The sequence below is a fragment of the Micromonospora sp. NPDC049645 genome (assembly GCF_040675155.1).
Taxonomy (GTDB): Bacteria; Actinomycetota; Actinomycetes; order Mycobacteriales; family Micromonosporaceae; genus Micromonospora.
The window spans coordinates 1-57,671 of record NZ_JBFAOI010000006.1; the positions used below are offsets into that span (position 1 = coordinate 1).

The following is a 57,671-nucleotide window of genomic DNA, read 5'->3' on the forward strand; positions in this document are numbered from 1 at the left end:
TCGCGACGAGTCTGCAGGAGTCGAAGCTGGAGAACCTGGGCCACCTCGGCGACATGAACGACCACGACTCGCTGGGCCTGTTCCAGCAGCGCCCGTCCAGCGGTTGGGGTACGCCGGAGCAGATCACCGACCCGGCCTACTCGACGACCGCGTTCCTCAAGGGCCTGCGCCAGGTCGACGGCTGGCAGGACATGCCGCTGACCCAGGCCGCCCAGACCGTGCAGGTCTCGGCCTACCCGGACGCCTACGCTCAGTGGGAGCAGCAGGCCGCCGACCTCGTCGGCCACTACTGGAACAGCTGACCCACACGAGAACAGCAGGACACCGACCGCTGGCCGGCACCCACCACCGGGTGCCGGCCAGCGGCCTTTCCACGCGGCCGACTCAGTGGTCAGAAGAGGACGGTGGCCAGGGTGCCGATCGGCTGGAAGCCGCAGCGCTCATAGACGCGGCGGGCCGGGAGGTTGAAGTCGTTGACGTACAGGCTGACGGTGGGGGCGACCCGCAGCAGGGCGTCGCGGACCACGGCTGCCATGGCGGCGGTGGCGATGCCCCGGCCTCGCCACTCCGGGGCCACCCAGACGCCCTGGATCTGCGCCGTCCGCTTGGTCACCACGGCCAGCTCGGCCTTGAACACGACCTTGCCGTCGATGACGCGGGCGTACGCGCGACCGGTCCGAACCAGGTCGTTGACCCGCCGGCGGTAGCTGCGGCCACCGTCCTCGGCCAACGGGGAGACACCGACCTCCTCGGTGTACATGGCCACCGCCGCTGGGAAGAGCCGGTCGACCTCGCCGGAGCGGACCTGGCGTACCTCCGGGTCGGCCGGTACGGGTGGCAGGGTGTCGGTGACCAGCAGCGGCTGGTTGGGGCGGACGTCTCGCGCCGGCCCCCAGGTGTCGGAGAGGCGGTCCCACAGCCCGAGGACGGCGTCGGCCCGGCCGACGATGGAGGAGCAGAGCCGTTCCTCCCCCGCGAGCAGGTCGGCGAAGGCGGCCACTGCCGCGTCGCTGGCCAGCACCGGCGTCAGGTTGCCGCCGAGCCAGCAGAGTGATTCGAGGTTGCGGCGGGCGCCGTACCCCAGGACTCTGCCCTCGGCCCGCCACCAGGAAAGCCCGCGCGCGGCAATCCGCTCGGCGACCTGCGCGCCCGCGAACGGGTCATGGTCGAGCAGTCGCTCGACCGCGCGGCGCTCCGATTCCCCCAGTTGGCGTACCGGCACCGTCAGCACGACTATCAGCCTGCCAGATCGACCCCCCGCTCCGCCGGTCGAGTGCCGAGGCCGGCACCGTTCCGCGGCTCCGGTGATCGGCCGATTCCGCCCGGCCCAGCGGACAACCGGGGGCACCAGGGCACCGAACAGGAGAAACAGGGCCGCGCGCACGAGCCGGCCGGTACGTCCGTGCCCCGAGGCCGAGCAGGCCCACCGCGCCGGACGGGCCACTTGTCGACGATGCATTGCCGATATATCGTTGATGCATCAGCGACAGTACGAGGAAGGGGAGAGCCCGATGAGGTTCCACCGACAGCACCACCCGATGCACGAGGCGCGGATGCGCGGATTCGGCTTCCCGCCGGTCCCGCCCGGTCCGCCCGGTCCCGACCACGAGCACGGACACGGCGGCCCCTGGGGCGGCCGGGGCCGTGGACGGGGTCGGGGCCGCCGCCCCAACGTCCGAGCCTCCGTGCTGGCCCTGCTCACCGAGCGGCCGATGCACGGCTACGAGATGATCCAGGAAATCGACTCCCGCACCGGCGGTGCGTGGCGGCCGAGTCCGGGGTCGATCTACCCCACCCTGCAACTACTGGAGGACGAGGGCGTGATCGTCGCCAGCACCGAGGAGTCCGGTGGCGGGCGGAAGCGGTTCACGGTCACCGAGGCCGGTCAGGCGGAGGCCACCGAGGCCGCGCAGACCCCGCCGTGGGCGGATGTCGCGCAGGGCACGGTGAGCAGCTGGCACGACATTCGCGACTCCGGCGCGCAGGCGATGAACGCCCTGCGCCAGGTGATGATGCACGGCACCGACGACCAGCGTGAGCGGGCGGCCCAGGTGCTCGACGAAACCCGACGCAAGCTGTACGCGATCCTCGCCGAAACCGAGTGACGCCCGCCCGGACCGCATCACCGCAACGGGCCGCACCACAGCAGGCCACAGCACCGGACCCACCACAGCACCACAGCACCAGCGCGAAGACGGCACAACCGACAGCGGCCGTTCCCCTGCCCGGGGAACGGCCGCTGTCGCGTACGAAACGGGATCAGTGCACGGTGACGGTGGGGCCGGTGATCAGCCCGCGCAGCTCCTCCGGAAGCTCGGCGCCCATCTCGTCGGCGATCCGCAGGGCCTCCTCGATCAGCGTCTCCACGATCTGCGCCTCGGGCACCGTCTTGACGACCTGCCCCTTGACGAAGATCTGGCCCTTGCCGTTGCCGGAGGCGACGCCGAGGTCGGCTTCCCGGGCCTCACCGGGACCGTTGACCACGCAGCCCATGACGGCGACCCGCAGCGGGACCGGCAGCCCTTCCAGGCCGGCGGTGACCTCCTCGGCGAGCTTGTAGACGTCGACCTGGGCCCGGCCGCAGGACGGGCACGAGACGATCTCCAGCCCGCGCTCGCGCAGACCGAGGGACTCCAGGATCTGGTTGCCGACCTTGATCTCCTCGACCGGCGGCGCGGACAGCGACACCCGGATCGTGTCGCCGATCCCCTCGGCCAGCAGCGCACCGAACGCCACCGCCGACTTGATGGTGCCCTGGAACGCCGGCCCGGCCTCGGTGACGCCGAGGTGCAGCGGGTAGTCGCACTGCTCGGCGAGCTGCCGGTACGCCCGGATCATCACGACCGGGTCGTTGTGCTTGACCGAGATCTTGATGTCGCGGAAGCCGTGCTCCTCGAACAGCGAGCACTCCCACAGCGCCGACTCGACCAGCGCCTCGGCGGTGGCCTTGCCGTACTTGCTCAGCAGCCGCTTGTCCAGCGAGCCCGCGTTGACGCCGATCCGGATCGGCACCCCCGCGTCCCCGGCGGCACGAGCGATCTCCTTGACCTTGTCGTCGAACTGGCGGATGTTGCCCGGGTTGACCCGGACCGCCGCGCAGCCGGCGTCGATCGCGGCGAAGACGTACTTGGGCTGGAAGTGGATGTCGGCGATCACCGGGATCTGCGACTTCTTGGCGATCGCGGGCAGCGCCTCGACGTCGTCCTGGGACGGCACCGCCACCCGGACGATCTGACAGCCGGACGCGGTCAGCTCGGCGATCTGCTGGAGCGTCGCGTTGACGTCGGAGGTGAGGGTCGTGGTCATCGACTGCACGGACACCGGCGCACCACCACCGACCGGAACCGAGCCGACCATGATCTGGCGGCTGGCCCGGCGGGGGGCGAGCGGCGGCGGCGGCACGGCGGGCATACCGAGACTGATAGCGGTCACTTCAGGCACTCACCTTGAGAAGAGCGTGATCGGGTTGACAACGTCTGCGGCGATGGTCAGCAGCGTGAACGCGCCACCGATCAGGATCGCCGCGTACGTGAAGGGCATCAGCTTGAGGTAGTCCACCCGGCCGGGGTCGGCCCGGCCGATCCGCGCGTAGAGCCAGGATCGGGCCCGCTCGAACCAGGCGATGGCGATGTGGCCGCCGTCCACCGGGAGCAGCGGCAGCAGGTTGAACACCCCGATGAAGAAGTTCAGCGACACGAAGAGCATGAAGAAGACCAGCCAGGCGTTGTTCTCCACCGCCTCGCCGCCGAGTCGGCTTGCGCCGACGACGCTGATCGGAGTGTCGACGTCCCGCTCGCCGCCGGTGAGGGCGGTCCACAGGGCGGGGACCTTCTGCGGGAGACGCTGGAGCGCCTGGGCGGTGCCGACGGCCAGCTGACCGGTGAAGTCGGCGGTGGCGCCGAAGGCGCCGACCGGCCCGTACGTCACGCGGGTCGGGGTGGTGGGCACGAGCCCGACGCCGAGCGCGGCGACCGGCGCGGGGGCTCCCTTCGGGTCGTCCAGCGGCGGACGCTGGGTCTGCGCGAGCACGGTGCTGGTGGTGCCCGGCTGCCCGTCGCGGACGTAGGCGATCTGCGCGGTGTCGCCCGGCTTGAGCCCGCGCAGCGTGCTGAGCAGGTCGCCGTAGGAGTTGATCGGGGTGCCGTTGACCGAGGTGATCCGGTCGCCGTTCTTCAACTGCGCCTGGGCGGCCGGGCTGGCCGCGTCGGCGGGGGTGCACGCCCGCACCGCGTTCTCCGGGACCACGCACTGGCTGAGCTGGATGACCGCAGGCTCCTGGCGGGCCTGCGCGTCGGTGGTCGGGAAGTCGGGGTTGGGCAGGCCGGCGGAGACGGCGAGGATCCAGATCGTGATCAGCGCGAGCGCGAAGTGCGTGATCGACCCGGCGGCCATCACGATGGTCCGCTTCCAGACCGGGTAGCGCCACATCACCCGCGACTCGTCGCCCGGCTCGACGTCGTCGTCCTGCGGTGTCATCCCCACGATCTTGCAGAAGCCGCCGAGGGGGATGCCCTTGAGTCCGTACTCGGTCTCACCCCGGCGGAACGACCAGATGGTGGGGCCGAAGCCGACGAAGAACTTCGTTACCTTCATCCCGAACGCCTTGGCGGTCAGCAGGTGACCCGCCTCGTGCAGGCTCACCGAGATGAGGATGGCCAGGGCGAAGAGGACCACCCCGAGCAGGTACGACATCAAGCTCCTTCCACCGAACCCGCGATGATCTCCTGTGCGTGCGCGCGCGCCCACGACTCCGCCGCGAGCACGTCCTCGACGGTACCTGGTTCGTCGAAGTCCGGAGCCTCCTCCAACACACGCTCCAGGGTGTCCACGATGCCGAGGAACGGCAGCCGTCCGGCCACGAACGCCGCCACGCACTCCTCGTTCGCCGCGTTGTAGATCGCCGGGCGGCAGCGCCCGGTCTCCCCGGCGGCCTTGGCCAGCGCGACGGCCGGGAACGCCTCGTCGTCGAGCGGCGCGAACTCCCAGGTGTGCGCGGTCGTCCAGTCGACGGCGGAGGCGGCCTGCGGCACCCGGTCCGGCCAGCCGATGCCGAGCGCGATCGGCAGCCGCATGTCCGGTGGGCTGGCCTGGGCGATCGTCGACCCGTCGACGAACTCGACCATCGAGTGGATCACCGATTGCGGGTGCACCATCACGGTGATGTCGGCGTAGGGCACGTCGAACAGCTCGTGCGCCTCGATCACCTCCAGCGCCTTGTTGACCATGGTGGCCGAGTTGATCGTGACGACCGGCCCCATGTTCCAGGTCGGGTGTGCGAGCGCCTGTTCGGGTGTGACCTGCGTCAACTCGTCGCGCCGCCGGCCCCGGAACGGGCCGCCGCTGGCCGTGACGATCAGCCGCCGCACCTCACCGCCCGTGCCGGCGCGCAGACACTGGGCCAGCGCCGAGTGCTCCGAGTCGACCGGAACGATCTGCCCCGGCCGCGTCACCGCGGCCTTGACCAGCGGGCCGCCGGCGACGAGCGACTCCTTGTTGGCCAACGCGAGGGTACGACCACCGCGCAGCGCGGCCAGCGTAGGAGCGAGGCCCAGCGAGCCGACCACCCCGTTGAGCACGATGTCGCACGGCCACTGGGCCAGCTCGGTCATCGCGTCCGGACCAGCCACGATCTTGGGAAGTTTGAAGTCGCCGGTGGCCCAGCCGCGCCGGCTCGCCTCGGCGTAGAACGCGAGTTGCAGGTCCTGCGCGGCGGACGCCTTGGCCACCCCGACCGCCTCGACGCCCAGTTCGAGGGCCTGCGCGGCGAGCAGCTCGACGTTGCCGCCGCCGGCACCCACGGCGACCACCCGGAACCGGTCCGGGTTGCGCCGGACGATGTCGATGGCCTGGGTGCCGATCGAGCCGGTCGACCCGAGCAGGACAAGATCGCGGGGGGAAGTCACTCCGCCATTCTTCCCCACCTCCGCTGCACGTCCGCTGGGAGCCTCAGGAGTCCCCGTCCGGCGCGGCCGCTGCCGGGCCATGATCGACTCGGGTTCAAGGAAGTCGCGGCATCCCCAGCACCCGGACGGCCCGATTTCCAGAAAACCGTGTCGATCAAGCCTCGTCGTCGGCGGACTCGGGCCCCGGCCCGGTCGGTGCGGCCTCCTCGCCCAGCAGGTCGCCCGGATCGATGGAGAACTCGAACGGCTCTTAACAGCTCGGGGCGGTCACCGTCATGAGCGGTATACCTCAGTGTCATATTTATGCCTGTGAGGTATACCGCTTGTCGGGAGGTGGCCGCCCGGACGGGAGGACCATGGGCTCTGTCGACGATCTACCGCTGCCGCAGTACGTCAGCACTGAGGACGTCGTGCTGGCGCTGACCCCTGCCGGATGCACCGCTGGGGCCGTCGCGTCCTGGAAGAGCGCGGCCTGACCGATGAGCAGGTGCAGACGTTGATGGCTGGAGGAACGGTGGCACTGCGATGACCGCGCCACGGTAGATCATTCGATTTGTGACGCCAAGCTCGACGGCGTCGGACGCTGCCGGCGGCCCGACGCCCACGACGGACCCTGCGCTCAGGCGATCGACTCGGCTTCACGGAAATCGGGGTGTCCGCAGCGCGCGGACACCCCGACTTCACCTAACCGTGTCGATCAAGCGGGCGGCTAGCCGCCGTTGATGACGAACTGCGAGCCCGGCTGGATGACGATGTTGCCGTCGGCCGAGTTGGTGATGGTCACGTTGGTCAGGTTGGCGTTGCCGCGCGCGCCGCTCATCGCGAGGATGCCGGCACCGTTGTTGGATTTGTCGATCCGCACGTTGGTGATGGCGACGTTCGGCATGTTGCCGCCGCCGTTCTTGAACTGGATGCCGTCGTAGGTGGAGTCGATGATGTCGGTGTCCCGGATGGTGACGCCGACGATGTCCCTGGTGGCCGGGAAGAGGGTGATGGCCCCGAACTCCTGGTCCTCGTTCCAGAAGGCACCGCCGGTGCGGTAGAGCCCGTTGTTGGCGATCAGCGTCGTGCCGGAGAACGGCAACGGGTCGTGGTCCGTCGCCAGCATGATGCCCGGGTAGTTGGCGGTGTCGTAGATCAGGTTGTTCTCGATCGAGTTGTCGTAGCCGCCGTAGATGGCGATGCCGTTCGCCCGCCAGGGCAGCTGGATGGTGTTGTTGACGAAGTGGTTGTCGTGGGCGATGTCGACGCTGCGGTCCTTGACGTACGGGTTGGCCCAGACGGCGAGGGCGTCGTCGCCGGTGGTGCGGAACGACGAGTTGAACACCCGCGAGTTGCGCGTGCCGTTGCTGAAGTTGATGCCGTCTGCGTACGTGTTGCGGATCCGCATGCCGCTGAACTCCAGCCCGTCGGCCGGCCCCCACAGGTCGGGGATGTTGTCGTAGTCGCGGCCCACCCAGACACCCACGTTGGCGTGCTCGATCCAGACATTGCTGATCTTCGTGCCGGTGCCGAAGCGACCGTTCAGGCCGACGCCGCCCTCGGCGTTGCCGTCGCCGCCCCGGATCCGGCCCGAGCCGAAGATGGCGATGTCGGAGATCTGGGTGTTCTTGTCGATGTCGAAGCCGAAGTTGCCCTCGTGCGGGTGGTTGATGCCGCCCACCACGTTCTGCGGCTCGGTCAGCGTGTACAGCTGCGAGTGCCACATGCCGGCGCCCCGGATGGTGACGTTGCTGATGCCGACCTGGTTGTGCGTACCCCGGTTCAGCGGGTCGTCGGTCAGGATCTTCTGCTCCTGCCGCCACTGCCCGGCGGGAATCCAGACGCAGCTGATGACGCCGTTCTGGTCGTCGGTCACCGCGCGCTGGATGGCGGCGGTGTCGTCCAGCCCGTCGTTCGGAACCGCACCGTACGACGTGATCGAGGTGCAGCCGGCCGGCTGGCTCGCCGCCGGTGCCACCTGCTCCAGGTCGATCATGTCGATGACGTAGAACGAGGCGGTGTCACCGGAGTCGCGCTGCAACTTGAACCGGGTGCCGGCCGGGTACGACTGCGCCAGCAGCGCGTTCGACTCGTCGAAGAGCCGTCGGGCGTCGGCCTGCGGGGTGTTGGTCAACGCCTCCGGCCCGTCGGTGTTGCCGTAGAGCCAGCTGTGCTTCGACGACAGGGTCAGCTTCCGGGAGAAGACGTCGTTGACGTAGAGGCTGATGGTCGCCTCGATGCCGCCACCACCGGGCGCGTCCGGAATGGAGTTCCGCACGACGATGGCGTTGGCCTGGTTGGCCGAGGTGAACTCGACGAACTGGCCGGTGCTGGTGAGCCGTACCGACTTGCGGCCGGAGGACTCGCTGGCGAAGTTGGTGTGCCCGAACGTGCGCAGCGGGTCGGCCTCCAGCAGCGTGCCCTGGTAACGGCCGGCCTCGGCCTCGTAGGAGACGTACGGAACGGCGGCCCCACGGCCGACCACGATCGACTGGCTGAACGCGTTGTTGGTCTCGTTGGTCTCGGTGACCACGTTTGTGGCGTCGGCGGTGGCGGTGATGGTGGCGCCGCCGCTGGTGGCGGTCCAGCTACCGCTGACGGCCACGGTGACCGTCGCGCCGGCGGCGATCGAGGCGGTGTTGGTGTTGAGCGTGGTGCTGCCCGCCACCAGCCGGGTGACAGTGGTCGCGCCGGTCGCGGTGGTGCCCCGGTTGCGCACCGTCACGGTGAAGGTGACGGATGCCCCGACGGCCGGGTTCGGCGGGTTCGAGGCGATGCTGAGCACCTGGAGGTCGGGGCCCGGCGCCTGTGCCACCACCAGCGGCGACGCCGCGGTGAGGCTGTTGTTGCCGTTGTTCTGCTCGACGATCGTGTTGGTCGGGTCGACCACCGCCGAGACGGCGTAGCTGCCCATCGGGCGGGTGCCGGCGTTGAACGAGACGGTGGTCGACGCGCCCGCGCTGAGCGCGCCCACCGAGGCGCTGCCGACGAGGGCGCCGGCCAGGCTGAAGTTCACCGTGGTCGCACCGGCCGCGGCGGACCCGATGTTCTGCACCACGGCCGAGAGGGTGACCGGGCTGACCTCGCTGGGCGACGTCGGCGACCAGGTCACCGAGCTGACGACCAGGTCCGGGTTGGGCGCCGGGGTGCCGCACACCTCCAGCTCGGCCACCTGGCCGGACGGGGCGCCGGTGTTGCCGGTGAACCGCAACTGCACGTCCGCGGTGGTCGCGGTGACCGGGATGGTCACCACGTTGGTGCCCTGGACGAACTGGTAGGCAGCCGCCGACACCAGACTGGTGTACGTGGACGACGCCTGGTCGCGGCCGAGCACCTGGATGGTCTGGGTACGGGTGCCCCAGGCCGGGTCCGGGTTGAGCTTCACGGTGACGCCGGAGATGGAGTGGTTCGCGCCCAACGCCACGGTCAGGTTCTGCGGGTAGCTCGCCGCACCCTCCCAGTAGGTGGTGAGCTGACCGTCGTTCGCCTTGTCCGGGGTGAAGCTGAAGGTGGAGCCGCTCGCCGTCATGCTCTTGCCCTGGGCCACGTTGGTGCAGGCGGGCGGGTTGCTGCCGGTCCGGGTGACGGTGTTGCTGTTGCCCGACAGGTTGCCGGCGCCGTCACGGGCGCGGACGTAGTACGACACGGTCGCCGTCGCCGCCTGGGTGTCCTGGTAGCTGAGGACGGTGCCCAGTGTCGCGATCAGGTTGCCGCCCCGGTAGACGTTGTAGCCGGCGAGCCCGCTGCCACCGGAGTCGGTGGAGGCCCCCCAGGTGAGGGTGATCGTGCTACCCGACGTGCTGTACGACAGCGTCCCCGGCACGCTCGGCGCGGTGGTGTCGCCGCTGCCGGTGCGGGTCACCGTGTTGCTGTTGCCGGAGACGTTGCCGGCGACGTCACGGGCCCGCACGTGGTAGGAGACGGTGGCCGTGCTCGGCTGCGTGTCGTTGAAGCTGGTCACGTTGCCGATGGACTGGAGGAACGCGCCGTTGCGGTAGATGTCGTAGCCGGCGACGCCGCTGCCGCCCGCGTTGTCCGTGGACGCGACCCAGTTGAGGCTGATGGTGGTGCCCGACTGGGTGTACGACAGGTTGCTCGGGGCGCTCGGCGCGGTGGTGTCGGGGGTGGTGCCGCCGCTGCCGTACACCTCCAGCTCGGAGAGCTGCCCGGCCGGCCAGCCGCTGTTGGCGGTGATGGTGATCCGGACGTAGCGGGTGGAGGTCGAGCTGAAGTTGATCGTGACGGTGTTGCCGCTCGCCGGGTTGAAGGTGTACGTCTGCGATCCGACCAGGTCGGTGAACGACGTCCCGTTGGCGCTGCCCCGCACGCTCAACGCCTGCGTCCGGGTGCCCCAGCCGGAGGTCGGCAGCTTCAGCACCACCTGGTTGACGCTCTGCGACGAGCCGAGGTCGACCTGCACCCACTGGGGGAAGGCGTTGTTGACGCTCTCCCAGTAGCTGCCCGCGTTGCCGTCGACGACCTTCGACGAGTCGTAGACGTCGGCGTGGCCGCTCTCCTGGGTGGGGCGGCCCTGGGCGAGGTTGGTGGCCGCCGCGGCGAAGCCGGTGCTCGGTGCGGCGGCGGCCGGATCGGCGGGCCGGGCGGCGGCCGGGTTCGCGACGGCTGTCGCTCCGGCCGTGGCGATCAGCGCGGCGGCGGCTGTGGCCGCCACCATCCTGAACAGATTCGTTCGTCTCATCACTGTCCTTGTCGTCGGGGGACGGTTGCCGCGGCGGCGTGACCACGGGGGTGGGGGATGCGGCGGTGCAGCGCCGGCCGACGCGAGTGGGCCGGGGTCGAGGGAGACGGGTGGTGCGGGCGGCGCGGGGGCGCCGCTCGCCCTGGAAACACCAGATGGGTACGACCATCAACGGGCCTCACCTGGAGGCCCGTTGAATCTTCCGAGAGCATGCACAGAACCGTGCACGCCTTTGTCGAAATCTTGCGTTACTTTGACCAAAGGTTACTGACGTGCTACGGGAGGGTCAATACTTCGACCGCCGTGACTATTGACGGACATGTCTGCCCTGGCGTCCGTCGACGGACGGTACGGCCACCAAGATTTCGGGGAAGGTGCCACCTCCCGACGACTGGAGGTCACACCTTCCCCGAAGTTGCGCGCATCTTGCGTCAGGTCGTCCCGGAACGATCAGGCATCTGGTGCCGCCAGGACGAAGGTCTCCAACAGCTCTCCGCCGTACCAGTCGGTGCGCTGACCCACGTGCGCCATGCCCAGTCGCCGGCAGACCGCCATCGACGGCTCGTTGCCCGGCGACACGACCGCGTAGACCTGCCGGGTACCGGCGGCGAACTCCCGCGCCACGAGCGCCCGAGCCGCCTCGGTGGCGTAGCCGTGACCCCACGAATCCGGGTGCAGGTGCCAGCCCACCTCGATGTCCCGCGTGCGCATCGCCTCATCCCGCCCCGGCAGCGGCTTGAGCAGCGCCGTGCCGGCCACCTGACCCGGTCTCGCGCACCTCCATCGCCCAGGTGCCGTACCGGCCGCCGTCGGCGGCGTGCCGCTCCTGCCAGATCCGCAGCCGCTCGGCGGCCTGCGCCGGGTCCGTCATCGGTAGGCCGGGTGCGCCCAGGAACCGGGTGACATCGGCCCGGGAGTAGATCGCGAAGATCCGGGCCAGATCGGCCGGATCGTCGGTCCAATCACGCAGGATCAGGCGTTCGGTGGTGAGAACAGTCATGACCGGCGATCTTAAGGAGTGACCACCCCGGCGACCGGGAAGGAGGACCCGATGGGCAACGGATGGCAGCGCGCGAAACGGATCACCAGTGCCGCGTTCCGTCCGGTGCGTGGGCGGGACCTGTCGCTGCACGCCGCCGCGATCACCTTCTACGGGGCGATCGCCGTGGTGCCGGTCGCCCTGTTGGCGATCTGGCTCACCGCACTGCTCGCCGGGGCCGACCGGGTCCGCCGACTCACCTCGTACGCCGTGGAGGCCCTGCCCACCGCGATCGGCGCGCCCCGGGCGGTGGAGGCGCTGGTCGAAGCCGGGGTGGGGTTGACCCCGCTGCTGGCGCTGGCGTCCCTGCTGCCCGCCTCGCTGTACGGCGAGGGTCTGCGCCGGGCGTTCGTCTCGGTGGCCGCCCCCCACACCGACGAGCACCTGGTCGGCTGGCGGGGCCGGCTCCTGCTGCTGCCACTGCTCGCGCCGGCGCCCGCGCTGCTGCTGTCCATCCTGCTGGCGCTTCCACTCACCACCCGCCTGGTCCGCCAGGGTGGTTGGCTCGGTGCGCTCGGCGTGGTGCTGTCGTTCCTGGCGGTCTGGCTGGTGCTCACGCCGGTGCTGATGTGGGTGTTCCGGGTCGTCGGGCCGGCCTCACCGGACTGGCTCTCCACCCTCGGGATGGGGTCCTTCACGGCGGCGAACCTCTCCGGTTTCCTGCACGGCTTCGTGCTCTTCGCCTCGCTCCCGCTGGACCTGGGCGCCCCGTTCGGCGGCTTTGACGACATCGGGGCGGGCGTGGCCGTACTCCTCTGGCTCTACCTGTTCCACGTGATCGTCCTGGCCGGCTACTCCGCCACCCTGGCCCTCTCCCACTGGCGCACCCGCCGCTCCTCGGGCTGATCATGAAGTTGTCGCCCACTCGCCGCAAGGGGCTGCCCCGGCCCGGCGGCGCGGACTAGGCTGCCGCGGCATGAGCAGTGAGATTCCGGCCCGCGCCGACGTCGTGATCGTCGGTGCCGGGCACAACGGTCTGGTCTCCGCAGTCCTGCTGGCCCGCGCCGGCCTGGACGTCCTGGTGTTGGAGGCCGCCGACGTGATCGGCGGCGCGACCCGCACCGAGACCCCGTTCGCGAAGGTGCCGGGGCTGCGCCACTCCACCGGCTCGTACCTGCTCGGGCTGATGCCCCCGGAGCTGCTCGCCACGCTCGACGTACGGATCCCGGTGTTGCGCCGCGACCCGCACTACTTCCTGCCCACGCCGGGCGGTCTCGGCTCGCCGTATCTGCTGTTCGGCAGCGACACCGCCGCCACCCGGGCGCAGCTGGCCGAGTTCTTCTCCCCCGCCGACGTGGCCGCCGACGACGCCATGCAGGCCGAGCTGGCCGCGCTGCGCGAAGACCTCGCACCGGCCTGGCTGGCCGAGCCACTCGACGTCCGGGAGACCGCCGAGCGGCACGTCCGCCCGGCCCTGCGCCAGGTCTTCGTCGACCTCGTCCAGGGCTCGGTCGCCGACTACCTGGCCCGGTTCGAGTTCCGCTCCGAGCTGCTGGTCAGCATGTACGCGGTGACCGACGGCCTGTCCGGGCTCAACGCCGGCCCCGACGACCCCGGCACCGGCCACAACTTCCTCGTGCACAACATGTGCAGACTGCCCGGCTCCGGCGGCACCTGGATGATCGCCGAGGGTGGGATGGGCACGGTCTCCCGGACGTTCGCCGAGGCCGCACGCGCCGCCGGCGCGACGATCCGGACCGGCACGCCGGTACGCGCGGTGACCCTGGACGGCGGCGCGGCGAGCGGAGTAGTGCTGGCCGACGGTCGGGAGGTCGCCGCCCGGGTGGTGCTCGGCGCGTGCGACCCGTACCGCTTGATGGACCTGTTGCCCGACGGCGCGCTCCCGGCGCGGCTCGGCGAACGGATGGCGGCGGTCCGCCGGCCCGGCACCACCCTCAAGCTCAACCTGGCGCTCCGCGGGCTGCCGCGCTTCTCCTGCCTGCCGGACGGCACGCCGAGCCCGTTCGGCTCGACCATCCACCTGCTGCCCGGGTCCGCGTCGCTGGTCGGCGGGGAGGCGACCTCGCCGATGACCGCGCTGCGTGCGATGTGGGCCGACGTGCAGGCCGGGCTCCTGCCCGCGGAGCCGACGATCGAGTGGTACCTGCACACCACCGTCGACCCGTCACTGTCCGACGCCGCCGGGCACCACTCGTCGGCGCTGTTCGTCCAGTCGGTCCCCTACGAGCTGGCCGGCACCAGCTGGGACGCGGAGCTGCCGGGCTACGTCGACCGGCTGATCGGGATCGTCGAGCGGTACGCCCCCGGCACCGCCGACCTGATCGCCGACGCGGTGCCGCTGCCGCCGCCCGGCATCGAGGCGCACTTCGGCATCACCGGAGGGCACATCCACCACGTCGACAACACCGTCTCGTTCACCGACCGGATGCCCTACGCCACCGGCGTCGACGGTGTGTACGCGGGCAGCGCCGGCTGCCACCCGGCCGGCAGCGTCATCGGTGCGGCCGGCCACAACGCGGCCCGTCGCATCCTGGCCGACCTAGGCCGCTGACCCGCCCTCGGCAGGGCTGGCCGACGGTCGGAGGTCGCCCGCGCCCCCGATCAGGTAGTAGCCGACCAGCAGGAGGTACGCGCAGAGGCTGAGGATGGGGTCGACGAAGACGACGGCGAAGGCCACCAGGTAGAGCAGGGGCTTGAGGAGTATCCGACGTGCGATCGCCCGAGCCAGCCGGGGATCCAGGTCGGCGAGGAGCAGCCCACGCCGACGAGCCCACCACCAGGTCAGATTGACGAAGATCGCCTCGCCGAGCACGGTGCCGACGTAGAGCCCGGCGGTCAGCCGCTGCTCGGTCACCCCGCCGCGCAGGTTGTCCGACAGCAGGTCGGCGGTGAACGGGATGGTGGCGATGAAGAGCAACACGAACAGGTTGAGGACCAGCAGCATCTGATCGACCCGGGCCACGTACCGCCACAGGTTGTGGTGGGCGAGCCAGACCTGGCCGGCGATCGCGAAGGTGATGACGTACGCCAGGTAGGACGGCCAGGCGTGGGCCAGGGCATCCGGAAGTTCCCGCCCGCTCTCCCGCGCCGGGCCGCTCTGCAGCAGCTCGACGGCCATCACCGTCAACACGACCGCGAAGACGCCGTCGCTGAACGTCTCCACCCGGGCAGCGTCCCGGGTCTTCTCCCGGCCACGCCCGTACCGAAACTCGTCCTCCTGCGCGCCCGCCGCCACTGCCGCCCCGCTCTCGGTGTGTCCGGTTGCTACCGGACTGCGGCTTTCACCGCACCACTGCATCGTGGCGTACGGGGCGACGGCGCGGACGCGGAACGGCACGCGCCCGGGGCGCGACGTCGCGCCCCGGCTGGCTCGTCAGATCGCGGCCTCACCGGCGGGGGCCGGGGTCTCCGCGTCCACCCGGTGCGCTCGCACCTTGTGGCCGACACTGGTGAGGCAGCGGCCGCTGGGCAGGTCGAAGCGCCAACCGTGCAGCTGGCAGGTGAGCTGGTCACCCTCGACGATGCCGAAGCGGGTCAGGTCCGCCTTCAGGTGCGGGCAGCGCCGCTGCACCACCCAGTCGCCCAACGTGATGTCCTCGGCGTCCGTGCTGCGCTCGTGCTCGTCGTACCAGCCCTCGGCGTACTGGAGCCGCTCCTCGGAGAGGCACTTGAAGAACGCGTAGACGAACTCGTTGTACTGGCCGATCCGGGCCGCCGAGAACCGGCAGGACAGGAAGAGCGAGTTGACCCAGTCCACCTCGTCGACGAAGAGCAGGTGCTCGATCAGCGACCGCTCGGTCCGGAACCGGTAGCGCACCTTCTCGTCCGCGTACGGCCGGACCTCCTTGCCGGGGAAGTCCACGACGATGGATTCAATCGTCTCGCCGTCGTACCCCACCAGGTCGAAACGGACCGGGCCGCCGACCCCCTTGGCCAGGTAGATCGACTCGTCGAGCAACGGCTCGATCCGGCGCTTCATCTCGCCGAGCACGTCCACCTCGGGATGCCGCCAGGACGCCTTCTCCGCCTCGATGATCGGGCGCTTACGCTCCCGCATCTCCTCCAGATGGGCGACCTTGTCCGCGAAGAACTCCTGCACCGGCACCGGGTGGGTGGTGCTCGCACCCTCGGTGGTGACCTCGGCGACGCTGCCCGGCAGCAGCACGATGCCGTTGCTGCCACCGACCTTGGCGTACTCCGACAGGAAGACGGACTGGTCGGGGAAGATGTTGCCCTCGTCGCCGTGGATGTCGTTGAACTGCCAGAGGGCGTCGTCGAGGAAGCACGGCGGACCGGCGATCGGGAAGACGTGCGACGCCTTCAGGTCGTCGATGTACCGCCAGGTCCGGTCGAACTGCCGGTCCCGCTTCTGCTTGCCGAACGCCGTCTTCGCCGCCTGCGGCAGCTCGTAGACCATCGGGTACCAGATCGCGCCGGAGAACTGGAGCAGGTGCGCGTGCACGTGCCCCAGCTCGGCGAAGACGCTCAGGTCAGTCGGCCGGGCGTCGTTCTGGTTGAGCAGCCGCACACCCTCGTACTCGACCCAGAGCGACGAGTCGCCGATCGGCCCGTCGGTCGGGCTGGTCAACGCCTGAATCATGATCTTCAGGCCGCCGGGCAGCTCCACCACCTGCTCGTTGGGCGCCTTCAGGAACTTGGTGAAGCCCAGCGCCCGGAACTCGTCCTCCATCTCCGAGGTGGGGAACTCGGGCAGCAGGACGGTGGCGTCCTTGGAGATGAAGTCGCGCAGGTGCTTCGCGTCGAAGTGGTCCCGGTGCAGGTGGGAGACGTACAGGTAGTCGACCTGGCCCAGGCTCTCCCAGTCCAGCAGCGAATTGTCCGGGAACGGGAACCACGACGCGAAGTAGGCCGGATTGACCCATGGGTCGCACAGGATGCTGCCCGCGGCCGTGTCGATCCGCATGCTGGCGTGCCCGGTTCCGGTCACTCGCACCGCACAGTCCCCCTCAAACAGACAATCAGGTGTACGCCAAACGCTACCGGAGCGAGTCTGACCGCCGCCCCGCGACGCCGGTAGTGCCGTCCAGCCCAGCTGGGCAGGGGCCGATGGCCAGGAAACCCCCACCCCACCGCACCGCGTACGAGGCGTGCCAGACTAACCAAAGATCCGATCGCGAGGGAAGGACCGACAGTGGCAGGAAGCGAGCCGGTAACGTCGCCAGACCAGCACAAGCCCGGGCACCGCAAGGCCGGGCAGATCGGCGCCGTGCTGTCCGCACTGGTGCTGCTGGCGATGATCTGCGGCAACCACGAGGGCAGGGTCGAGGACATCTGGCTGATCGGCCTGGCCGCGCTGCTGCTGATCATCGTGATCGGCGACGTCGTGCTGCGGCGCAGCGGTCTGCGCTCCTGACCCGACCCCATCGCCGGACGGCCGGCCAACGCGCGCCGAGGGCCCGCCCCCACCCGGGGGACGGGCCCTCGTCCGTTTCGCGTCGGGGTCAGCGCCCGAAGAGAATGTCCTGCACGTCCTTGAGCGCGGCGTCGACCTCAGCCTCGAAGTAGCCGCCGGGCACCAGGCCGAACCGGAGGGTGTCCAGGTCCTTCGGGTCGACCGGCATCGGATTGCGGCGCTGCATGCCACCGAGCAGGGTCTCGAAGAACCGGTCGACCTGGTCGGGGTCGTACCCGCTGCCGAACCGGCGCACCTGGAAGCTGCGGCGAATCTGGTCGACCCGGTACAGGTCACTGCCGGGCGGACCGGCCATCGGCGGGCCGGCCACAGCGGGCGGACCAGCCATCGGCGGACCGGCCATCGGCGGACCGGCCATCGGCGGACCACCGAGGCCCTGCTGCGGCAGCGGAGGCGGACCGGCCGGGCCCCGGCGCATGTCGCGCAGATCCCGCTCCGGCATCCGGATCTCAGCCGTCATGTCGGCACGACCGTGCCGCCCGGCCTCGAAGCCGTCGAAGCGCGGCTCCTCCGGGGGCGGCGGGTAACCGCCGGGCGAGCGCTGGTCGTCGGGGCCGTACCCGCCACGCTGGTCATCCGGGCCGTACCCACCGGGTGCGCGCTGGTCGTCCGGGCCGTACCCGCCGGGGCCGGCGGGCAGGCCGCGCGGCGGCCCACCGTGGCCACCCATCGGGCCGGGGCCCATCGGCCCACCGGGACCCATCGGGCCGGGGCCGGCCGGGCCACGCGGCGCGTCGTAACCACCGCGGGGGGCGTCGTACCCACCGGCGAAGGCGCCGGTCGGCTCGTCATAGCGGCCGTAGGGCGGGCCGGCCTGCGCGGGCATCGGACGGGGCGGCATCGGCTGCGGAACCATGCCCCGGTCATCGCGCATCGGCGGACCCATCCGGTCCGGTGGGCCCATCCGGTCGCCCATCCGGGGGTCGCCACCACGCCCGGCGCCGTTGCGCTCCTCCAGCTCGGCCAGCTGCCGCTCGACCCGGTCCAGGTGCAGGTCGACCTGCCACTCGTCGTAGCCGTTGAAGCGGACCCGGAAGACGACGTCATGGACCTCCTGGGAGGCCACCGGGGCGCCGACCTGGCGGCCGTCGAGCGTCGCCTCGACCCGGTCGAGGAAGGCATCCACCTCGTCGACCTTGTATCCCCGGCGGAGCGCCTTGCGCCGGAAACGCTGACCCTGACTCGCCACTATGTCTCCTGGTCTCGTTCGCCACGCCCGGTCACGCCGGTGCCTCTCCGGCGCGGTCGGTGTTGGTGTCGTTGTCCTCGGCGGCGGCGAGCTGGCCACACGCGCCGTCGATCTCGCGACCTCGGGTGTCCCGAACTGTGGTGGACACCCCGGCGTCGCGCAACCGCCGGACGAACTCCCGCTCGACCGGCTTCGGGCTCGCGTCCCAGCGGCTACCCGGCGTCGGATTGAGCGGAATGAGGTTCACGTGGGCCAATTTGCCGGCCAGCAGCCGTCCGAGCAGGTCGGCTCGCCACGGCTGGTCGTTCACGTCCTTGATCATTGCGTACTCGATGGACACGCGACGGCCCGTCCGGGCGGCGTAGTCCCACGCTGCGTCCAGCACCTCGGCTACCTTCCAGCGCTGGTTTACCGGCACGAGTTCGTCGCGCAGATCATCATCGGGCGCGTGCAACGACAGCGCAAGGGTCACTGAGAGGTCTTCGCTGGCCAGTCGGTGGATGGCCGGAACCAGGCCGACCGTGGAAACGGTGATGTGCCGCTGCGACAGGCCGAGCCCCTCCGGCGCCGGGCTGACCAGCCGACGGATCGCCGCGATCACCCGGTTGTAGTTGGCCAGCGGCTCGCCCATGCCCATGAAGACGACGCGCGACAGCCTCGGCGGGGAGCCCGCGACCACGCCCGACGCCGCCACCCCGGCCATGTACACCGCCTGGTCGACGATCTCCGCCGTCGACAGGTTACGGGTCAGACCGGCCTGGCCGGTCGCGCAGAACGGACAGGCCATGCCGCAGCCCGCCTGGCTGGAGATGCAGACGGTCACCCGGTCCGGGTAGCCCATCAGCACGCTCTCCACCAGCGCGCCGTCGTGCAACCGCCAGAGGGCCTTGCGGGTCGCGCCGTCGTCGCAGGCCAACTCGCGCACCGGCTTGAGCAGCGTGGGCAGCAACTTCTCGGCCAGCCGCTCCCGCGTCGCCGCAGGCAGGTCGGTCATCTCCTGCGGGTCGCGGACCAACCGCCCGAAGTAGTGGTTGGAGACCTGCTTGGCGCGGAAGGCCGGCTCACCCAGCCCGGTCACCAGCGCCTGGCGGCCGGCCAGGTCCAGGTCAGCGAGGTGCTGAGGGGGCATGGTCGCCCGGCGCGCGGCGGGGGCGACCGAGATGGCGGGGATCAGGGGCAGGCTCGTCATGGCTGGTCCAGTGTGTCACGCCGTCGACGGCAGGTGCCGGTCCGGAGGGGCCGAACCGGCCGCGACCGCCGCAGGCGGATGACCGGGACGCCGTGATTCATACCTCAGTTCACCACCGGCACGAAGACCGCCAACAGCAGGTACGCCGTCGGCACCGCGAACAGGATCGAGTCCAGTCGGTCCATCAGACCGCCGTGGCCGGGCAGCAGGTTACTCATGTCCTTCACGCCGAGATCCCGCTTGATCATCGACTCGGCCAGGTCGCCGAGGACCGCCGCGCAGGAGACGGCCACCCCGAACACCGCACCCCACCAGGGAGCCACCTCGAACATCAGCCACAGCAGCAACGCGCCACCCAGGGCCGCCGCGGTGACCGAACCGGCAAAGCCCTCCCAGGACTTCTTCGGGCTGATCGACGGGGCCATCGGGTGACGGCCGAAGGAGACGCCGGCCGCGTACCCGCCGGTGTCGGAGAGGACCACCCCGATCAGCGTGGCCAGGATGCGCAGGTGGCCATCGTCCGGGGCCGCCGCCAGCAGCGCCGCGAACCCGGCGAGGAACGGCACGTAGACGGCGATCAGGGTGGCCGCGGTGAGATCCCGTTGGAAACCGGCCGGACCGTCGCCCAGTCGCCAGACCATGGTGCCCAGCACCGTGACCAGCAACCCCAGGCTGAGCGCGTCCGGGCCGGCGAACCAGGCCAACCCCACGGTCAGTACGCCACCGGCGATGAGCGGCACCAGCGGCGGGTGGGCGCCGCTGCGCCGCACCGCCCGAGCCATCTCCCAGCTGCCGATCGCCACGGCGGCGGCGATCACCGGCAGGAACGCCAACGGATAGACGACCAGCGGCACCACGATCAGCGCGCCGAGGCCGAGCCCGACCCCGATCGCCGCGGGGAGGTTGCGGCCGGCCCGCCCGGTGCCCAGCTGCTGGGTGGCCGGGCGGTCGAGGCTGGCCCGCCGTCGCCCCTTCGTCCGTCGACCGGTCGCCGGCGGCTCGTCCGACGCCACCTCGGCCCGCACGGGCGCGAGCTGCTCGGTCGGATACCCCGGGTCGTCGAAGCGCCCGGGAGCGCCCTCGTCCGGGTCGTCGAAACGGGTCGGCTCGTCGAAACGCCCACGGCCCGGCTCGTCGAAGCGCCCGCGGTCCGGGTCGTCGAAACGGGTCGGACCGTCGAAACGCCCACGGTCCGGGTCGTCGAAACGGGTCGGACCGTCGAAACGCCCACGGTCCGGGTCGTCGAAACGGGTCGGACCGTCGCCAGTGGCCGGGGGACGGTCGAAGTACCGGTCGCCGCGACCCCGGTCGTCGTACCGGTCGGGCTGATTGCGGTCGTCGAAACGATCGTGCCGGTCGCGGTCGTCGAAGCGGTCGTCCGGACGGACCGGGCGACCCCGCTCGTCGTACGGGTCCGCCGGGCGCGGGTCGGCGTACGGCCGGGCGTGCGGGTCGGTGTACAGCTCAGGGCCGGCGGCCGGACGGCGGCTCCACTGGCCGGCGTCCAGGTCCTGGTCCGGCCAGGGCAGGGCCGCCGGGCGCTCTGGCCGGTCCCAGCCGCGAGGCTCGCTGCCGTAGGGGTCGGGGTGGGACATCACGCACCGCGACGCGGCACGAGAACCACCACATGACGCAAGACCACAAGCATCCCCTACACGTGCGATGTTCCTCCGATTGACCGCCCCGACGGTCGGTCGATCCCCGGTGTTCACCGCCCGGTGGCCGGGAATCCTGCCGAGCCTACTGCACACACCGGACCGGCACGGCGGACGAGGCACGCCGACGCACGTCACCCGCGCCGCCGGCCCGCCGACCAGCGCGGCAGACCCATCCGGTACGGCACGCCGCGGCAGATCCGCAGTCGTCGATCCGACTCGCGATCAGGTACCGATCCCGCAACCGCCCGCCGTGATCCGCTGGTGGCGTGCCGGCCCGAACCCGCGTCGCGGACAGACGGGACGAGGCCCGTTCCCGATGTCGGGAACGGGCCTCGGAGGGCGGTTCTCACACCTCGAGCAGTTCGGTTTCCTTGTGCTTGACCAGGTCGTCGATGCTGGCCACGTAGCGCTGGGTGAGGTCGTCGAGTTCCTTCTCGGCGCGGCGACCGTCGTCCTCGCCAGCCTCGCCGTCCTTGACGATCCGGTCCAACTCCTCCTTGCCACGGCGGCGGACGTTACGGATCGCCACCTTGGCCTCCTCGCCCTTGTGCCGGGCCACCTTGATCATGTCGCGGCGGCGCTCCTCGGTCATCTGCGGGAGCAGGATGCGCAGCTGGTTGCCCTCGTTGTTCGGGTTCACCCCGAGGTCCGAGTCACGGATCGCCTTCTCCATCGCGTTGATCTGCGAGTTGTCGTACGGCTTGATGATGGCCATCCGCGGCTCGGGAACCGCGATGGACGCCATCTGCGTCAGCGGCGTGGGCGTGCCGTAGTAGTCGATGATGACCTTGGAGAACATGGCGGCGTTGGCGCGACCGGTACGGATGGCGCCGAACTCCTCCTTGGCGTGCTCAACCGCACGCTCCATCTTTTCCTCGGCCTCGAGGAGGGTGTCGTCGATCACCGGTCTCCTCGCCTCCTTCTGTGCTCGTCGTGGGCCTTGCTGAAAGTCGTCAGACCGCTGCTGCCGTCGCCACCGGCGGGGCTCAGGCGGTGATCAGGGTGCCGATCTTGTCGCCACCCACCGCGCGGATGATGGTGTCGTCACCCTGCGCGCCGAAGACCAGCATCGGCAGGCCGTTCTCCATGCAGAGGCTGAACGCCGCCGCGTCGGCCACCCGCAGGTTGCGGCGCAGCACCTCGGAGAAGGTGATCGAGTCGAGCTTGCTGGCGGTGGGGTCGATCCGGGGGTCGGCGGTGTAGACGCCGTCCACGCCGTTCTTGCTCATCAGCACCACGTCGGCCCGGATCTCCAGCGCCCGCTGGGCGGCCACCGTGTCAGTGGAGAAGTACGGCATCCCGGCGCCGGCGCCGAAGATGACCACGCGGCCCTTCTCCAGGTGCCGGATAGCCCGCAGCGGGATGTACGGCTCGGCGACCTGGGCCATGGTGATCGCGCTCTGCACCCGGGTCTCGATGCCCTCCTTCTCCAGGAAGTCCTGGAGGGCGAGGCAGTTCATCACGGTGCCGAGCATGCCCATGTAGTCGGCGCGGGCCCGGTCCATGCCGCGTTTCTGCAGCTCCGCGCCGCGGAAGAAGTTGCCGCCGCCAACCACGACGGAGACCTGTACGCCGCGGCGGACCACGGTGGCGATCTGCCGGGCGATGGCCTGGACGACGTCCGGGTCGACGCCGATCGCGCCGCCACCGAACACCTCACCGGAGAGCTTCAGCACCACCCGACGGGCGCGCCCCGGCGGTGGTGCCGTCGGGTCGTCCAGCTCCAGCGTCCGGTCACTCACAACCTGCGTCATCCGCCCCGCCCTTCCCCACGCGCACGCCCCGTGCGGCGCGTACCGCGAACCTGCCGCTGCTGACCCTATGTGACGAGGAGGCCGCGGTGCCTGTCACGTACACCGGCGGCCTCCTCGTTGACGTCTTCTGCCCACGGACGCCCGCGGCGCCCGGTGGCGGCTCAGGCCTGGCCGACCTCGAACCGCACGAAGCGGGTGACCTCGATGCCGGCCTCGGCCAGCAGCTGCTTCACCGACTTCTTGTTGTCGGCCACGGACGCCTGCTCGATCAGGACGTAGTCCTTGAAGAAGGAGTTCACCCGACCCTCGATGATCTTCGGGAGGGCAGCCTCGGGCTTGTTCTCCTCGCGGGCGGTCTGCTCGGCGATGCGCCGCTCGGACTCGACGACCTCAGCCGGAACCTCGTCCCGGGTGAGGTACTTCGGCCGCATGGCGGCGATCTGCATGGCCACACCACGGGCGTCGGCGTCGCCGGCCTCGTCGGCCTTGCCGGTGTACGACACCAGCACGCCGACGGCGGGCGGCAGGTCCTGGGCCTTGCGGTGCAGGTAGACGGCGGTGGTGCCCTCGACCCGGGCGAACCGGTTGAGCACCAGCTTCTCGCCGATCTTCGCGGACTGCTCCTGGATCAGGTCCGCGACGACCTTGCCGTCGAGCTCGGTGGCGAGCAGCTCCTCGGCGGAGTTCACGTTGGAGCGGTCACCGTGCTCGACCAGCTGCTGGGCCAGCGCGATGAACGAGTCGGTCTTGGCGACGAAGTCGGTCTCGCAGTTCAGCTCGAGCAGCGACTTGCCGGCGTGGGCGACCAGGCCGTTCGCGGCCGTACGGCCAGCCCGCTTGCCGACGTCCTTGGCGCCCTTGACGCGCAGGATCTCGACGGCCTTGTCGAAGTCGCCCTCGGCCTCGGTCAGCGCCTTCTTGCTGTCCATCATGCCGGCGCCGGTGAGGTCGCGGAGCTTCTTGACGTCCGCGGCGGTGATTTGGGACATGGCTCTCTCTTCGATGTTGAGACGGCGTGTGGATGGTCAGAGGTGCCGGTTACCCGGATCCGGGCGGATCGTGCCCGGCGTACCGTCGCTGCCCGCCGTCCGGGAAAACGGACAGCGGGACAGCGACGGTGCGATCACTCCGCGGTGGCGGCCGCCGGCTGCTCGGCGGCGGCCTGCGCCGGCTGCTGCTCCGGGGTGGCGGGCTGCTCGGCGGCGGCAGCGGCGGGCTGCTCGGCGGCGGGCTGCTCGGGCGACTCGTCGGCCTTCTTCGGCTCGAGCAGCTCGCGCTCCCACTCGGTCAGCGGCTCGTCGCTCGCGACGCCCTCGGGCTTCTCGTCGTTGCCCCGGCGACGGCCGGAACGCGCGATCAGGCCATCGGCGACGGCGGCGGCGACGACCTTGGTCAGCAGCTCGGCCGAGCGGATCGCGTCGTCGTTACCCGGGATCGGAAAGTCGACCTCGTCCGGGTCGCAGTTGGTGTCCAGTACCGCGATCACCGGGATGCCCAGCTTGCGGGCCTCGTCGACGGCGATGTGCTCCTTCTTGGTGTCGACGATCCAGACCGCGGCGGGGAGCTTCTGCATGTCCCGCAGACCACCGAGGGTGCGGGTCAGCTTGATCTTCTCGCGGGAGAGCTGAAGGGTCTCCTTCTTGGTGTAACCGGCGGCGGTGCCGCTGAGGTCACCCAGGGCCTCCAGCTCCTTCATCCGCTGAAGGCGCTTGTACACGGTCTGGAAGTTGGTCAGCATGCCACCGAGCCAGCGGTGGTTCACGTACGGCTGGCCGACGCGGGTCGCCTGCTCGGCGATCGCCTCCTGGGCCTGCTTCTTCGTGCCGACGAACAGGATGCTGCCACCCTCGGCGACGGTCCCACGCACGAACTCGTACGCCTTCTCGATGTACTCGAGGGTCTGGCGCAGGTCGATGATGTAGATGCCGTTGCGCTCGGTCATGATGAAGCGCTTCATCTTCGGGTTCCAGCGCCGGGTCTGGTGCCCGAAGTGGACACCGCTCTCCAGCAGCTGACGCATGGTCACGACGGCCATGGTTGGGGTACTCCTCAAGGTCCCTGGTTTGTCACGCCCGGCCGGTGGCCGGGCGTCCTGGCGCCTGGTCGCCGGCCCATGGTGGGCCCGATCAAGATCGGGACCAGGGAGGCCGTCGCTTCACGACGATTCGTGAAGAGGGCACGCGAGGTCGACCGCACGAGGCGGTCGCCAGTTGGCCAGTGTACGCCCCTCACCCGTTCAGCCGCCCCGGGGTGCGTGTCGGGTGCCCGCCGCTCCGCCGTTCCGCGTTCTCCGTTCGATCGGGCGAGTTGCCCGGACCAGGGCGGGCGTCGGACCAGGGCGGGTCAGCCGGCGGCGAGCGCGGCGGCCACGAAGAGCACCAGACCGACGGTCAGGTAGGCCGTTGGCGGGCGCAACCAGCCCCGGCCGTTGTCGGCGAGTGCCAGGCCACCGGTTCGCAGCCCGTACAGCCCGGTCGCGAAGATCGGCAGTCCGGCCACCAGGGCGATACCGACCACCACGTTTCCGGCGTCCAACGGGTCGCCGGTCACGCCCGCCAGCAGTACCCGCAGTGCGGGGACCTCAAAGATCAACACCAGCAGGGCGAAGAGTACGGCCAGCACCGGACGACGGGTCCGATAGACACCGTCGGGGGCCGGCGAATACGCCGGCGGCTCGCCTGCGGGCAGGTCGGGGCGAGGGCCGATCCCCGGCATCGGGCCGGTCGGCATCTCCAGCGGGTGCGGTGTGTCGCCGCCGCCCCGGGCCGGCTCGATGATCGGGTACCCGCCGAGCGGCGCGGGACGTGCCTGGTCCGCGAGCACGCTGGCCGGCGCGACGGCCGGCGACGTGGTGTCGCGGGCGGCCTCCGGAGCGACGCTGGTCGGCTCCCGGGCGGCCCGGCGTCCGGGTAGCTCACCGGAGGTCTCCGAGGGGTCCCGGTCCGCCCGCCGCGACCGGGTGGCCCGGTAACCGTCGACCTCCGGCCGCGCGGCACCCAGCGGGTCGACCGCGCCGAACCGTCCCGAATCGGCCTCGCTCGCCCCGAACCGACCGGTCTCGACGTCGAGGGCGATGAAGCGACCGGAGTCCGACTCGGGCGTACCGAGGCGGCTCGCGTCGACGGCGCTCAACCGACCCGAATCCGACTCCGGCGTACCGCCGAAACGGTCCGCGTCCACCGCGCCCAGACGACCCGAATCCGGCTCGGGGGTACCGAAGCGACCCGCGTCGACGGCGCCGAAGCGTCCCGAGTCCGGCTCGCGGCGGCGGCCGACGCCGGTGTCCTCGACGGATCGGCCGTTCTCCGTGCCACGCTGCTCGGGGATTTCACCGTCCCGGTATCGCGACTCGCCCGCCCCGCGCCACTCCGACTCGCCGTAACCGCGTCCCCGCTCGTCGGGGTACCAGCGCGACTCCTGATCTTCCGGGAAACTCCGTCGTCCGTCCACGTCAGGCACCGTATGCGACCGGCCGCGCCCGCGCCATTTCAGCCCAGCCGGCCATAGGTCCGATGGCGCTAGCACACCGTGGGCATGATCGTCCGACTGTCCACAGCGACCCCGTTGTCCACAGCTGGGGCCCTGTCGGGTCGCGACGACCGCCCTCCGGCGGGCAGCGTGCCGGCCATGACGAAGCGGAACCAGGCGGTCGGCGCGTACGGCGAGCGATGCGCTGCCCGGCACCTGACCGAGGCGGGGCTGCGCCCGATCGCCCGAAACTGGCGCTGCCCGGCCGGGGAGATCGACATCATCGCGTGGGACGGGCCGGTGCTCGCCTTCTGCGAGGTGAAGACCCGCCGGGGTGATGACTTCGGCACCCCGGCCGAGGCAGTCGTGCCGGCCAAGGCCCGCCGGCTGCGAGGGCTCGCCGCGCGCTGGCTGACCGAGACCGGTACGACGGCGGACGAGGTGCGTTTCGACGTGCTGTCGGTACGCCTGCCCGACACGGGCCCGGCGCAGGTCGACCACCTCAAGGGCGCCTTCTGACATGGGCACCCGAAGGATCGGTGACGCCCCGTGAGCTACGCGAAGGTGCTCTGCGTGGGGTTGGTCGGGGTGACCGGCCACCTGGTCGAGGTGGAGGCGGACCTGGCCGCCGGCCTACCGGCGGTGGTGATCTCCGGCCTGCCGGACACCGCCCTGCACGAGGCCCGCGACCGGGTCCGCGCCGCCGTGGTCAACTCCGGTCAGCGCTGGCCCAACCGGCGGATCACCCTCAACCTGCTGCCCGCCACACTGCCGAAATTCGGCTCGGCCTTCGATCTGGCCATCGCCGCGGCGCTGCTCGGCGGCTCAGGTGAGCTGCCGCTGCTTCCGTTGGAGGGGGTGGTGATCCTCGGCGAGCTGGGGCTGGACGGCACGGTACGTCCGGTGCGCGGGGTGCTCCCGATGGTCGCCGCCGCGGCCCAGGCCGGCGTCGCGCGGGTGATCGTCCCGCTCGGCAACGCCGCCGAGGCCGCCGTGATCCCCGGGGTACGGGTGCGAGCCGTGGACACCCTGCACCGGCTCGTCACCTTCGTTCGCGACGGGGCCCCGCTGATCGAGCCACCGTCGGACATCCCTGCGCCGATGGCCGGTGGGCCGGATCTCGCCGAGGTCGCCGGGCAGCAGATGGGCCGACGCGCGTTGGAGGTCGCCGCGGCGGGCGGGCATCACGTGGCACTGTTCGGCCCTCCGGGCGCCGGCAAGACGATGCTCGCCGAACGGCTGCCGTCGATCCTGCCGGAGCTTGACGACGAGGCGGCGCTCGAGGTCACCGCGCTGCATTCGGTCGCCGGGCTGCTGCCCCCGGGCGGACGGTTGCTGCGTCGCCCACCGTTCCAGGCACCACACCACACCGCGACCGTGCCGTCGCTTGTCGGTGGTGGCTCTGGGCTGGCCCGGCCCGGCGCGGTGTCGCTGGCGCACCGCGGGGTGCTCTTTCTCGATGAAGCTCCCGAGTTCAGCAAGGGCGCGCTGGAGGCGTTGCGGCAGCCGCTGGAGCACGGCCACATCCAGCTGAGCCGCAGCGGAGGCGGCACCGTGTACCCGGCCCGGATCCAGTTGGTGCTCGCGGCCAACCCGTGTCCGTGCGCGAAACCGTCCGGCGACGCGCACTGCGAGTGCAGCCCGCTGGTGCGCCGCCGCTACCTGGGCCGGCTTTCCGGGCCGCTGCTCGACCGGATCGACGTCCAGGTACGGCTGATGCCGGTGCGGGCGGCGGAGCTGATGGCCGCCGACGGCGACGTCGAGCCATCGGCGACGGTCGCCGCCCGGGTGACGACGGCCCGGCAGGCGGCGGCCACCCGCTGGGCCGACCTCGGCCGGCGACTCAACGCCGAGGTGGCAGGCCCGCACCTGCGTCGACCGCCGTGGCGACTGCCGGCCCGGGCCACCGCCGAGTTGCGGGGCCGGCTCGACTCCGGCTCGCTGTCCGCGCGCGGCTTCGACCGGGTGATCCGGATGGCCTGGACAATCGCCGACCTCGACGGCCGGACCCGGCCGGACCGGGACGACGTCCGGGAAGCGCTTCAACTACGAACGGGGGAGGCGACGTGAGCGCCGAGGAGGAACGGAGGCTGGCCCGGGTCGCTCTGACCTGGCTGGCGGAGCCGGGCACGCGCGCGGTGCACCATCTGGTCGAACGGCACGGCCCGGTGGCGACCCTGGACCTGCTGCTCGACGGCGGCAGCCCCGACGGCTGGCTGCACACCACGGTCGCCGCACGCTCGGCCGCCGGCGACGCGCGGGCGGTGGCGGCGGAGGCGTTGGAGCGGGCGGACCGGCTGGGTGCCCGGCTGGTCACACCGGACGACGAGGAGTGGCCGGCCCGGGTTGCCGGCCTGGCCGCGCTGCGTCTGCCTGACGTCAGCCGGCGGGTGGACGGTGAGACCGCCCCACCGCTCTGCTTCTGGGTACGCGGGGGCTGGCCGCTCGGCGAGGCGCTGGATCGCTCGGTGGCAGTGGTCGGCGCGCGGGCGGCCACCGGCTACGGCCAGCACGTGGCGACCGAGCTGGGGTACGGCTTGGCGGAGCGGGACTGGACAGTGGTGTCCGGTGGCGCGTTCGGCATCGACGCTGCCGCCCACCGAGGCGCCCTCAACGCGGACGGTCTGACCGTCGCGGTGCTCGCCTGCGGGCTGGACCGGCCGTACCCGATGGGCAACGCCGCGCTCTTCGACCGGATCGCCGACACCGGGCTGCTGGTCAGCGAGTGGCCGCCGGGTTCCGAACCGCTGCGACCCCGGTTCCTGATCCGCAACCGGGTGATCGCCGCGGGCACCCTGGGCACCGTCGTGGTGGAGGCGTCGGCGCGCAGTGGCGCGACGCAGACCGCGCGGCGAGCCATCCACGCCAACCGGGTGGCCATGGTGGTGCCGGGGCCGGTGACGTCGGCGATGTCCGTCGGGGCCCACGAGTTCCTGCGCGAGCACCCCAAGGCGCGGCTGGTCACCGGGGTGGCGCACGTGCTGGAGGAGGTGGGCCGGATCGGCGCGGACCTGGCCCCGCTGGCGCGCGGACCGCAGCGGGCCGCCGACGCGCTGGACGACGACGCGCGGTCCCTGCTGGAGGCGCTGCCCCGCCGAGGCGCGATGGGCGTGGACCGGCTCTCCGCCCGCGCCCGGGTCGACGTACGGACCGCGTTGCGCAAGCTGTCGCTGCTGGAGGAGTTGTCCATGGTGGTCCGTCGCGACGACGGCTACGCGCTCGCTCCGCCCGCCAAGGCGAAACGAGTCGTGGCGGCGGAGACGTCCGGGCCGGTCTGAGGCGAGCCTGCGCGGGGCATCGAGCTGCCGCTCCTACCGGTACGGTCCGCGTTCATGGGTGCAATCAGACCGTGGCACATCGCCGCACTGTGCTGTCTCGTCGCGTCCGCCGTGCTCGTCGCCGGCCTGGTGGTATTCCTCATCAAGAGGACCAACCGCCGGTAGCAGGGCCCGTACCCGCGTCATCGTGTCCGGTCGGGCACGGCGATCGGCCGTACGCTGGTGCCGTGCCAGCTGTGAGTCAAGGTGCCTGGGCCGTTGGACCGGCCGGCACAACGGGGCGACCACGATGAGTCGACCCGACCGGGGCACCCGGGCCATGCACCAGGCCCTGCCGCCGACGCTGCGGGACGCGGTCGACGACTTCGCCGAGCACCTGTCCCGGGTTCGCAACCGGTCGGCGCACACCGTCCGCGCGTACGTCACCGATCTCGTCTCGCTGCTCGACCACGCCGTCCGGATGGGCTGCGACGACCTCGCCGAGCTGGACCTGTCGGTGCTGCGCAGTTGGCTGGCGCGCCAGCGCACCACCGGTGCGGCGCGCACCTCATTGGCCCGCCGGGCGGCGTCGGCGCGGGCGTTCAGCGCCTGGGCGCACCGGGCCGGGCTGCTCCCCGCCGACGTCGGCGCCGCGTTGGCCAGTCCCCGCGCGCATCGGGAGTTGCCCACCGTGCTGCGCGCCGACCAGGCCGCCGCCCTGGTGGAGGCGCCGTCCCGGCAGTCGCCGTCCACCAACCCGCCACGCCCGGACCCCGCACGCACAGACGCAGCACGCACGGACCCGCCACGCACAGACGCAGCACGCACGGACCCGCCACGCACAGACGCAGCACGCACGGACCCGGCACACATGGACACGGCGGCCGGGCCGGCGCAGGGCGCACCGGGAGGAGCCGAGGCGGTGCCGCTGCGGGACCGGGTGTTGTTGGAGCTGCTCTACGCCACCGGCGTACGGGTCAGCGAGGCGTGCGGCTTGGACGTCGGCGACGTCGACCACGGTCGGCGGGTGATCCGGGTGTTCGGCAAGGGCGGACGGGAACGCTCGGTGCCGTACGGGGTGCCCGCCCAGCGCGCGTTGGACGACTGGCTGCGCCGGGGCCGCCCGGCGATGGTGGGCGCCCGCTCCGGCGACGCGCTGCTGCTGGGCGCCCGGGGCGGTCGACTCAACCCGACGACCGCGCGGCAGATCGTCGGGGCGTACGCCGAGAGCGCCGGGCTACCCCGCACCAGTCCGCACGGTCTGCGCCACTCCGCGGCCACCCACCTGCTGGAGGGGGGTGCGGATCTGCGCGCCGTGCAGGAACTGCTCGGTCACTCGTCGCTGGCGAGCACGCAGATCTACACCCACGTGTCGGTCGAACGGCTGCGCGCCGCGTACCGGCAGGCACACCCACGCGCCTGACGGAAGGCAGAGGGCGCAGAGGGCGCTCCCACCCGCCTGATCGAGGGCCGGAGGCACGCGAGCCCGACCGTTACGATCATCACGTGAGCGTCCCGCAGCCCCCCGAGCCGATCCCGGGCGCCCGCCTGCTCTTCTCCCTGGACCCGGCGGTCAGCCACCTCAACCACGGGTCGTTCGGCGCGGTGCCGATCGGCGTCCAGCGCGCCCAGCAGCGGTTGCGCGACGAGATGGAGGGCAACCCGCTGCGCTTCTTCACCCAGGGGCTGGTGGACCGGATCGCTCACACCCGCCGGCACCTCGCCGGGTTTCTGGGCGCCGACCCGGACGGCAGCGCCCTGGTGGGCAACACCACCACGGGCGTCGCCGTGGTGCTCCAGTCGGTGGGCCTGCGAGCCGGCGACGAGGTGCTGAGCACCGACCACGGGTACGGGGCGGTCAGCCTGAGCATCCAGCGCGAGTGCCGCCGCACCGGCGCGGTCAGCCGGGTCCTGCCGATCCCGCTGGCCGCCGGCGACGAGGAGATCGTGCAGACCGTTCGGGCGGGCCTGCGACCCGGGCGGACCAAACTGCTCGTCGTCGACCAGCTCACCTCGGCCACCGCCAGGCTGTTCCCGATCGCGGCCATCGTCGGGGCGGCCCGGGAACACGGCGTGCCGGTCCTGGTGGACGCCGCGCACGCCCCGGGCATGCTGTCCACTCCGGTGACCGGCATCGGCGCGGACTTCTGGGTGGGCAACCTGCACAAGTGGGCGTACGCCCCACGCGGGACCGCCCTGCTGGCGGTGGCGCCGCAGTGGCGGGACCGGATCGAGCCGCTGGTGGTGTCCTGGGAGCAGGACGCCGGCTTTCCGGCCCGGATCGAATGGCAGGCGACTCTCGACTACACGCCCTGGCTGGCCGCACCGGCGGGTCTGTTCACGATGCGCAGTCTCGGCGTGGACCGGGTGCGGGCGCACAACGCCGCGCTCGCCGCGTACGGCCAGCGGGTGGTGGGGGACGCCCTGGGGGTGCCCCCCGCCGACCTGCCCGACCCCGGCGGGCCGGAGGTGTCGCTGCGCATCATCCCGCTGCCCGCCGGTGTGGGCACCACGATCGACGCCGCGCGGGCATTGCAGACGCGGATCGGTGAGCGGCTCGCCACCGAGGTGGCCGTGATGAGCTGGAACGGCCGGGGGTGGCTACGGCTCACCGGCCAGGTCTACAACGCCGCCGGCGAGTACGAACGGCTGGCCGCGCGGCTGCCGGCTCTGCTCGCCCAGCGCTGACCGGACGGACCGGAAGCAGGCGCACCGGGCCGAGGCCGAGCAGGGCCAGCGGGTCGAGATACTCCTCGCCCCGGCGCAGCCCCCAGTGCAGGCAGGCCTCGGCCGGACAACCCGGATGGCCCGGCAGCAACTCGCCCAGCGGCGCGCCGGTGCCGACCGGCTGGCCGACGCGTACGGCGGGTTGGACCGGCTCGTGGGTGGTCCGCAGCCCGTCGGCGTGGCCCACGGTGACCACCGGTCGCCCGGCCACCAGACCCGCGAAGAGCACGGTGCCCGGCCCCGCGCTGCGGACCACCGCTCCCGCCGGGGCCGCCAGGTCGACGCCCCGGTGCCCGGCCAGCCACGGCCGGGGCGGTGGGTCGAAGCGGCGTACCGGTCGAGGTGAGCCGTCGAGAGGCCAGCGGAACCGCCCGGCGGGCGCCGGGTCCGCGACCGGCGCCGCCAGGACGGCGACCGGCACGATCGGCGTCGGTGGTTGGCCGGGCATCGCCGCGATCAGCACGGCCAGCCCGCAGAGCTGGACGGTCAGTGCGAGGGGAAGGGCGGCGCAGAGCAGCAGGGTCCGGCCGATCGAGCCGACGGGTGGCGGTCGCATGACGGCAGCCTCCGGCCGAGCCCGGGTCGTCCGCCAGCCCGGCCGACCCGGCTGTGGACAACCGACGGCGCTGTGGACGACCACCCGGCAGCCTCGATGATCTGCTATGTCCGGCGACGAACCGCCGGAATTCCCCATCCGCCAGCATCGAATTCCTCATCCGCCAGCATCGAGGCCGACCGGACCGCCCCAGTTTCGCCTTCCTCCTGGTCGGCCCCACCCAGCGGTGCTCCGGGTCGTTCTCGGCCGGCACGGAGGGCCTAGGCTGGGCCGCGTGCGGCGGGTGCCGCCACCTGGACCGGGGAGGCCCTGCATGACCACTGTCGACGACCGGCCGCCCACGCTGGCCGACGCGAGCGGCCCGTCCCGGCTGGCGGAGCCGGACGAGGCGATCAGCGCCGAGGAGTTGCAGCTCGCGGCCCGCAACCACGGCATCCCGTTGGAGGCGCTGCGCTACGACGTCACCCCGGCCGGGCTGCACTACCTGCTGATTCACTACGACATCCCGGAGCTCGACGCGGCGACGCACACGCTGACCATCGGTGGCGCGGTGGACCGACCGCTGTCGCTCACCCTCGCCGACCTGCGGGATCGGCCGCGGGTCACCCGGCAGGTGACCCTGGAGTGCGCCGGCAACGGGCGGGCCCTGCTGCACCCCCGGCCGGTCAGCCAGCCGTGGCTGGTCGAGGCGGTCGGCAACGCGGAGTGGACCGGGACGCCTCTCGCTCCACTGCTGCGCGAGGCGGGCATCGACGCGGACGCCGTCGACGTGGTCTTCACCGGTGCCGATCACGGCGTCGAGCGCGGGGTCGAGCAGGACTACCAGCGGGCACTCCCGGTCGCCGACGCGCTGCGCGAGGAGGTGCTGCTGGCGTACGAGATGAACGGCGCTCCCCTGCTGCCGCAGCACGGCGCACCGCTGCGGCTGATCGTGCCGGGCTGGTACGGCATGGCGCACGTGAAGTGGCTGCACTCCATCGAGCTGCGGACCGAGCCGTTCGAGGGTTACCAGAACGCGGTGGCCTACCGGGTGCGCCAGGACGCCGACGACCCGGGCGTGCCGGTGACGCGGATCGAGCCGCGCGCGCTGGTGCGCCCGCCCGGTTTTCCCGACTTCATGTCCCGCCGCCGGGTGCTGCGGCCCGGCCCGTGCACCCTGGACGGCCGGGCCTGGTCCGGGCACGCGCCGGTCGTCGCCGTGGAGGTGACCACCGACGGCGGGGAGAGCTGGACACCGGCCGAGTTGGACCCCGCGGACACGGGGGATTTCGCCTGGCGACGCTGGCGGCACGAGTGGGTCGCCACGCCCGGCCGATATGTCCTCGGCGCGCGGGCGACCGACGCGTCCGGGCGGACCCAGCCGGTCGAGCAACCGTGGAACCGTGGCGGCTTCGCGAACAACCTGGTGCAGCGGGTCGAGGTCGTGGTGCCGGCCGAGTGACCGGCGAATGTCACGCCACGGGTGGGGGGCCCGTGGCGCGGCCCGGCGGTTCGGGTGCGCTCAGCCGCCGACGCTGGGCGCGCTCAGCCGCCGAAGCCGGAGTCGGCGGGCAGCGAGATGTCCGGCTTTTCCAGCTCCTCGACGTTGACGTCCTTGAAGGTCATCACTCGGACGTTCTTCACGAAGCGGGCAGGACGGTACATGTCCCACACCCAGGCGTCGTGCATCTCGACCTCGAAGTAGACCTCGCCGTCGGAGTTGCGCACGTGCAGGTCGACCTGGTTGGCCAGGTAGAACCGGCGTTCCGTCTCCACCACGTAGGAGAATTGGCGGACAATGTCGCGGTACTCCCGGTAGAGCTGCAGCTCCATCTCGGTCTCGTACTTCTCGAGATCTTCCGCGCTCATCGCACTCCGCCTTCCATGGCCACATCTTCCCCCACCGGCGTCGGAGGCCGAGGCTGCTCGCCCAACGCCACGCCGACGGTACCCCCTGACGCCCAGGAGCGCTCCATCGGCTCGTCCGGGCCGTGGCCGCCGGGCCGTCGGGCGCGCGGCGGCCGGCCGTCGCGGCCGGAGACCGCGGCGACATTGATGTACGAGAACCGGTGCTCCCGGCACGGCCCGTGCTCCCGCAGCGCCGCCGAGTGCTCCGGGGTGATGTAGCCCTTGTGCTCGGCGAAGCCGTACGCCGGGAACACCTCGTCAAGCTCCACCATGAGCCGATCCCGGGTGACCTTGGCGAGCACACTGGCCGCCGCCACACACGCGGCCACCCGGTCGCCCTTCCACACCGCCAGCCCGGGCACCCCCAGGCCGTCCACGCCGAAGCCGTCGGTCAGCACGTACTCCGGGCGGGTGGTGAGCGAGGCGAGCGCCCGGCGCATCGCGGCCAGGTTGCACACGTGCAGACCCCGGGCGTCGACCTCCTCGGCCGGGATGACCACCACGGCGTACGCGAGCGCGCGGTCCACGACCTCCGCGTACACCCGTTCCCGGCTGGCCGGGGTGAGCAGTTTCGAGTCGGCCAGCCCGTCGATCTCGCCGCGCCGCCCCTCGGGCAGCACCGCCGCGGCGGCCACCAGCGGACCGGCGCAGGCCCCTCGGCCCGCCTCGTCGGCGCCGGCCACGTGCAGGAAGCCACGCCGCTGCAACGCCCGTTCCAGGGCGTACAGGCCGGCTTCGCGGCGCACCACGGTACGCGGCGGGGTCAGCACGACGTCTCCTCCTGACCGGCGGCGGTCGACTGCCCCAGCCGGGTCAGCAGGGCGGGCAACTCAGCAGGGTAGAACCGGTCACCGCTGGCCGCCAACTCGTCGGGAGGCCACCACCGGTGATCGGCGATGCTGCGCCGCTCGATGTCGTTGAAGCCCGTGGTGTCCACCCGCCAGGAGTCCACCCGGAAGAGGAAGAAATCCTGCTCCTGGCGGTACCAGGTGCCGTCGAACGAGAACTCGGTCGCGTCGGACCAGACCGGCTCGCCCAACGCGGCCGGGTCGAGCCGCAGGCCGGTCTCCTCGGCCAGCTCTCGGGCCGCGCCCGCCGCCGGGGACTCCAGCGGATCGAGCCCACCGCCCGGGGTGAACCAGTAGCGGTGCCCGGGTCGAGCCGGGTCGAAGCCCTCGAACAGCAGAACCCGGCCGGCCGCGTCGACGAGCAGCACGCGGGCCGCGCGTCGCGGGGTGTAAACACGGTCGCCACTGTCCGCGACTGCCGGGCTCGCACCCTCACTCCTCGCGCTCACGGTCACCGCACCAGCCTGCCAGACCGACGCCGGATCGCCCACGCCCCGGCGGTCTACGGCTTGGGAATGCCGTCGAACCCATCTGGCACGGTGAGCCAGGTGGCCCGGTTGACCGGCCAGAAGACGGTGAACGCCCGCCCGACCACGTCCTTCTCGGGAATGGTGGCCTCGGTGATGTTCTGCCCGGACTGCTGCCAGTGCTCCAGGGAGTCACCGGAGGCGGAGCGGTGGTCGCCCATCACCCACAGCCGACCCTCCGGCACGGTGATGTCGAACTCCTGGTCGGCCGGCTTGTCGCGGATCCCGTCGCGCGAGAAGATGTACGGCTCGTCGAGCGACTTGCCGTTGATCATCAACCGCTCTTCCGGGTCGCAGCAGACCACGTGGTCGCCGGGGATGCCGATCACCCGCTTGATGAAGTCCTCACCGTCGGGGTTACCGCTCCACTCGGTCGGAGCCTTGAACACGATCACCTCGCCGCGATGCGGTGACCGGAAATCGTAGACCAGCTTGTTGACCAGCACCCGGTCATCGATCATGAGGGTGTTTTCCATGGACGGGGAGGGGATGAAGAAGGTCTGCAGCACGAAGGCGCGGACCAGCACCGCGACCAGGATCGCCACACCCAGCAGGATCGGCAGCTCCTTCCAGAAGGAGCTGCGCGGCTTGTCGGTCTGCTCGTCAATCACGCCAAGGAGCCTACGTTGCCCGGCTGGACGGCACCGTCCGGAACGCGCGGGAACCACCGAGTGCCGCCAGCAACGGAAGGATCAGCAGCACACCGCCCTGCGGAGTCGGCCGCACCGGGGGCTGCCCGGAGGAGGCCGTGGCCGGCGCGGACACGTCCTCGAACGTCGCGGGCACCGACAACGCGCTCCAGCGCGACGAGGGCCAGACCACCATGAAGGCGCGTCCGACCACATTGTCGATCGGCACCGGCCCCTGGCAACGCGCGTCCTGGGAGACCTCCCGGTGGTCGCCCATCACGAAGATCTGACCGGGTGGCACGACGACCTCGTCGAAGCGCCGGGAGCGACACTCCGACGGGTTGGGCGGCAGGTCCAGCGGTGAGTCCCGCAGGACGTACGGCTCGTTGAGCGGCGTGCCGTTGACGGTCACCCGCCCCTGACTGTCGCAGCACTTGACCCGGTCGCCGGGAAGACCGATCACCCGCTTGATGAAGTCCTTCTCGCCGGGGCGGCTCACCCCGACCAGATCGCCGACGGTGCGGGCGAGCCGGCCGGCGACGCCGGGCTTCGGCTGCTCGTCGACCTGCGGCGCCCAGCGGTCGGTGCCCCGGAAGACCACCACCTCGCCGCGCAGCGGGTCACGCACGTCGTAGACGACCTTGTTGACCAGCACCCGGTCACCGATGAGGAGGGTGTCCTCCATCGAGCCGGACGGGATGAAGAACGCCTGGAGCAGGAAGGTGCGGATCAACACCGCGAGGCAGAACGCGACCACCAGCAGCAGCGGCAACTCCTGCCAGAGGGGCATCTGCCGGCGGGCGCGGCGAGCCCGTCGGCGCCACGGATCGACGGTGCCGTCCTCGTCAAGCGTCTGCACCACGCCACTCCCCGGTCCGCAGAAACACCACCGCCCGGGAGCCTCGTCGAGGCTCCACGGGCGGTAGTGGACAGCTGCCCGCCACCTGGGCGGGACCGCCGCCTGGCTGCGCCCGTACGACCAGGGTAGTGCGCTCTGGTCGGTACGGCATACGCGCAGCTCGGGCGGCGTGGCGAGCGGGAAGTCAGCTGGGCTGCTTCTCCCGCTTCTCCTTGATCTTGGCCTTCTTGCCGCGCAGCTCGCGCAGGTAGTAGAGCTTGGCGCGACGCACGTCACCGCGGGTCACGATCTCGATCCGGTCGATGCCCGGACCGTTGAGCGGGTAGGTCCGCTCGACACCGACACCGAAGCTGACCTTGCGGACCGAGAAGGTCTCGCGCAGACCGTCACCCTGGCGGCGGATCACGACGCCCTGGAAGATCTGGACACGGGACCGGTTGCCCTCGACGACGCGGGCGTGCACCTTGACGGTGTCACCGGCCCGGAAGTCGGGAAGGTCGGTCCGCTTCGACTGGGCGTCAAGGGCGTCCAGGATGTTCATCGCTGCGTCCTCGTAAGGCTCACGGCGCACCGTCACTCGGTGCGCGGGTGGGTGATTCTGATTCCCGGGTGATGATCGGCGAGCCGACCCCGGTCGGGGATCCTCGTATCCGACCGCGGGCGCGGACGGATGCGGCAACCCCCCTACTTTGCCACATCCCCCGGCGGAGGCTGAAATCCGGCCTGGTCCAGGGCCGCGATGTCCCGTTTGTCGAGCCGATCGGCGGGCAGCGCGGCCAGCAGGTCCGGGCGGCGGGCGGCGGTCCGCAGCAGACCCTCCTCGCGCCGCCAGCGGGCGATCTTGCCGTGGTCGCCGGAGCGGAGCACCTCCGGCACGTCATGCCCGCGCCAGCTCGGCGGCTTGGTGTAGATCGGCGCCTCCAGCAGCCCGTGCGCGTGCGACTCCTCGTCCAGCGAGCCGGCGTTGCCCAGCACGCCCGGCAGCAGTCGGGTGATCGCCTCCAGCATCACCAGGACCGCGACCTCGCCGCCGAAGAGCACGTAGTCACCGAGCGAGACCTCGGTGACCGGCATCCGGGTGGCCGCGTGGGTCAGGACCCGCTGGTCGATCCCCTCGTACCGGCCGCAGGCGAAGAGCAGATGCGGCTCGGCCGCCAACTCGTACGCCATGGCCTGGGTGAACGGGGCACCGGCCGGCGACGGCACCAGCAGCCGGGGCGGCGGGGCCTCGGCCGGCGCCAGGGCGTCCAGTGCCTCACCCCACGGCTCCGGGCGCATCACCATTCCCGGCCCACCGCCGTAGGGGGTGTCGTCGACCGTGCGGTGCACGTCGTGGGTCCAGGTCCGCAGGTCGTGCACGGCGAGCTGGAGTACGCCGTTGGCCCGCGCCCGTCCGATCAGCGACAGGTCCAGCGGGGCGAAGTACTCCGGAAAGATCGACACGACGTCGACGCGCATGCGGGGTGGCCCTAAAGGTCGAGCAGTCCGGCTGGCGGGTCGACGATCACACGTCCGCCGGCCAGGTCGACCTCCGGGACGATCGCCCGGACGAACGGGATCAACGCGGTACGCCCCTCGGGGCGCCGCAGCACCAGCAGGTCGGACGAGGGCGCGTGGTCGATGCGGGCGACCTCGCCCAGGCGTTCGCCGGCCGGGGTCACCACTGCCAACCCGACCAGCTGGTGGTCGTGGAACTCCTCCGGGTCGTCCGGCGGGGCCACGTCGGCGCTGTCGACCACGAGCAGGGTCCCGCGCAGCGCCTCGGCGGTGTCGCGGTCCAGGATGCCGTCGAACGCGACGAGCATCCGGCCCTGGTGGAAGCGGGCATCCTCGATGGTCAGCTCCGCCGGCACCCGGAACGGCACGCCAGGCTCATCGGTGGATGGAGGAGGCGTCGCCCCCGGCTCGGTGCGCGGCACGGTGCTGCGCGCTGGCGGGGGCGTCGCCCCCGGCTCGGTGCGCAGCACCGTGCCGGGGGCGAACCGTGCCTCGGGTTCGTCGGTCCGCACTTCCACGGTGACCTCACCGCGGACACCGTGCGGCTTGCCGATCCTGCCGACGACGAGCTGCATCAGTACGAGTCGACGATGTCGACGCGAACCCCGCGCCCGCCGATGGAGCCGATCACCTGGCGCAGCGCCTTGGCGGTCCGACCGGACCGTCCGATCACCGTGCCGAGGTCCTCGGGGTGCACGCGGACCTCGAGCCGCTTGCCCCGACGGGAATCGACCATCCGCACCCGGACGTCATCCGGGTGGTCGACGATGCCCTTGACCAGGTGCTCCAACGCCGGACGCAGTGGCATGTCAGGCCTGCTCACCGGCGTCGGCAGCGGCCGGGGCCTCGGCCGGAGCCTCAGTCTTCGGCGCCTCGGCCGGAGCCTCAGCCTTCGGAGCCTCGGCAGCCTTGGCGGCCTTCTTGGCCGGCTTGGCCGGGGTCTCCGGGGCGAGCCCGGCGGCGGCCTTCGCCTCAGCCTCGTACGCCGCCTTGCGGTCGGCCCGCTCGGGGGCGACCTTCAGCGGCGGCGGGGCCGGCAGGCCCTTGTACTTCTGCCAGTCACCGGTCAGCTCCAGCAGCCGCTGCACCGCCTCGCTCGGCTGAGCGCCGACGGACAGCCAGTACTGGACGCGCTCCGACTTGACCTCGATGACCGAAGGGTCCTCCTTCGGCTGGTACACCCCGACGAACTCGATCGCCCGGCCGTCACGCTTGGTGCGCGAGTCGGCGATGACGATGCGGTACTGCGGGTTGCGGATCTTGCCCATCCGCAGGAGCCGGATCTTTACGGCCACAGTTGTTTCGCTCCTGTTGCGATCTCACCGGCCCGTACGGGCGGTGTGCATGGGTGAGCGCCGACGGCACAGTGGGGTTGGGCCGGAGACTACTCGGTGGACTGGCGACGTGCCCGGGTTAGAGGGCGCCGGACGCGCGCCGGATACCAGCGACCCATTCTGCCAGATCCGATGCCGATCTCCCGCATCGGACCCGGACACCGCGTCACCGGTGATCCGGAACACTGTTCAGCGCACCGGCGGGCGGTCCCATCCCGGCGGCAGTTCGTCCGGTACGCCCCACTCTGGCGGAGGGGCGAAGTCGCACCAGGTGCCGTCGAACGGGAACTCCCCGGCCTCGGCGAGGGCGATCACCCGCTCCCCCTCGACGCGCACCGCCTTCTCGTCGGCCACCCAGTAGTCGTCCGGGAAGGCGAGCCGCTCGACGAACTCGTCCTCGTCCTTCCAGTACCAGCTGCGGTCCGGTCGCACCACCACGTCCAGGTCCTGGTCGACCACGTCGACGCCGGCCACCGGGCCGTCGTCCCAGCGGACCCCGGGCTCCTCCAGGTTGACGTACCAGTGGGCGAACCGACCCCGCTCGTCCCGGAACCACCAGACCGAGTGCGCCGCCCCGGTGGGCAGGAACTTCAGCAGCGGCGGGCCGTTCCAACGGCCCTGCGCCAGCCGGTACGTCGGTGTGACCCAGTCGGCGAACGGCAGCGCCCGCATGGTCAGACCCGCCTCGTTGACCTCATGAGCCACCGGCGAGTCCCGGGCGATCCAGAGCAGAAGCCCTCGCTCGTCGTCGAGAACCACCCGCCCCGGCCGAACCCACCCGATCCGGCCCCGCCGCACGTTTCGGTGCACGATCAGCCGACCCGGCGCGAACCGGTCGACCGGGTTGCCCGGCCGCACCTCAGTAGGCGCGGGCGAGGATGGCGATCAGGTCGGGCTCGTCCTCGGAGTCCGGCACCGAGCCGTCCGCGCGCAGCAGGCAGCGCACCGTGACGCCCTGCCCGTTCGCCTCGGCCTCGCCGGCCACGCCGACCGCCGACCACGGCACCCGCGCCCAGCCCGTCGCGGCGGCCTCGATCGCCTCCGCCAGGGTGGCCACCTCCACCGTGCGCGACTCGCGGTTGGCCAGCGCCTGGTCGTGCAGCACCTGCTGGTCGGTCTCCAGGGCGCCCAGCACTGCGGCGACCACGTCGGCCACCGCCGTCGGGGTCTTCGACCCGTCGGTGCGGCGCACCACCACGGCGTTACCGGCAGCCAGGTCACGGGGGCCGACCTCGACACGTACCGGATAGCCACGCAGCTCGGCGTCGACGGCCCGGCGGCCGAACGGGGTGTCGGTCCGGTCGTCGAGCGCGACCCGGATACCGGCGTCGCGCAGCCCGTCGCGCAGCTTGGCCGCCGCCTCCGCGACGCCCTCGCCATCCTTGACGATCATGACGTACGCCTGGATGGGGGCGAGCCGCGGCGGCACGCGCAGGCCGTTGTCGTCGCCGTGGGCCATGATCAGGCCACCGAGCATCCGGGTCGACGTGCCCCAGGAGGTCGTCCAGGCGTGCTCCCGGCCGCCCTCCTTCGCGGAGTAGCTGATGTCGAACGCCTTGGCGAAGTTCTGACCCAGCTCGTGGCTGGTGCCCAGCTGCAACGCCTTGCCGTCGCCCATCATGCCTTCGCAGGTGTACGTGGCCGTCGCCCCGGCGAACCGCTCGCGCGCCGTCTTCAGGCCGACCACCACCGGAATGCCGATCACGTTGACCATCAGGTCCTCGTACGCCTCGTGCAGGATCCGCCGCGCGTACGCCCGGGCGTCCTCCCGGGTGGCGTGCGCGGTGTGCCCCTCCTGCCAGAGGAACTCGCTGGTCCGCAGGAAGATTCGCGGGCGAAGCTCCCACCGGACCACGTTCGCCCACTGGTTGAGCAGCAGCGGCAGGTCCCGGTACGAGTCGATCCACTTGGCCATGAACTCACCGATGACCGTCTCGCTGGTCGGACGCACCACCACCGGCTCGGCCAGGGGCTTGCCGCCACCGTGGGTGACGACCGCCAACTCCGGCGAGAAACCCTCGACGTGCTGCGCCTCCCGCTTGAGGTAGCTCTCGGGGATGAACAGCGGGAAGTACGCGTTCTCCGCACCCGCCGCCTTGATCCGAGCGTCCATCTCAGCCTGCATACGCTCCCAGATGGCGTAGCCGGCCGGTCGGATGACCATGGTGCCGCGCACCGGGCCGTTGTCGGCCAGCTTCGCCTTGGCGATCAGGTCCTGGTACCAGCGGGGGAAATCCTCCGCACGGGGAGTGAGCACGCGTGCCATGACCGCACATCCTATGCGCCGCGCGGGCGGACACCGCGCCCGGGAGTCGCCACGCCACGCCGGGCCGCTCCACGCCCGTGCCTTGCCGACGCGCTGAGCGGCGCTGGGCGGGTCGCGGGTACGCCCGTAGAATTCGACCACCATGGCTACATCGACGGACTCCTCTCGCCAGCGGCTGCGAAACACGATCGTGGACGCCGCCCGCGCACGGACCATCGCCGCAGGCTGGGACGCGGTCCGGATGGGCGGGGTGGCCGCCACGGCCGGGGTGAGCCGGCAGACCGTCTACAACGAGTTCGGCAGCAAGGCGGGCCTGGCCGAGGCGCTCGCCCGAGCCGAGGTGGACCGGTTCGTCGGCGACGTTCGCGACGCGCTGCTCGCACACGGCTCCGACGTGCGCGCCGGCGCGTACGCCGCCATCGCGCATACGCTCGCCACCGCGGCGGACAACCCGCTGGTAAAGGCGATCCTGACCAGCGCCCGGGGCGGATCTGACGAACTACTGCCGTACCTCACCACCCGCGCCGAGGTGGTGCTCACCGAGGCGTCCGGCGCGCTGATCGACTGGGCCGACGATCACCTACCGGGAGCGGACCAACCCGCGCTGGCCTTCGCCGCCGACACCATCGTCCGCCTGGTGGTCAGCCACATCGTGCTCCCCCGGCAACCGATCGAGCAGACCGCGACGGCCCTCGCCGACCTCGCCGTCCGCCTCTTCATGGCCGCCGCCCGCCCGCCCCGCTAAACCCGCACCCGCACCCCACGCCGAACCTCACGTCCCACCCCCGGCTCCCGACGGCACGCCCCGCGCCCCGCCGCACACCCCGCCCCCCAGGCCCCACAGCTCTCACACCACGCGCCACGGGCCACGCCCGACGCCCACGCGCCGCGCCCGAAGCGCCACGCCGCCACGCGCCACGCGCCACGCCCGACGCGCCACGCGCCACGCCCGACGCGCCACGCGCCACGCGCCACGCGCCACGCCGCCACGCCCCCAAGATCCGAGCAACTTCACGGATATTGCTGCCTGTGGCGGGCGGGAGGCAGCAACATCCCTGATGTTGCTGCTGGATCTCCGTCGTTGATCTCGTTGTACGCCAGGATCGCGCTCGATCCTGGATGTAGTGGCTTCCCAAGAAGTCCGAGGCCACTACATCCTGGTTCGAGCGCGATCTTGCGGGGCGGAGCGAGACGGGGCAAGCCCGGCGCGGCGCAGGGCTGCCCGCTGCGACACGGGCTGCCTCGCGCGGCGCCGGGAGCGCGGGGCGGGCTTGCGGGTCAGCGGATGACGAGGCCGCGGAGGATCGTGCGGGCCGAGGCGCGTACGACCTCAGCGGATGACGCGGCCGCGGAGGATCGTGCGGGCCGGGGCGCGTACGACGCGCAGGTCGGCACGGGGGTCCTCGGGGTAGACGGTCAGGTCGGCGAGGCCGCCTTCGACCAGGCCGGGGAAGCCGAGCCAGGCGCGGGCGCCCCAGGAGGCGGCGGCGAGTACGTCGATGGGTGCCATCCCGGCCCGCTCGTGCAGCAGCAGCATCTCCTCGGCGGCCAGCCCGTGGTCGATGCCGCCGCCGGCGTCGGTGCCCACGTAGATCGGCACGCCCGCCTCGTGCGCGGCGCGGACCACCTCGGGGAAGCCGTCGCGCAGGGCGAGCATGTGGTCGGCGTACCCCGGGAATTTGCCCCGCGCCTGCTCGGCGATGCCTCCGAAGGTGGCAATGTTGATCATTGTGGGGACCAGCGCGGTGCCCTGGCGGGCCATCTCGTCGATCAGGTCGAGGCTCAGCCCGGTGCCGTGCTCCACCGAGTCGACGCCGGCCCGCACCATGATCTCGACAGCTGACTCGGAGAAGGTGTGCACCGCGGCGCGTACCCCGGCGTCATGTGCGGCGCGCACGGCGGCGGTGAGGGTGTCCGCGTCCCAGGCCGGCGCCAGGTCACCCACGCCCCGGTCGATCCAGTCGCCGACCAGCTTGACCCAGCCGTTGCCGGCCCGCGCCTGCGCGGCCACCGTCGCGGTCACCTCGGTGGCGTCGACCTCCACGCCGATGTCGCGCAGGTAGCGCTTCGGCGGGGCGACATGCTGGCCCGCGCGGGCCAGGCGCGGCAGGTCCGGCTCGTCGTCGAGTTCCGGGTACGGGTACGGCGAGCCGGCGTCCCGGATGGCCAGCACGCCGGCCTCCCGGTCGATGTGGGCCAGCGAGCGGGCCTGGTCGAGCGAGGTGATCGGGGCGCCACCTCGGGCGATGCCGATGTGGCAGTGCGCGTCGACCAGCCCGGGCAGCACGAAGCCGCCGTCGACGACGGTCTGCGCACCGGGCACCGGCGTGAAGGTCACCCGGTCGCCGACCAGCCAGAGATCCCGAACCTCGTCGTCGGGGAGTACCACACCGCGCACATGAAGAGCCATGCGCACAGTCCTACCCGATCGAATCGTCGCCCGCCGTCATCGACGTCACCCGTCAGCGGGGACGGTTGTCGCCACCCTTGCCGAGCTTGTTGAAGTCGATCTTCGGGAGCTTGAAGCCGGGCGGCAGGCCCTGGCCGCCAGCGAGGTCGTTGGGGTCCATTCCCGGCGGGAGCTGCGGCATGCCACCCGGGAAGCCGCCCGGGATGCCGGCCCCAGCGCCGGTACGCGGGCGACCGCCGCCCTTGGTGCCCTTGCGCTTGTTCTTCGGCGACTTGGTCGCCTTGCGGCGGCCACCGCCGGGCAGGCCCATCATGCCGCCCATCTGCTTCATCATCTTCTGCGCGTCGGCGAAGCGGTTGAGCAGCTGGTTGACGTCCATCACGGTGACCCCGGAACCGTTGGCGATGCGCGCCCGGCGGGAACCGTTGATGATCTTCGGGTTGGTCCGCTCACCCGGGGTCATCGACCGGATGATCGCGGTGACCCGGTCGAAGTGACTGTCGTCCAGCTCGGAGAGCTGGTCCTTCATCTGCCCCATGCCCGGCATCATGGCCAGCACGTTGGCGATCGGGCCCATCCGCCGCACCGCGATGAGCTGGTCGAGGAAGTCGTCCAGGGTGAACTGCTCCCCGCCCATCAGCTTGGCGGTCATCTTCTCCTTCTGATCGGAGTCGAAGGCCTGCTCGGCCTGCTCGATCAGAGTGAGGACGTCGCCCATGCCGAGGATCCGGCTGGCCATCCGGTCGGGGTGGAAGACGTCGAAGTCCTCCAGCTTCTCACCGGTGGAGGCGAACAGGATCGGCTGCCCGGTGACCTCGCGGACCGACAGCGCGGCACCACCACGGGCATCGCCGTCGAGCTTGGAGAGCACCACACCGGTGATGCCCACGCCGTCGCGGAACGCCTCCGCGGTGCGGACCGCGTCCTGACCGACCATCGCGTCGATGACGAAGATGACCTCGTCCGGCTGCACGGCGTCGCGGATGTCGGCGGCCTGCTGCATCATCTCGGCGTCGATGCCGAGCCGGCCGGCGGTGTCGACGATGACGATGTCGCGGGCTGCCCGCTTCGCGTGCTCAATCGACGCGCGGGCCACCTGCACCGGGTCGCCGGTGCCGTTGCCGGGCTCCGGGGCGTACACCTCGACGCCGGCCCGGCCACCGAGCACCTGGAGCTGCCCGACGGCGTTGGGGCGCTGGAGGTCGGCGGCGACGAGCAGCGGCTGGTGACCCTGGCCCTTGAGCCAGCGGGCCAGCTTGCCGGCGAGGGTCGTCTTACCGGAACCCTGGAGACCGGCCAGCATGATCACCGTGGGCGGCTGCTTGGCGAACTGGAGCCGTCGCCCCTCGCCGCCGAGCACGTTGATCAGCTCTTCGTTGACGATCTTGATGATCTGCTGGGCCGGGTTCAGCGCCTGGGAGACCTCGGCGCTGCGGGCGCGCTCCTTGACGGCCGCGATGAAGCCCTTGACCACCGGCAGCGCGACGTCCGCCTCCAGCAGCGCGAGGCGGATCTCGCGCGCGGTGGCGTCGATGTCGGCGTCGGTGAGCCGTCCCTTGCCGCGGAGCTTGGTGAAGATCCCGGACAGGCGGTCACTCAAGGTGTCAAACACGCGAACATCCCGTTTGTCAGTGTTCCGGCGGGCACAACGCGGCCGGCACTGCGGAGTCCGGCCACCGCTAGGGTAGCCGCCCCCGCGCGGACCCGCTGTCGCCCGGCCCGGCCCTCACCCGGACACCAACCCCGACTGGTACGCGAAGACGACGAGCTGGGCCCGATCCCGGGCTCCCAACTTGCCCATCGCCCGGCTGACGTGGGTCCGCGCGGTCGCCGGGCTGACCACCAGCCGGACCGCGATCTCCTCGTTGTTCAACCCCTCACCGACCAGGCCGACGACCTGCCGCTCCCGATCGGTCAGCGTGTCCAGCCGGGGGTGCGGACGCAGCACCCGGGACGGCCGGGTGGCGAACTCCCGCACCACCCGACGGGTCACCGACGGCGACAGCAGGGCCTCCCCCTCGGCGACCAGCCGAATCGCCCGCAGCAGCTCGGCGGGGCGGGTGTCCTTGGTGAGGAAACCACTCGCACCGTGCCGCAACGCGTCGAACACGTACTCGTCCAGCTCGAAGGTGGTGAGCACCACCACCCGCGTACCGGTCAGGTCGGGGTCCGCGACAATACGGCGGGTCGCCTCGATGCCGTCGATACCGGGCATCCGGATGTCCATGAGTACCACGTCCGGCCGTTCCCGACGCGCCAGCTCGACCGCCCGCAGCCCGTCGGACGCCTCGCCGGCCAACGCCAGGTCATCCTCGCTCTCCACCAGCGCGCGCAGCCCGAGCCGGACCAGGTCCTGGTCGTCGGCGACCAACACCCGGATCACGCGGCCGGCTCCACCGGCAGCCCGGCGTACACCCGGAAGCCGCCGTCGGCGCGCGGCCCGGTGGCCAACCGCCCACCCAGCGCCGCGACCCGCTCCCGCATCCCGGCCAGACCGTGCCCACCCTCGTCGTCGGCCGAAGCTGTCCCGGCGCGCCCGGCGCCCATCCCCCGGTCGGTGACCTCGACGGTCACCTCGTCCGCGCGGTAGTCCACGGTCACCTCCGCGCTCGCCACCCCCGCGTGCCGCAGCACGTTGGTCAACGCCTCCTGCACCACCCGGTACGCGGCCAGGTCCACCGCGGCCGGCAACTCCCGGGGGTCACCGACCACGCGCACCTCGACCGCGAGGCCGGCTCCGGCGAGCCGGTCGCGCAGCGCGGGGAGCCGGGCCAGGCCGGGTACGGGTTCACGCTCCGCTCCCCGCCGCACCGCGCCCAGGGTGACCCGCAGCTCGTCAAGCGCCTCCCGGCTGGTCCGGCTGATCGCGGTCAGGGCCACCTCCGCCTGCTCCGGCCGCTTCGGTAGCAGGTGCAGGGCGATCTCCGCCTGCATGCTGATCGCGGCGAGCCCGTGCCCCACCACGTCATGCACCTCCTGCGCGATTCGCAGCCGTTCCTCGTCGGCCTGCCGTCGAGCCTGTTCGGCGCGGCTGCGGGCCTCTTCGGCACGGGTACGCGCGGTCGCCTCACGACTCACCCGCACCACCACCCCCACCGCGAACGGTACGACCGCCCAGGCCGATGCGGGCAGCACTTCCGACCAACCCGGCGCCGGTCCCCGGCCGAAGAAGACATGCGCCAACAACAGGACGAACGCGCCACCGGTGGCGAGCGCCGCCGGGCGCACCGGCGACCGCACCGCCACGGTGTACACCGCGATCAGGAACGTGATCAGGATCGGCCCGTAGGGATAGCCGAACACCAGGTACGTCGAGGTGGCCACGGTTACCACGGCGAGGGTGGCGATCGGAGCCCGCCGCCGAACCAGCAGTGCGAGCGCGGCGATGGCGATCAGTACCCGGCTGGCGGCGTCCACCGGCCTCGACCCCGGCTGGTTGTCACCGGCCAGGCCGGTGGCGAGCAGCCCGAACCCGAGCAGCAGCAGGGCGAGCGCGGCATCCGCCGCCAGCTCCGGCCACCGCCACCGACCATCTCGTCGCATGGCCGTCATTCTGCCCGCGCCGCCGCCCCTCGACGTGCGCCCACGAGCGGCACCGCGCCTACGCCCCCGGGCGTACCCGCCGCCGCACGGCCAGCGGCCCCACGCCCAGCGGCCAGCAGCGCTGGCCGGCCTCGGCGAGAGCGCCGCTGGCGGCGGACTGCTCGGTGAGCGTTATGACTCAGAGGTATAAATATGCCCTGGAGTCATAACGCTCTGGAGAGGGCCCGCCAGCATGCCTCGCTGCGCGGTTCGATTACTCGGGTGGCAGGGGCCGCGAGGTCGCAGCGGGCAGACAGCACCGTCGGACAGACAGCACCGTCGGACAGACAGCACCGTCGGACAGACAGCACCGTCGGACAGACAGCACCGTCGGACAAACAGCACCGTCGGACAAACAGCACCGTCGGACAGACAGCACCGTCGATCAGACGACGCCGTGGATCAGACGGCGGCGAGGACCGCGGCCTCCAGGCGGGTCCGGGTGGCGTCGTCGGGCCAGCCTCCGACCAGGTAGAAGGCGTCCACCACGTCGGCGCCGAGGGTGGAGATGCGGGCCGCGCGGACCAGGGCGCCGGCCTCGTCGAGCGCACAGGCGACCCGGTAGAGCAGCCCGGCGGCGTCGGCGGCGCGCAGTTCCAGCAGTACGGCGTCGGTGGCCGCCTCGCGATGCCAGACCACGCGGGGAGCCGCGCCGCCGCCACGGCTGGCGAGCGCCCGACCGCGCAACCGTTGGGTGACCGACACGTCGCCGGCGACCGCCCGGCGCAGGTCGGCGCGGAGGGGGACGGGGTCCGGCGGGAGGCCGTAGCGGGGTTGCACCCGGCACTCGACCAGGGCCCGGCCGTCGACGGCGGAGGCGTCTGCGGAGATCACTTCCAGGCGGTGCAGCGCCAGGCAGCCGGCCACGGTGGCGAGCAGACCACGCCGGTCGGCCGCGGCGACCGACACCCGGTCCCCGGTCAGGTGGACGACCGGCAGCGGCCCGGCCAGCAGCGCCGGGTCCGGGGCGGGCGGCTCGGGGAGCACGCCGGTGTCCAGCGCGGTGCGCACCCGGGTGACCAACTCGGCGACGAGTCGGCCCTTCCAGTCGGACCAGGCCGCCGGCCCGGTCGCCGCCGCGTCGGCGCGGACCAGCGCGTGCAGCACGTCGAGGGTGCCGGTGTCGCCGACCGCCTCGGCCACCGATGCGATGGTGACCGGGTCGGCCAGGTCCCGGCGGGTGGCCACGTCGGGCAGCAGCAGGTGCAGCCGGACGAGCTTGCCGATCAACTCCACCTCCGGGGCGGGCAGACCGATCCTGGTGGCCACCGCCTCGGCGACCGGCACACCGACGGTGCTGTGGTCGCCGGGCAGGCCCTTGCCGATGTCGTGCAGGAGGGCGCCCAGGAGCAGCAGGTCCGGGCGTTCCACCTCGCGGGCGTGCCGGCTTGCCTCGTGCGCGGTCTGCACGAGGTGCCGGTCGAGGGTGAAGCGGTGCACCGGGTTGTGCTGGGGCAGGCTGCGCAGCCGGGTCCACTCGGGCAGCCAGCCGTCCACCAGCCCGTACCGGTCGCAGGTCTCCCAGGCCGGCACCAGACCGGGACCGGCGCCGAGCAGCGTGGTCAGCGCGGCCCGGGCCTCGACCGGCCAGGGGGTGGGCAGCGGCGGGCAGTACGCCGCCAACCACTCGCAGGTGGCCCGAGCGATCGGAAGTCTGGTCGTGGCCGACGCGGCGGCCATCCGCAGCGAGAGGCTCGGGTCGGGGCGCGCGCCGATCGCCGTGCGGGCGAGCACCAGCTCGCCGTCGTGTTCGACCACGTCCCGGGCGACCGGGCGGCGAGCGGGCCGCCCGTTGCCGCCCCGGGAGCGGCCGGACCGCAGCCGGTCGGCGGCCCGGAAGGCGTCGTCCAGGGCGTGGCTGACGGTACGGGCGTCACCGGCGACCCGGCGCAGCAGCGCGTCGCCGTCCTCCACGACGGCTCCAGGCCGCCGCGCGGCGTCAGACGCGCCGGGCTGGAGTTGTCGCAGGCCGAGCAGGAGGGCCACGCCGTCGCGCTCCTGGGCGACGAGCCGGTCGACCCGTCGGCCGACCTGCTGGTGCAGGGCGTCGCGGGTGTCCAGCAGACGCAGGTGGGCGGCGCGTACGGCGGGGCGCAGCGCGTCGGTGATGCCGGCTGCGGAGATCGCCCGCAGCAGCCCCACGTCACGCAGACCGCCGGCAGCCTCCTTGAGGTCTCCCTCCAGCAGGAACGCCAGCTCACCGTGGGACTGCCAGCGTGCTTCGGTGACCTCGCGCAGACCGGGCAGGTGCCGGACGGCGGTGCGCCGCCAGTGGTCGGCGGCGGTGCGGATCAGCGCGTCGGCCAGCGACTGGTCCCCCACGACCAGCCGGGCGTCGAGCAGTCCGAGGGCGACCTTGACGTCGTCCTGGGCCACCGAGAGCGCCTCGGCGACGGTGCGCACCGAATGGTCGAGCCGCAGGCCCGCGTCCCAGATCGGGTACCAGACCGAGGCGGCCAACTCGTCCGTGCCGGGCACCCCGGCGTGCAGCAGAACCAGGTCGAGGTCGCTGTACGGGGCGCACTGCCGCCGACCCAGTCCCCCGACGGCCAGCAGCGCCACCCCGTCCCGTGCCGGCAGCAGCCCCCGCAGAAAGGCGTCGTACGCGGCCGCCCTCCCCCGCCGGGCCGCCTCCCCGATCCCCCCGGGAACGCCGACGACCTCGTTGATCAAGAGGTTCGCGTCGCCGTCACCGGAGTGCCCTGACGCGTTCTTCTTGATCAACGAGGTCATGTCAGTCGTGGTCGAGGTCAGAGTGCGTCGAGGCCGCGCTCGCCGGTACGGACCCGGACGACCTCTTCGACACCGGTGACCCAGACCTTGCCGTCACCGATCTTGCCCGTGCGGGCCGCTCCGACGATGGCGTCCACGACCTTGTCCACGTCGATCTCGTCGGTGAGCACCTCGACCCGGATCTTGGGCAGGAACTCGACCGTGTACTCGGCACCCCGGTAGACCTCGGTGTGCCCCTTCTGCCGCCCGTACCCCTGAACCTCGCTGACGGTGAGCCCGGCCACCCCGAGGGCGTGCAGGGCCTCCTTCACCGCATCCAGTTGGTACGGCTTGATGACTGCGGTCACCAGCTTCATGTCCAACCCCTCCATCCCAGGAACGTTAACCGGCGACCTTTTCGCTGACCGGCTCGGCGGGCTCCGCCTCCGGCTTGGCACCACTCGTCGCGCCGCCACCGGGGGTGCCGATGCCGGCCATCGCGAACGCGCTGCCCGTGCCGCCACCGGCCGGGGACAGGTCGTAGCTGCTCTCGGCGTGCTCGGCGATGTCGATGCCCTCGACCTCCGCCTCACCCTTGACCCGGAAGCCGATCGTCTTCTCGATCACGAAGGCGAGCACCCAGGCGATGCCGAACGACCAGGCGGTGACGATCAGGCCGGCGAGGGCCTGCCGCCCGAGCTGGGTCACGCCGCCGCCGTAGAAGAGGCCGTCGGAGGCGCCCACCACGTCGGTGATCGCGGCGTTGACCGAGTTGGTGGCGAAGAGGCCGAGCCAGAGCGAGCCGATCCAACCACCGACGAAGTGCACGCCGACCACGTCGAGCGAGTCGTCGTAGCCGAGCCGGTACTTGAGGCTGACGGCGAGCGCGCACACGGCACCGGCGACGATGCCGAGCAGGACCGACGCCCACGGCGCGATGAAGCCACAGGCCGGGGTGATGGCGACCAGGCCGGCGACGGCGCCGGACGAGGCGCCGACCATCGTCGGCTTACGGGTCTTGACCCACTCGACCGCGATCCAGCCGAGCACCGCGGCCGCCGTGGCGAGCTGGGTGTTGATGAAGGCGAGGCCGGCGACCGAGTCGACGGTCAGCTCCGAGCCGGCGTTGAAACCGAACCAGCCGAACCACAGCAGACCCGCACCGAGCGCGACCAGCGGGATGTTGTGCGGCTTCATGCCCTCGCGCGGCCAACCGAGCCGCTTACCGAGGACCAGGGCCACGGCCAGGGCCGCCGCACCGGCGTTGATGTGCACTGCGGTGCCGCCGGCGAAGTCCAGTGCGTGGATGTCGCCGCCGATGATGCCGCCGCCCCACACCCAGTGCGCGACCGGGAAGTAGACCAGGGTGGCCCAGCCGAAGGCGAACAGCAGCCAACCGGCGAACTTGGCCCGGTCGGCGATGGCACCGCTGATCAGCGCGACGGTGATCACCGCGAAGACCATCTGGAAGGCCATGAACACGTAGAGCGGGACCCCGATGCCGCTGGGGTTCTCCGCCGTGGCACCCCACAGGTCGGTCTCGGCGAGGAAGGTCTTGGTGCCGAGGTACGCGCCCGGGTCGCCCCAGAAGCCGTTCACGTCGGTCCCGAAGGCGACGCTGAAACCGTAGAACCACCACAGAATAGAGATGAGCCCGATGGCGGAGAAGCTCATCATCATCATGTTGAGTACGCCCTTGGCCCGGTTGAGGCCGCCGTAGAACAGCGCCAGTCCGGGGGTCATGAGCAGCACGAGCGCGGTCGAAACCAGCAGCCAAGTGGTATTGGCGCCGTCGATCGTCGGTGCTTCAGGCACGCTGGCCTCCTAAAGGTGAAGTCCTCCTTCGCGGCTTTCCGGGGCAGCGTCGCCCGTAGGCCGGTTGCGCGGAAGCTTCGCGGCCGGCTGTTTCACCCAGGGTCCCGGGCGGGTTTCCGTTTCGTGACCAGTTGTTTCGTACGTGTCACGAACTCCGCACAGTAGGCGGCATGGACGGTGGTGGATCGCCCAGGTGGCGGAGGTCGATGGCTGACCGGTCAGAGGCATCGACCGGTCCGCTCGACGGGACCGCCGAACATCGACCGGTCGACGCTCAGCGGAGGGCGTCCTCCAGGGTGTGCCGCTCGTAGTCGAGCAGCCGCAGATCGCGCATCGGTCGGCGCAGGTGGCCCTTGTGCACGATCCGGACGAACGCCGGCTCACCCGCGGCGGCCATCCGGCGGATCCCCTCGACGTGGTCCACGATCCGTTTGCGGATGGTCCGGATCAGCCGGTGCCGGTCCCGAGGGATCAGCCCGTACGCGTCGGCGAACAGCCGGAGTCGGCGCGGCCGGTCCGGGTGTTTCCAGCCGAGCGTGATCGAGTCCCGGTCCGCGAAGATCGGCACCCAGGTCCAGGCCGCGTACGCCACGTCGTAGATCCGGGCGCCGGGCGAGGCGAGGTCGAAGTCGATCAGCCCGAGGGTGCCGTCCGGACGCCAGATCACGTTGTGCGGCGCGGCGTCGTGGTGGCAGATCACCTCGGTGTCCGGTGGTGGGGGCCCGAACGAGCGCCAGACCGCCCCCTGCGGTGGGGTGAAGCCGTACTGCGCGTCGTGGAACATCCGCAGCATGGTGGCGACGGTGACCAGGGCCTCGTCGGTGACCCAGTGCGGGGCGAGCGGGTATTCCCCGCACTCCCCCTCCAGGTACGACAGCACCTCACGGTTGCGCTCGTCCATCCCGAGCGCCCGGGGCGCACCGGTGAACCCCACGTACTCCAGGTGGCGCAGCAGCGCGTGCACGGACGGGGTCCACGGCCCGGCGTTGCGCCGGACCGTGTCGCCCACGCGGACAACGGTGCTCACGTTGCCGCCGTGCAGCGGGATCTCCTGCGAAGTCACGTACGGTCTCCCGAGGCGCTGTGAAGGATGGCCGGGGTCCCGCCAGCCCGCGTACGCGCGATCGTCAGTGGTCACCCGAGACTACGCGTCCCGTCCGGTGGCCTCGGTCCCCAGCAGCGCGTCAACGAACTGCGCCGGGTCGAACGGGGCCAGGTCGTCCTTGCCTTCGCCGAGGCCGACCAGCTTCACGGGGATGCCGAGCTTGCGCTGTACGGCGATCACGATGCCGCCCTTGGCGGTGCCGTCGAGCTTGGTCAACACCACGCCGGTCACGTTGACCACCTCGGTGAAGACCCGGGCCTGTTCCAGGCCGTTCTGCCCGGTGGTGGCGTCCAGGATGAGCAGGGTCTCGTCGATCGGGCCCTGCTTCTCCACCACGCGCTTGACCTTGCCCAGCTCGTCCATCAGGCCGACCTTGTTCTGCAGGCGACCGGCGGTGTCGATGAGCACGGTGTCCACGCCGGTGTCGATGCCGCGCTTGACGGCGTCGAAGGCGACGCTGGCCGGGTCGGCGGCCTCGGGCCCCCGGACGGTCTCCGCACCGACGCGCGAGCCCCAGGTCTCCAACTGGTCGGCGGCGGCGGCCCGGAAGGTGTCCGCCGCGCCGAGCAGCACGCTGCGACCGTCGGCGACCAGCACCCGGGCGATCTTGCCGCAGGTGGTGGTCTTGCCGGCGCCGTTGACGCCGACGACCAGGAGCACGGCCGGCACGCCGTCCTTCGGGGCGGTCCGCAACGAGCGGTCCAGGCTCGGGTCGAGCGCGTTGACCAACTCCGCGGCGAGCAGTGCCCGCAGCTCGGAGGCCGAGCGGGTGCCGAGCACCCGGGTGCGCTCGCGGAGCCGGTCGACGATGTCCCGGGTGGCGTCGACGCCGACGTCGGCGGTGATCAGGCTGTCCTCGATCTCCTCCCAGACGTCCTCGTCGAGGTGGTCGCGGGCGAGCAGACCGAGCAGGCCCTTACCGAACACGTTCTGTGAGCGGGACAGCCGGGAGCGGAGCCGGACCAGCCGCCCGGCGGTCGGCTCGGGAACCTCCACCTGCGGTTCGAGCACCGGCGGCGGCTCGACCAGGACGCCGGTGGACAGATCGGACTCCGGTGCCTCGACCGGCGGGCCGGCGAGATCCTCCTCGGCCCTGGTGTCGACCTCGGTGCGCGGCAGCGGGGGCTCGGGCCGTCGCCGCAGACGCGGCACGACCAGCCCCACTGTGCCGACGATCAGCACACCGAGCAGGACCAGAGCGAGGACGAGATATTCGGCCATGCCGGAATCCTGTCAGATGCGGGCGGCGGCGTCCCAGCCACCGCACCCCGGGCGGTGCCCGGAGTCTCAGCCACCGCACCCCGGGCGGTGCCCGGAGTCTCAGCCACCGCACCGGGTCGGTGCCCGGAACCGGCGGTAGGCTCGGCCGCATGCCCGCCGCACACCTCCTCATCGGCCCACTCCTGAGGCGAGTGGTGGACACCCGGGCGACGATCTGGGTGGAGACGGCGGCGCCCGCCGTGGTCACCGTCCGCACCGCCGATGGCGCCACCGGCACCGCGCCCACCTTCTCGGCGTACGACCACCACTACGCCCTCGTGGTGGTGGAGGGGCTCATCCCGGACAGCGAGACCACCTACGAGGTGCTGGTCGACGACGAGATCGTCTGGCCGGTGCCGAACAACGGCTTCCCGCCGAGCGTGATCCGCACCCGGGCCGTCGACGACCGGGACCAACCGGTCAACCTGATCTTCGGCTCGTGCCGGGAGACCACCCAGCACGCCACCACCCGCAAGTTGCCACCGGACGCGCTCGACGCGTACGCCCGGCGGACGATGGCGGACCCGGAGTCGAATCCGCTGCCCGACCTGCTGGTGCTGCTCGGTGACCAGGTCTACGCCGATGTCACCTCACCCACGGTGCGCCGGCTGCTGCGTCGACGGCGGCGGCGGCCGAAGGGCGCTCCGGCCGACCAGGTGGTGAGCTTCGACGAGTACACCAAGCTCTACCTGGAGTCCTGGCGTGATCCGGAGATCCGCTGGCTGCTCTCCACCGTGCCGACCGTGATGATCTTCGACGACCACGAGATCATCGACGACTGGAACACCTCGGCGGCGTGGCGCGCCGAGGTCCGCGAGCAGCCGTGGTGGCAGGAGCGGATCGGCAGCGGGCTCGCCTCGTACTGGGTCTACCAGCACCTGGGCAACCTCTCCCCGGACGAGATCGCCGCCGACCCGGTCTTCGCCAAGGTCGCCACCGCGGAGGACGCCACCAGCGTGCTGCGCGAGTTCGGCCACCGGGTGGATCAGGAGTCCGACCTGGCGCACGACACCGAGCGCTGGCGCGCCGTGCAATATCAGTGGAGCTACGCCCTGGACCTCGGCCGGACCCGGCTGGTCATGCTGGACAACAGGTGCAGCCGGGTGCTCGAGTCGGGCAGCCGGGCGATGCTGCCGCCGGGCGAGTGGTCCTGGTTCCTCGACCAGGCGCACGGGGTCTACGACCACCTGGTGGTGGGCGCCTCGCTGCCCTGGCTGTTGCCACAGGGCATCCACCACATCGAGGCGTGGAACGAGAAACTGGCGGATTCGCGCCGGCCGTGGGTGGCGCGCGGGGCGGAGAAGCTCCGTCGCGCCCTGGACCTGGAGCACTGGGCCGCGTTCCGGCGTTCCTTCGAGGCACTCGCGGAGACGTTCGCCCGCATCGGCACCGGCACCCCGCGGCAGTCCGGCGCGCGGGTCGGGGCCGGTCCGGCGTACGCCCCGCCGGCGTCGATCAGCGTGCTCTCCGGTGACGTGCACCACTCGTACGTGGCGCGGGCCCGGTTCGCCGACCCCGAGGTCGTCACTCCGGTGCACCAGCTCACCTGCTCACCGATCCACAACCAGGTGCCGGCGGGCATCCGTCCGCTCATGCGGCTGGGCTGGTCACCCGGTCCGGCCGGGGCCACCCGGGCGCTGGCCCGCTCGGCGGGTGTGCGGCGGCCGGGGGTGCGCTGGCGCAAGCTGGCCGGCCCGTACTTCGGTAACGCGGTCGCCACCCTGACCCACCAGGGCCGCGGGGCCGACGTGGTGATCGAGGGCACCACGAAGGACGGGCACCTACGCCCGGTGATGCGCCGCCGACTCTCCGGCGACGGCGAGCCGTCCGCGCCGTAGTCTCTACGCCGTGGATGAGCACCTGCCGGAGCCGATCCGGGCGGTCGAGCACGAACTGACCGCGCTGCTGCGTCGTGGCCGGGCGGTCTCCTGGGAGATCGCCCGGGAGGTGCACCCGAACCTGGAGCCGAACACGTACGGCCTGTTGCTCTGGTTGCGGCGGAGTGGGTCGATCCGGTTGACCGAGTTGGCGGCGCGACTGGGCGTGGGCAAGGGGACGCTGAGCCGGCAGATCAACGCGTTGGAGGTCCTCGGGCTGGTTCACCGCGACCCCGATCCGAGTGAC

The 57,671-nt window shown here is 71.7% G+C and carries 52 protein-coding genes and 1 pseudogene (1 of these 53 running past the window's edge); 14 read left to right on the forward strand and 39 right to left on the reverse strand.

Annotated features, from left to right (window positions below; genetic code table 11):
* Positions 1-302: pseudogene (locus AB0J33_RS15515) on the forward strand (hypothetical protein); the annotation flags it as partial.
* Between the two features lie 89 nt (positions 303-391).
* On the opposite strand, the gene AB0J33_RS15520 reads toward AB0J33_RS15515, so the two are convergent.
* Positions 392-1,231 (reverse strand): GNAT family N-acetyltransferase, encoded by an 840-nt coding sequence (locus tag AB0J33_RS15520; protein ID WP_363613942.1) that lies wholly within the window; start codon positions 1,229-1,231, stop codon positions 392-394.
* 280 nt (positions 1,232-1,511) lie between these two features.
* Between AB0J33_RS15520 and AB0J33_RS15525 the strand changes: the two genes are divergently transcribed.
* Positions 1,512-2,105, forward strand: coding sequence for a PadR family transcriptional regulator (locus AB0J33_RS15525; RefSeq protein ID WP_363613944.1), 594 nt, complete (start codon positions 1,512-1,514; stop codon positions 2,103-2,105).
* Positions 2,106-2,259: 154 nt separating this feature from the next.
* Here the strand turns inward: AB0J33_RS15525 and ispG are convergent, their stop codons facing one another.
* From ispG to AB0J33_RS15555, 6 genes are all read right to left on the reverse strand, one after another.
* Positions 2,260-3,432 (reverse strand): flavodoxin-dependent (E)-4-hydroxy-3-methylbut-2-enyl-diphosphate synthase, encoded by a 1,173-nt coding sequence (ispG, locus tag AB0J33_RS15530; RefSeq protein ID WP_363613946.1) that lies wholly within the window; start codon positions 3,430-3,432, stop codon positions 2,260-2,262.
* Between the two features lie 9 nt (positions 3,433-3,441).
* A complete protein-coding gene (locus AB0J33_RS15535) occupies positions 3,442-4,692 on the reverse strand; it encodes a site-2 protease family protein (protein WP_363613948.1) in 1,251 nt (416 codons plus the stop codon).
* Positions 4,692-5,903, reverse strand: coding sequence for a 1-deoxy-D-xylulose-5-phosphate reductoisomerase (gene dxr / locus AB0J33_RS15540; RefSeq protein ID WP_363613950.1), 1,212 nt, complete (start codon positions 5,901-5,903; stop codon positions 4,692-4,694). The genes AB0J33_RS15535 and dxr overlap by 1 nt, the downstream gene beginning before the upstream one ends.
* Before the next feature lie 709 nt (positions 5,904-6,612).
* Complete coding sequence (locus tag AB0J33_RS15545; protein WP_363613952.1) at positions 6,613-10,584, reverse strand: CARDB domain-containing protein; 3,972 nt, start codon at positions 10,582-10,584, stop codon at positions 6,613-6,615.
* 450 nt (positions 10,585-11,034) lie between these two features.
* Entirely contained in the window at positions 11,035-11,343 is a 309-nt protein-coding gene (locus AB0J33_RS15550) for a GNAT family N-acetyltransferase (RefSeq protein ID WP_363613954.1), read from the reverse strand.
* The gene (locus AB0J33_RS15555) at positions 11,300-11,584 is read right to left on the reverse strand and encodes a GNAT family N-acetyltransferase (protein WP_363613956.1); all 285 of its coding nucleotides are present in this window, start codon (positions 11,582-11,584) and stop codon (positions 11,300-11,302) included. The genes AB0J33_RS15550 and AB0J33_RS15555 overlap by 44 nt, the downstream gene beginning before the upstream one ends.
* Positions 11,585-11,635: 51 nt before the next feature.
* Here AB0J33_RS15555 and AB0J33_RS15560 point away from each other — a divergent pair, with 51 nt between their 5' ends.
* Both AB0J33_RS15560 and AB0J33_RS15565 read left to right on the forward strand, forming a co-directional pair.
* On the forward strand, positions 11,636-12,469 hold the full coding sequence (locus AB0J33_RS15560) for a YhjD/YihY/BrkB family envelope integrity protein (protein WP_363613958.1): 834 nt from the start codon (positions 11,636-11,638) through the stop codon (positions 12,467-12,469).
* A gap of 70 nt (positions 12,470-12,539) precedes the next feature.
* On the forward strand, positions 12,540-14,135 hold the full coding sequence (locus AB0J33_RS15565; protein ID WP_363613960.1) for an NAD(P)/FAD-dependent oxidoreductase: 1,596 nt from the start codon (positions 12,540-12,542) through the stop codon (positions 14,133-14,135).
* Here AB0J33_RS15565 and AB0J33_RS15570 read toward each other — a convergent pair.
* Positions 14,124-14,819, reverse strand: a complete 696-nt coding sequence (locus AB0J33_RS15570) for a TMEM175 family protein (protein ID WP_363613962.1) — start codon at positions 14,817-14,819, stop codon at positions 14,124-14,126. The genes AB0J33_RS15565 and AB0J33_RS15570 overlap by 12 nt on opposite strands.
* A gap of 138 nt (positions 14,820-14,957) precedes the next feature.
* Positions 14,958-16,538: a Rieske 2Fe-2S domain-containing protein gene (locus tag AB0J33_RS15575; protein WP_363613964.1), complete on the reverse strand. Its 1,581-nt coding sequence runs from the start codon at positions 16,536-16,538 to the stop codon at positions 14,958-14,960.
* Between the two features lie 198 nt (positions 16,539-16,736).
* On the opposite strand from AB0J33_RS15575, the gene AB0J33_RS15580 reads away from it, so the two are divergent.
* Entirely contained in the window at positions 16,737-16,958 is a 222-nt protein-coding gene (locus AB0J33_RS15580; RefSeq protein ID WP_357356519.1) for a DUF2631 domain-containing protein, read from the forward strand.
* A gap of 88 nt (positions 16,959-17,046) precedes the next feature.
* On the opposite strand, the gene AB0J33_RS15585 is transcribed toward AB0J33_RS15580, so the two are convergent.
* The 8 genes from AB0J33_RS15585 to AB0J33_RS15620 all read right to left on the reverse strand — a co-directional run bounded on the left by AB0J33_RS15585 (position 17,047) and on the right by AB0J33_RS15620 (position 26,267).
* A complete protein-coding gene (locus AB0J33_RS15585) occupies positions 17,047-18,207 on the reverse strand; it encodes a DivIVA domain-containing protein (RefSeq protein ID WP_363613966.1) in 1,161 nt (386 codons plus the stop codon).
* Positions 18,208-18,238: 31 nt separating this feature from the next.
* Positions 18,239-19,396, reverse strand: coding sequence for a 23S rRNA (adenine(2503)-C(2))-methyltransferase RlmN (rlmN, locus tag AB0J33_RS15590; RefSeq protein ID WP_363613968.1), 1,158 nt, complete (start codon positions 19,394-19,396; stop codon positions 18,239-18,241).
* Positions 19,397-19,500: 104 nt separating this feature from the next.
* Positions 19,501-20,991 (reverse strand): phosphatidate cytidylyltransferase, encoded by a 1,491-nt coding sequence (locus AB0J33_RS15595; RefSeq protein WP_363613970.1) that lies wholly within the window; start codon positions 20,989-20,991, stop codon positions 19,501-19,503.
* A gap of 409 nt (positions 20,992-21,400) precedes the next feature.
* Positions 21,401-21,958, reverse strand: a complete 558-nt coding sequence (frr, locus tag AB0J33_RS15600) for a ribosome recycling factor (protein ID WP_088946658.1) — start codon at positions 21,956-21,958, stop codon at positions 21,401-21,403.
* 82 nt (positions 21,959-22,040) lie between these two features.
* The gene (gene pyrH, locus AB0J33_RS15605; protein ID WP_030335195.1) at positions 22,041-22,808 is read right to left on the reverse strand and encodes a UMP kinase; all 768 of its coding nucleotides are present in this window, start codon (positions 22,806-22,808) and stop codon (positions 22,041-22,043) included.
* Between the two features lie 161 nt (positions 22,809-22,969).
* The gene (tsf, locus tag AB0J33_RS15610; protein WP_363613973.1) at positions 22,970-23,797 is read right to left on the reverse strand and encodes a translation elongation factor Ts; all 828 of its coding nucleotides are present in this window, start codon (positions 23,795-23,797) and stop codon (positions 22,970-22,972) included.
* A 134-nt stretch (positions 23,798-23,931) separates the two neighbouring features.
* Positions 23,932-24,843: a 30S ribosomal protein S2 gene (gene rpsB / locus AB0J33_RS15615; protein ID WP_363613975.1), complete on the reverse strand. Its 912-nt coding sequence runs from the start codon at positions 24,841-24,843 to the stop codon at positions 23,932-23,934.
* Between the two features lie 308 nt (positions 24,844-25,151).
* Positions 25,152-26,267, reverse strand: coding sequence for a hypothetical protein (locus AB0J33_RS15620; protein WP_363613977.1), 1,116 nt, complete (start codon positions 26,265-26,267; stop codon positions 25,152-25,154).
* A gap of 168 nt (positions 26,268-26,435) precedes the next feature.
* Between AB0J33_RS15620 and AB0J33_RS15625 the strand changes: the two genes are divergently transcribed.
* The 5 genes from AB0J33_RS15625 (at position 26,436) to AB0J33_RS15645 (ending at position 32,221) form a co-directional block, all read left to right on the forward strand.
* Positions 26,436-26,795 (forward strand): YraN family protein, encoded by a 360-nt coding sequence (locus AB0J33_RS15625; RefSeq protein WP_363613979.1) that lies wholly within the window; start codon positions 26,436-26,438, stop codon positions 26,793-26,795.
* 30 nt (positions 26,796-26,825) lie between these two features.
* A complete protein-coding gene (locus AB0J33_RS15630; RefSeq protein WP_363613981.1) occupies positions 26,826-28,346 on the forward strand; it encodes a YifB family Mg chelatase-like AAA ATPase in 1,521 nt (506 codons plus the stop codon).
* Positions 28,343-29,554, forward strand: a complete 1,212-nt coding sequence (locus AB0J33_RS15635; protein WP_363613983.1) for a DNA-processing protein DprA — start codon at positions 28,343-28,345, stop codon at positions 29,552-29,554. The genes AB0J33_RS15630 and AB0J33_RS15635 overlap by 4 nt, the downstream gene beginning before the upstream one ends.
* 289 nt (positions 29,555-29,843) lie before the next feature.
* Positions 29,844-30,956, forward strand: coding sequence for a tyrosine-type recombinase/integrase (locus tag AB0J33_RS15640; protein ID WP_363613986.1), 1,113 nt, complete (start codon positions 29,844-29,846; stop codon positions 30,954-30,956).
* Positions 30,957-31,039: 83 nt separating this feature from the next.
* Positions 31,040-32,221: an aminotransferase class V-fold PLP-dependent enzyme gene (locus tag AB0J33_RS15645; RefSeq protein ID WP_363613988.1), complete on the forward strand. Its 1,182-nt coding sequence runs from the start codon at positions 31,040-31,042 to the stop codon at positions 32,219-32,221.
* Here AB0J33_RS15645 and AB0J33_RS15650 read toward each other — a convergent pair.
* Positions 32,142-32,708, reverse strand: a complete 567-nt coding sequence (locus AB0J33_RS15650) for a M23 family metallopeptidase (RefSeq protein ID WP_363614614.1) — start codon at positions 32,706-32,708, stop codon at positions 32,142-32,144. The genes AB0J33_RS15645 and AB0J33_RS15650 overlap by 80 nt on opposite strands.
* Positions 32,709-33,129: 421 nt before the next feature.
* Here AB0J33_RS15650 and AB0J33_RS15655 point away from each other — a divergent pair, with 421 nt between their 5' ends.
* Positions 33,130-34,257: a sulfite oxidase gene (locus tag AB0J33_RS15655; protein ID WP_363613990.1), complete on the forward strand. Its 1,128-nt coding sequence runs from the start codon at positions 33,130-33,132 to the stop codon at positions 34,255-34,257.
* Positions 34,258-34,340: 83 nt separating this feature from the next.
* Here the strand turns inward: AB0J33_RS15655 and AB0J33_RS15660 are convergent, their stop codons facing one another.
* From AB0J33_RS15660 to proS, 12 genes are all read right to left on the reverse strand, one after another.
* Positions 34,341-34,664, reverse strand: a complete 324-nt coding sequence (locus AB0J33_RS15660; RefSeq protein WP_007075222.1) for a DUF2469 domain-containing protein — start codon at positions 34,662-34,664, stop codon at positions 34,341-34,343.
* Positions 34,661-35,473, reverse strand: coding sequence for a ribonuclease HII (locus AB0J33_RS15665; RefSeq protein WP_363613992.1), 813 nt, complete (start codon positions 35,471-35,473; stop codon positions 34,661-34,663). The genes AB0J33_RS15660 and AB0J33_RS15665 overlap by 4 nt, the downstream gene beginning before the upstream one ends.
* A complete protein-coding gene (locus tag AB0J33_RS15670) occupies positions 35,467-36,006 on the reverse strand; it encodes an NUDIX domain-containing protein (RefSeq protein ID WP_363613994.1) in 540 nt (179 codons plus the stop codon). Before AB0J33_RS15670 ends, AB0J33_RS15665 begins: the two co-directional genes overlap by 7 nt.
* A 47-nt stretch (positions 36,007-36,053) precedes the next feature.
* Complete coding sequence (lepB, locus tag AB0J33_RS15675) at positions 36,054-36,689, reverse strand: signal peptidase I (RefSeq protein WP_363613996.1); 636 nt, start codon at positions 36,687-36,689, stop codon at positions 36,054-36,056.
* A gap of 10 nt (positions 36,690-36,699) precedes the next feature.
* Positions 36,700-37,569, reverse strand: coding sequence for a signal peptidase I (gene lepB, locus AB0J33_RS15680; RefSeq protein WP_363613998.1), 870 nt, complete (start codon positions 37,567-37,569; stop codon positions 36,700-36,702).
* Between the two features lie 181 nt (positions 37,570-37,750).
* Positions 37,751-38,107, reverse strand: coding sequence for a 50S ribosomal protein L19 (gene rplS / locus AB0J33_RS15685; protein WP_007456548.1), 357 nt, complete (start codon positions 38,105-38,107; stop codon positions 37,751-37,753).
* A gap of 143 nt (positions 38,108-38,250) precedes the next feature.
* Positions 38,251-39,024: a tRNA (guanosine(37)-N1)-methyltransferase TrmD gene (gene trmD, locus AB0J33_RS15690; protein ID WP_363614000.1), complete on the reverse strand. Its 774-nt coding sequence runs from the start codon at positions 39,022-39,024 to the stop codon at positions 38,251-38,253.
* A gap of 11 nt (positions 39,025-39,035) precedes the next feature.
* The gene (gene rimM / locus AB0J33_RS15695) at positions 39,036-39,638 is read right to left on the reverse strand and encodes a ribosome maturation factor RimM (RefSeq protein WP_363614002.1); all 603 of its coding nucleotides are present in this window, start codon (positions 39,636-39,638) and stop codon (positions 39,036-39,038) included.
* A complete protein-coding gene (locus AB0J33_RS15700; RefSeq protein ID WP_172862164.1) occupies positions 39,638-39,898 on the reverse strand; it encodes an RNA-binding protein in 261 nt (86 codons plus the stop codon). Before AB0J33_RS15700 ends, rimM begins: the two co-directional genes overlap by 1 nt.
* The gene (gene rpsP, locus AB0J33_RS15705; protein WP_363614004.1) at positions 39,873-40,358 is read right to left on the reverse strand and encodes a 30S ribosomal protein S16; all 486 of its coding nucleotides are present in this window, start codon (positions 40,356-40,358) and stop codon (positions 39,873-39,875) included. The genes AB0J33_RS15700 and rpsP overlap by 26 nt, the downstream gene beginning before the upstream one ends.
* Before the next feature lie 228 nt (positions 40,359-40,586).
* Positions 40,587-41,255 (reverse strand): DUF402 domain-containing protein, encoded by a 669-nt coding sequence (locus AB0J33_RS15710; RefSeq protein WP_363614006.1) that lies wholly within the window; start codon positions 41,253-41,255, stop codon positions 40,587-40,589.
* Between the two features lies 1 nt (position 41,256).
* Positions 41,257-42,663: a proline--tRNA ligase gene (gene proS / locus AB0J33_RS15715; RefSeq protein WP_363614008.1), complete on the reverse strand. Its 1,407-nt coding sequence runs from the start codon at positions 42,661-42,663 to the stop codon at positions 41,257-41,259.
* Positions 42,664-42,805: 142 nt separating this feature from the next.
* Here proS and AB0J33_RS15720 point away from each other — a divergent pair, with 142 nt between their 5' ends.
* A complete protein-coding gene (locus tag AB0J33_RS15720) occupies positions 42,806-43,408 on the forward strand; it encodes a TetR family transcriptional regulator (RefSeq protein WP_363614010.1) in 603 nt (200 codons plus the stop codon).
* A gap of 585 nt (positions 43,409-43,993) precedes the next feature.
* Here the strand turns inward: AB0J33_RS15720 and AB0J33_RS15725 are convergent.
* The 9 genes from AB0J33_RS15725 to ftsY form a co-directional block, all read right to left on the reverse strand.
* Positions 43,994-45,073: an amidohydrolase family protein gene (locus tag AB0J33_RS15725; protein ID WP_363614012.1), complete on the reverse strand. Its 1,080-nt coding sequence runs from the start codon at positions 45,071-45,073 to the stop codon at positions 43,994-43,996.
* Positions 45,074-45,125: 52 nt separating this feature from the next.
* Entirely contained in the window at positions 45,126-46,685 is a 1,560-nt protein-coding gene (ffh, locus tag AB0J33_RS15730; protein ID WP_363614014.1) for a signal recognition particle protein, read from the reverse strand.
* Positions 46,686-46,799: 114 nt separating this feature from the next.
* Positions 46,800-47,456 (reverse strand): response regulator transcription factor, encoded by a 657-nt coding sequence (locus AB0J33_RS15735; protein WP_363614016.1) that lies wholly within the window; start codon positions 47,454-47,456, stop codon positions 46,800-46,802.
* Positions 47,453-48,616 (reverse strand): sensor histidine kinase, encoded by a 1,164-nt coding sequence (locus AB0J33_RS15740; RefSeq protein ID WP_363614018.1) that lies wholly within the window; start codon positions 48,614-48,616, stop codon positions 47,453-47,455. The genes AB0J33_RS15735 and AB0J33_RS15740 overlap by 4 nt, the downstream gene beginning before the upstream one ends.
* Positions 48,617-49,057: 441 nt before the next feature.
* On the reverse strand, positions 49,058-51,388 hold the full coding sequence (locus tag AB0J33_RS15745; protein WP_363614020.1) for a [protein-PII] uridylyltransferase: 2,331 nt from the start codon (positions 51,386-51,388) through the stop codon (positions 49,058-49,060).
* Between the two features lie 17 nt (positions 51,389-51,405).
* The gene (locus AB0J33_RS15750; RefSeq protein WP_172862163.1) at positions 51,406-51,744 is read right to left on the reverse strand and encodes a P-II family nitrogen regulator; all 339 of its coding nucleotides are present in this window, start codon (positions 51,742-51,744) and stop codon (positions 51,406-51,408) included.
* Positions 51,745-51,769: 25 nt separating this feature from the next.
* Positions 51,770-53,182 (reverse strand): ammonium transporter, encoded by a 1,413-nt coding sequence (locus AB0J33_RS15755; RefSeq protein ID WP_363614022.1) that lies wholly within the window; start codon positions 53,180-53,182, stop codon positions 51,770-51,772.
* A 274-nt stretch (positions 53,183-53,456) separates the two neighbouring features.
* Positions 53,457-54,320, reverse strand: a complete 864-nt coding sequence (locus tag AB0J33_RS15760; RefSeq protein WP_363614024.1) for an aminoglycoside phosphotransferase family protein — start codon at positions 54,318-54,320, stop codon at positions 53,457-53,459.
* A 6-nt stretch (positions 54,321-54,326) separates the two neighbouring features.
* Positions 54,327-55,508 (reverse strand): signal recognition particle-docking protein FtsY, encoded by a 1,182-nt coding sequence (gene ftsY / locus AB0J33_RS15765; protein ID WP_363614026.1) that lies wholly within the window; start codon positions 55,506-55,508, stop codon positions 54,327-54,329.
* Between the two features lie 149 nt (positions 55,509-55,657).
* Between ftsY and AB0J33_RS15770 the strand changes: the two genes are divergently transcribed.
* Positions 55,658-57,385, forward strand: a complete 1,728-nt coding sequence (locus AB0J33_RS15770) for an alkaline phosphatase D family protein (protein ID WP_363614028.1) — start codon at positions 55,658-55,660, stop codon at positions 57,383-57,385.
* A 10-nt stretch (positions 57,386-57,395) separates the two neighbouring features.
* Positions 57,396-57,671, forward strand: partial view of a MarR family transcriptional regulator gene (locus AB0J33_RS15775; RefSeq protein WP_225854595.1) — the 5' portion only. The gene runs 165 nt beyond the window's last position; 276 of the gene's 441 nt are visible here — the first part of the coding sequence; its start codon is at positions 57,396-57,398; the stop codon falls past the right edge of the window.

What these genes read in the sequence shown, in the direction of transcription:
- AB0J33_RS15525 (WP_363613944.1), top strand. Translation starts at nt 1,512, where the DNA reads ATGAGGTTCCACCGACAGCACCACCCGATGCACGAGGCGCGGATGCGC.
- AB0J33_RS15535 (WP_363613948.1), bottom strand. Translation starts at nt 4,692, where the DNA reads ATGTCGTACCTGCTCGGGGTGGTCCTCTTCGCCCTGGCCATCCTCATC.
- AB0J33_RS15545 (WP_363613952.1), bottom strand. Translation starts at nt 10,584, where the DNA reads ATGAGACGAACGAATCTGTTCAGGATGGTGGCGGCCACAGCCGCCGCC.
- AB0J33_RS15555 (WP_363613956.1), bottom strand. Translation starts at nt 11,584, where the DNA reads ATGACTGTTCTCACCACCGAACGCCTGATCCTGCGTGATTGGACCGAC.
- AB0J33_RS15560 (WP_363613958.1), top strand. Translation starts at nt 11,636, where the DNA reads ATGGGCAACGGATGGCAGCGCGCGAAACGGATCACCAGTGCCGCGTTC.
- AB0J33_RS15565 (WP_363613960.1), top strand. Translation starts at nt 12,540, where the DNA reads ATGAGCAGTGAGATTCCGGCCCGCGCCGACGTCGTGATCGTCGGTGCC.
- rlmN (WP_363613968.1), bottom strand. Translation starts at nt 19,396, where the DNA reads ATGACGAGCCTGCCCCTGATCCCCGCCATCTCGGTCGCCCCCGCCGCG.
- AB0J33_RS15595 (WP_363613970.1), bottom strand. Translation starts at nt 20,991, where the DNA reads ATGTCCCACCCCGACCCCTACGGCAGCGAGCCTCGCGGCTGGGACCGG.
- pyrH (WP_030335195.1), bottom strand. Translation starts at nt 22,808, where the DNA reads ATGACGCAGGTTGTGAGTGACCGGACGCTGGAGCTGGACGACCCGACG.
- tsf (WP_363613973.1), bottom strand. Translation starts at nt 23,797, where the DNA reads ATGTCCCAAATCACCGCCGCGGACGTCAAGAAGCTCCGCGACCTCACC.
- rpsB (WP_363613975.1), bottom strand. Translation starts at nt 24,843, where the DNA reads ATGGCCGTCGTGACCATGCGTCAGCTGCTGGAGAGCGGTGTCCACTTC.
- AB0J33_RS15625 (WP_363613979.1), top strand. Translation starts at nt 26,436, where the DNA reads ATGACGAAGCGGAACCAGGCGGTCGGCGCGTACGGCGAGCGATGCGCT.
- AB0J33_RS15640 (WP_363613986.1), top strand. Translation starts at nt 29,844, where the DNA reads ATGAGTCGACCCGACCGGGGCACCCGGGCCATGCACCAGGCCCTGCCG.
- AB0J33_RS15650 (WP_363614614.1), bottom strand. Translation starts at nt 32,708, where the DNA reads ATGCCCGGCCAACCACCGACGCCGATCGTGCCGGTCGCCGTCCTGGCG.
- AB0J33_RS15655 (WP_363613990.1), top strand. Translation starts at nt 33,130, where the DNA reads ATGACCACTGTCGACGACCGGCCGCCCACGCTGGCCGACGCGAGCGGC.
- AB0J33_RS15660 (WP_007075222.1), bottom strand. Translation starts at nt 34,664, where the DNA reads ATGAGCGCGGAAGATCTCGAGAAGTACGAGACCGAGATGGAGCTGCAG.
- rplS (WP_007456548.1), bottom strand. Translation starts at nt 38,107, where the DNA reads ATGAACATCCTGGACGCCCTTGACGCCCAGTCGAAGCGGACCGACCTT.
- trmD (WP_363614000.1), bottom strand. Translation starts at nt 39,024, where the DNA reads ATGCGCGTCGACGTCGTGTCGATCTTTCCGGAGTACTTCGCCCCGCTG.
- rimM (WP_363614002.1), bottom strand. Translation starts at nt 39,638, where the DNA reads ATGCAGCTCGTCGTCGGCAGGATCGGCAAGCCGCACGGTGTCCGCGGT.
- proS (WP_363614008.1), bottom strand. Translation starts at nt 42,663, where the DNA reads ATGGCACGCGTGCTCACTCCCCGTGCGGAGGATTTCCCCCGCTGGTAC.
- AB0J33_RS15720 (WP_363614010.1), top strand. Translation starts at nt 42,806, where the DNA reads ATGGCTACATCGACGGACTCCTCTCGCCAGCGGCTGCGAAACACGATC.
- AB0J33_RS15725 (WP_363614012.1), bottom strand. Translation starts at nt 45,073, where the DNA reads ATGGCTCTTCATGTGCGCGGTGTGGTACTCCCCGACGACGAGGTTCGG.
- AB0J33_RS15740 (WP_363614018.1), bottom strand. Translation starts at nt 48,616, where the DNA reads ATGCGACGAGATGGTCGGTGGCGGTGGCCGGAGCTGGCGGCGGATGCC.
- AB0J33_RS15745 (WP_363614020.1), bottom strand. Translation starts at nt 51,388, where the DNA reads ATGACCTCGTTGATCAAGAAGAACGCGTCAGGGCACTCCGGTGACGGC.
- AB0J33_RS15750 (WP_172862163.1), bottom strand. Translation starts at nt 51,744, where the DNA reads ATGAAGCTGGTGACCGCAGTCATCAAGCCGTACCAACTGGATGCGGTG.
- ftsY (WP_363614026.1), bottom strand. Translation starts at nt 55,508, where the DNA reads ATGGCCGAATATCTCGTCCTCGCTCTGGTCCTGCTCGGTGTGCTGATC.
- AB0J33_RS15770 (WP_363614028.1), top strand. Translation starts at nt 55,658, where the DNA reads ATGCCCGCCGCACACCTCCTCATCGGCCCACTCCTGAGGCGAGTGGTG.